This is a genomic window from Ligilactobacillus faecis, assembly GCF_029889745.1.
GTDB lineage: Bacteria > Bacillota > Bacilli > Lactobacillales > Lactobacillaceae > Ligilactobacillus > Ligilactobacillus faecis.
Map to the genome: position 1 here is coordinate 115,344 of NZ_CP123639.1, position 57,671 is coordinate 173,014.

Annotated in this window: 52 protein-coding genes, 21 tRNA genes, 3 rRNA genes, 1 other RNA gene, 1 riboswitch and 1 other annotated feature (2 of these 79 cut by a window edge); of the genes, 14 read left to right on the forward strand and 63 right to left on the reverse strand. The window is 40.1% G+C overall.

All coding sequences use genetic code 11. The features are described from left to right. On the forward strand, positions 1–375 hold the 3' end of the coding sequence (locus QFX10_RS00525; protein WP_280606343.1) for an NAD(P)H-hydrate dehydratase. The gene continues 471 nt to the left of window position 1, outside the view; the window shows 375 of its 846 coding nt (coding positions 472–846); its start codon lies off the left edge, out of view; the stop codon is at positions 373–375. Between the two features lie 5 nt (positions 376–380). On the opposite strand, the gene QFX10_RS00530 is transcribed toward QFX10_RS00525, so the two are convergent. The 5 genes from QFX10_RS00530 to QFX10_RS00550 form a co-directional block, all read right to left on the reverse strand. Further along, the gene (locus tag QFX10_RS00530) at positions 381–1,100 is read right to left on the reverse strand and encodes a pseudouridine synthase (RefSeq protein WP_280606344.1); all 720 of its coding nucleotides are present in this window, start codon (positions 1,098–1,100) and stop codon (positions 381–383) included. Between the two features lie 10 nt (positions 1,101–1,110). Further along, positions 1,111–2,718, reverse strand: coding sequence for a putative polysaccharide biosynthesis protein (locus QFX10_RS00535; protein ID WP_280606345.1), 1,608 nt, complete (start codon positions 2,716–2,718; stop codon positions 1,111–1,113). A gap of 98 nt (positions 2,719–2,816) precedes the next feature. Beyond that, the gene (locus QFX10_RS00540) at positions 2,817–4,154 is read right to left on the reverse strand and encodes an amino acid permease (RefSeq protein WP_280606346.1); all 1,338 of its coding nucleotides are present in this window, start codon (positions 4,152–4,154) and stop codon (positions 2,817–2,819) included. 137 nt (positions 4,155–4,291) lie between these two features. Continuing rightward, a complete protein-coding gene (gene leuS, locus QFX10_RS00545) occupies positions 4,292–6,706 on the reverse strand; it encodes a leucine--tRNA ligase (protein ID WP_280606347.1) in 2,415 nt (804 codons plus the stop codon). Between the two features lie 56 nt (positions 6,707–6,762). Further along, positions 6,763–6,969, reverse strand: a binding site (T-box leader). A 47-nt stretch (positions 6,970–7,016) separates the two neighbouring features. After that, complete coding sequence (locus QFX10_RS00550; RefSeq protein ID WP_280606348.1) at positions 7,017–9,029, reverse strand: LysM peptidoglycan-binding domain-containing protein; 2,013 nt, start codon at positions 9,027–9,029, stop codon at positions 7,017–7,019. Positions 9,030–9,324: 295 nt separating this feature from the next. On the opposite strand from QFX10_RS00550, the gene QFX10_RS00555 reads away from it, so the two are divergent. Next, entirely contained in the window at positions 9,325–10,563 is a 1,239-nt protein-coding gene (locus QFX10_RS00555; RefSeq protein WP_280606192.1) for an ISL3 family transposase, read from the forward strand. Positions 10,564–10,637: 74 nt separating this feature from the next. Here QFX10_RS00555 and metK read toward each other — a convergent pair whose 3' ends face one another. From metK to QFX10_RS00690, 27 genes are all read right to left on the reverse strand, one after another. Continuing rightward, the gene (metK, locus tag QFX10_RS00560; RefSeq protein WP_280606349.1) at positions 10,638–11,831 is read right to left on the reverse strand and encodes a methionine adenosyltransferase; all 1,194 of its coding nucleotides are present in this window, start codon (positions 11,829–11,831) and stop codon (positions 10,638–10,640) included. Further along, positions 11,829–11,919: riboswitch (SMK box riboswitch) on the reverse strand. (Overlaps the previous gene by 3 nt.) 96 nt (positions 11,920–12,015) lie before the next feature. Then, positions 12,016–12,100, reverse strand: a tRNA-Leu gene (locus QFX10_RS00565). Between the two features lie 6 nt (positions 12,101–12,106). Continuing rightward, positions 12,107–12,179, reverse strand: a tRNA-His gene (locus QFX10_RS00570). Positions 12,180–12,286: 107 nt separating this feature from the next. After that, positions 12,287–12,359 (reverse strand) — tRNA-Asp (locus QFX10_RS00575). Positions 12,360–12,363: 4 nt separating this feature from the next. Then, positions 12,364–12,437 (reverse strand) — tRNA-Met (locus QFX10_RS00580). 20 nt (positions 12,438–12,457) lie between these two features. Further along, positions 12,458–12,529 (reverse strand) — tRNA-Glu (locus QFX10_RS00585). A 9-nt stretch (positions 12,530–12,538) separates the two neighbouring features. Continuing rightward, positions 12,539–12,626: transfer RNA gene (locus QFX10_RS00590), tRNA-Ser, on the reverse strand. Between the two features lie 4 nt (positions 12,627–12,630). Next, positions 12,631–12,704 (reverse strand) — tRNA-Ile (locus tag QFX10_RS00595). Between the two features lie 5 nt (positions 12,705–12,709). Then, positions 12,710–12,780, reverse strand: a tRNA-Gly gene (locus QFX10_RS00600). A 13-nt stretch (positions 12,781–12,793) separates the two neighbouring features. Continuing rightward, positions 12,794–12,866 (reverse strand) — tRNA-Phe (locus tag QFX10_RS00605). Between the two features lie 7 nt (positions 12,867–12,873). Next, positions 12,874–12,946 (reverse strand) — tRNA-Asp (locus QFX10_RS00610). A gap of 4 nt (positions 12,947–12,950) precedes the next feature. Continuing rightward, positions 12,951–13,024, reverse strand: a tRNA-Met gene (locus tag QFX10_RS00615). A 9-nt stretch (positions 13,025–13,033) separates the two neighbouring features. Then, positions 13,034–13,123 (reverse strand) — tRNA-Ser (locus QFX10_RS00620). A gap of 43 nt (positions 13,124–13,166) precedes the next feature. Next, positions 13,167–13,240: transfer RNA gene (locus QFX10_RS00625), tRNA-Ile, on the reverse strand. Between the two features lie 18 nt (positions 13,241–13,258). After that, a tRNA-Met gene (locus QFX10_RS00630) sits at positions 13,259–13,332 on the reverse strand. Between the two features lie 21 nt (positions 13,333–13,353). After that, positions 13,354–13,427, reverse strand: a tRNA-Pro gene (locus tag QFX10_RS00635). Positions 13,428–13,432: 5 nt separating this feature from the next. Further along, positions 13,433–13,506, reverse strand: a tRNA-Arg gene (locus tag QFX10_RS00640). A 15-nt stretch (positions 13,507–13,521) separates the two neighbouring features. Further along, a tRNA-Leu gene (locus QFX10_RS00645) sits at positions 13,522–13,607 on the reverse strand. Positions 13,608–13,624: 17 nt separating this feature from the next. After that, a tRNA-Gly gene (locus QFX10_RS00650) sits at positions 13,625–13,696 on the reverse strand. A 5-nt stretch (positions 13,697–13,701) separates the two neighbouring features. Continuing rightward, positions 13,702–13,777 (reverse strand) — tRNA-Thr (locus QFX10_RS00655). Between the two features lie 59 nt (positions 13,778–13,836). Next, a tRNA-Lys gene (locus QFX10_RS00660) sits at positions 13,837–13,909 on the reverse strand. A 4-nt stretch (positions 13,910–13,913) separates the two neighbouring features. Beyond that, positions 13,914–13,986: transfer RNA gene (locus QFX10_RS00665), tRNA-Val, on the reverse strand. A 9-nt stretch (positions 13,987–13,995) separates the two neighbouring features. Continuing rightward, a 5S ribosomal RNA gene (rrf, locus tag QFX10_RS00670) occupies positions 13,996–14,112 on the reverse strand. A 71-nt stretch (positions 14,113–14,183) separates the two neighbouring features. Continuing rightward, positions 14,184–17,106 (reverse strand): 23S ribosomal RNA (locus QFX10_RS00675). 202 nt (positions 17,107–17,308) lie between these two features. Further along, a 16S ribosomal RNA gene (locus QFX10_RS00680) occupies positions 17,309–18,873 on the reverse strand. Together the 16S, 23S and 5S rRNA genes with 21 tRNA genes alongside form the textbook arrangement of a ribosomal RNA operon. Before the next feature lie 458 nt (positions 18,874–19,331). Then, positions 19,332–19,724: a CvfD/Ygs/GSP13 family RNA-binding post-transcriptional regulator gene (locus QFX10_RS00685; protein ID WP_280606350.1), complete on the reverse strand. Its 393-nt coding sequence runs from the start codon at positions 19,722–19,724 to the stop codon at positions 19,332–19,334. Between the two features lie 16 nt (positions 19,725–19,740). After that, positions 19,741–20,316, reverse strand: coding sequence for a peptidylprolyl isomerase (locus QFX10_RS00690; RefSeq protein ID WP_280606351.1), 576 nt, complete (start codon positions 20,314–20,316; stop codon positions 19,741–19,743). A gap of 326 nt (positions 20,317–20,642) precedes the next feature. Between QFX10_RS00690 and QFX10_RS00695 the strand changes: the two genes are divergently transcribed. Continuing rightward, the gene (locus tag QFX10_RS00695) at positions 20,643–21,650 is read left to right on the forward strand and encodes an NAD(P)/FAD-dependent oxidoreductase (protein WP_280606352.1); all 1,008 of its coding nucleotides are present in this window, start codon (positions 20,643–20,645) and stop codon (positions 21,648–21,650) included. Positions 21,651–21,792: 142 nt separating this feature from the next. Then, positions 21,793–22,437, forward strand: a complete 645-nt coding sequence (locus QFX10_RS00700) for a VTT domain-containing protein (RefSeq protein ID WP_280606353.1) — start codon at positions 21,793–21,795, stop codon at positions 22,435–22,437. An 80-nt stretch (positions 22,438–22,517) separates the two neighbouring features. On the opposite strand, the gene QFX10_RS00705 is transcribed toward QFX10_RS00700, so the two are convergent. The 16 genes from QFX10_RS00705 to ccpA all read right to left on the reverse strand — a co-directional run bounded on the left by QFX10_RS00705 (position 22,518) and on the right by ccpA (position 35,018). Next, entirely contained in the window at positions 22,518–23,153 is a 636-nt protein-coding gene (locus QFX10_RS00705; RefSeq protein ID WP_280606354.1) for a TIGR01906 family membrane protein, read from the reverse strand. After that, a complete protein-coding gene (locus QFX10_RS00710; protein ID WP_280606355.1) occupies positions 23,153–23,923 on the reverse strand; it encodes a TIGR01457 family HAD-type hydrolase in 771 nt (256 codons plus the stop codon). Before QFX10_RS00710 ends, QFX10_RS00705 begins: the two co-directional genes overlap by 1 nt. Positions 23,924–23,930: 7 nt before the next feature. Further along, positions 23,931–24,515, reverse strand: a complete 585-nt coding sequence (locus tag QFX10_RS00715; protein ID WP_280606356.1) for a YutD family protein — start codon at positions 24,513–24,515, stop codon at positions 23,931–23,933. 127 nt (positions 24,516–24,642) lie between these two features. Next, positions 24,643–26,022 carry an amino acid permease gene (locus tag QFX10_RS00720; protein WP_280606357.1) on the reverse strand — a complete coding sequence of 460 codons (1,380 nt, stop codon included), beginning with the start codon at positions 26,020–26,022 and terminating at the stop codon, positions 24,643–24,645. Positions 26,023–26,381: 359 nt separating this feature from the next. Next, positions 26,382–27,392 carry a class I SAM-dependent methyltransferase gene (locus QFX10_RS00725; protein WP_280606358.1) on the reverse strand — a complete coding sequence of 337 codons (1,011 nt, stop codon included), beginning with the start codon at positions 27,390–27,392 and terminating at the stop codon, positions 26,382–26,384. 117 nt (positions 27,393–27,509) lie between these two features. Continuing rightward, complete coding sequence (locus QFX10_RS00730) at positions 27,510–27,803, reverse strand: hypothetical protein (protein ID WP_280606359.1); 294 nt, start codon at positions 27,801–27,803, stop codon at positions 27,510–27,512. A 10-nt stretch (positions 27,804–27,813) separates the two neighbouring features. Further along, positions 27,814–28,221: a ComGF family competence protein gene (locus tag QFX10_RS00735; RefSeq protein WP_280606360.1), complete on the reverse strand. Its 408-nt coding sequence runs from the start codon at positions 28,219–28,221 to the stop codon at positions 27,814–27,816. A 10-nt stretch (positions 28,222–28,231) separates the two neighbouring features. Continuing rightward, positions 28,232–28,420 (reverse strand): hypothetical protein, encoded by a 189-nt coding sequence (locus tag QFX10_RS00740; RefSeq protein WP_280606361.1) that lies wholly within the window; start codon positions 28,418–28,420, stop codon positions 28,232–28,234. A gap of 292 nt (positions 28,421–28,712) precedes the next feature. Beyond that, complete coding sequence (locus QFX10_RS00745) at positions 28,713–29,141, reverse strand: hypothetical protein (protein WP_280606362.1); 429 nt, start codon at positions 29,139–29,141, stop codon at positions 28,713–28,715. 2 nt (positions 29,142–29,143) lie between these two features. Beyond that, the gene (locus QFX10_RS00750; protein ID WP_280606363.1) at positions 29,144–29,443 is read right to left on the reverse strand and encodes a prepilin-type N-terminal cleavage/methylation domain-containing protein; all 300 of its coding nucleotides are present in this window, start codon (positions 29,441–29,443) and stop codon (positions 29,144–29,146) included. Positions 29,444–29,460: 17 nt separating this feature from the next. Next, on the reverse strand, positions 29,461–30,528 hold the full coding sequence (gene comGB / locus QFX10_RS00755) for a competence type IV pilus assembly protein ComGB (RefSeq protein ID WP_280606364.1): 1,068 nt from the start codon (positions 30,526–30,528) through the stop codon (positions 29,461–29,463). After that, positions 30,464–31,432 carry a competence type IV pilus ATPase ComGA gene (comGA, locus tag QFX10_RS00760; RefSeq protein WP_280606365.1) on the reverse strand — a complete coding sequence of 323 codons (969 nt, stop codon included), beginning with the start codon at positions 31,430–31,432 and terminating at the stop codon, positions 30,464–30,466. Before comGA ends, comGB begins: the two co-directional genes overlap by 65 nt. 107 nt (positions 31,433–31,539) lie before the next feature. Then, the gene (gene rbsK, locus QFX10_RS00765; protein ID WP_280606366.1) at positions 31,540–32,469 is read right to left on the reverse strand and encodes a ribokinase; all 930 of its coding nucleotides are present in this window, start codon (positions 32,467–32,469) and stop codon (positions 31,540–31,542) included. A gap of 168 nt (positions 32,470–32,637) precedes the next feature. Beyond that, complete coding sequence (locus QFX10_RS00770; RefSeq protein WP_280606367.1) at positions 32,638–33,369, reverse strand: YebC/PmpR family DNA-binding transcriptional regulator; 732 nt, start codon at positions 33,367–33,369, stop codon at positions 32,638–32,640. A 62-nt stretch (positions 33,370–33,431) separates the two neighbouring features. Further along, positions 33,432–33,959: a VanZ family protein gene (locus tag QFX10_RS00775; RefSeq protein ID WP_280606368.1), complete on the reverse strand. Its 528-nt coding sequence runs from the start codon at positions 33,957–33,959 to the stop codon at positions 33,432–33,434. Positions 33,960–34,010: 51 nt separating this feature from the next. Beyond that, the gene (gene ccpA / locus QFX10_RS00780) at positions 34,011–35,018 is read right to left on the reverse strand and encodes a catabolite control protein A (RefSeq protein WP_280606369.1); all 1,008 of its coding nucleotides are present in this window, start codon (positions 35,016–35,018) and stop codon (positions 34,011–34,013) included. A gap of 364 nt (positions 35,019–35,382) precedes the next feature. Here ccpA and QFX10_RS00785 point away from each other — a divergent pair, with 364 nt between their 5' ends. Beyond that, positions 35,383–36,486, forward strand: coding sequence for a M24 family metallopeptidase (locus tag QFX10_RS00785; RefSeq protein ID WP_280606370.1), 1,104 nt, complete (start codon positions 35,383–35,385; stop codon positions 36,484–36,486). 80 nt (positions 36,487–36,566) lie between these two features. Here the strand turns inward: QFX10_RS00785 and QFX10_RS00790 are convergent, their stop codons facing one another. Both QFX10_RS00790 and QFX10_RS00795 read right to left on the reverse strand, forming a co-directional pair. Beyond that, positions 36,567–37,031 carry a hypothetical protein gene (locus QFX10_RS00790; protein ID WP_280606371.1) on the reverse strand — a complete coding sequence of 155 codons (465 nt, stop codon included), beginning with the start codon at positions 37,029–37,031 and terminating at the stop codon, positions 36,567–36,569. Positions 37,032–37,207: 176 nt separating this feature from the next. Further along, positions 37,208–37,621, reverse strand: a complete 414-nt coding sequence (locus tag QFX10_RS00795) for a DUF948 domain-containing protein (RefSeq protein WP_280606372.1) — start codon at positions 37,619–37,621, stop codon at positions 37,208–37,210. Between the two features lie 131 nt (positions 37,622–37,752). On the opposite strand from QFX10_RS00795, the gene QFX10_RS00800 reads away from it, so the two are divergent. Next, positions 37,753–38,676 carry a mechanosensitive ion channel family protein gene (locus tag QFX10_RS00800; protein ID WP_280606373.1) on the forward strand — a complete coding sequence of 308 codons (924 nt, stop codon included), beginning with the start codon at positions 37,753–37,755 and terminating at the stop codon, positions 38,674–38,676. Positions 38,677–38,701: 25 nt separating this feature from the next. Here the strand turns inward: QFX10_RS00800 and cbpB are convergent, their stop codons facing one another. Next, positions 38,702–39,181: a cyclic-di-AMP-binding protein CbpB gene (cbpB, locus tag QFX10_RS00805; protein ID WP_280606374.1), complete on the reverse strand. Its 480-nt coding sequence runs from the start codon at positions 39,179–39,181 to the stop codon at positions 38,702–38,704. A 266-nt stretch (positions 39,182–39,447) separates the two neighbouring features. On the opposite strand from cbpB, the gene QFX10_RS00810 reads away from it, so the two are divergent. Both QFX10_RS00810 and QFX10_RS00815 read left to right on the forward strand, forming a co-directional pair. Next, positions 39,448–40,185: an MIP/aquaporin family protein gene (locus QFX10_RS00810; protein ID WP_280606375.1), complete on the forward strand. Its 738-nt coding sequence runs from the start codon at positions 39,448–39,450 to the stop codon at positions 40,183–40,185. Between the two features lie 76 nt (positions 40,186–40,261). Beyond that, positions 40,262–40,948: a CPBP family intramembrane glutamic endopeptidase gene (locus tag QFX10_RS00815; RefSeq protein ID WP_280606376.1), complete on the forward strand. Its 687-nt coding sequence runs from the start codon at positions 40,262–40,264 to the stop codon at positions 40,946–40,948. Positions 40,949–40,990: 42 nt separating this feature from the next. On the opposite strand, the gene QFX10_RS00820 is transcribed toward QFX10_RS00815, so the two are convergent. Together QFX10_RS00820 and QFX10_RS00825 are read right to left on the reverse strand one after the other, a co-directional pair. Further along, a complete protein-coding gene (locus QFX10_RS00820) occupies positions 40,991–42,343 on the reverse strand; it encodes a glucose-6-phosphate isomerase (protein ID WP_280606377.1) in 1,353 nt (450 codons plus the stop codon). Positions 42,344–42,504: 161 nt separating this feature from the next. Continuing rightward, positions 42,505–43,365: a GRP family sugar transporter gene (locus tag QFX10_RS00825; RefSeq protein ID WP_280606378.1), complete on the reverse strand. Its 861-nt coding sequence runs from the start codon at positions 43,363–43,365 to the stop codon at positions 42,505–42,507. 376 nt (positions 43,366–43,741) lie between these two features. On the opposite strand from QFX10_RS00825, the gene QFX10_RS00830 reads away from it, so the two are divergent. Further along, positions 43,742–45,898 (forward strand): LTA synthase family protein, encoded by a 2,157-nt coding sequence (locus QFX10_RS00830; protein ID WP_280606379.1) that lies wholly within the window; start codon positions 43,742–43,744, stop codon positions 45,896–45,898. 79 nt (positions 45,899–45,977) lie between these two features. Here the strand turns inward: QFX10_RS00830 and ssrA are convergent. Beyond that, positions 45,978–46,346, reverse strand: a transfer-messenger RNA (tmRNA) gene (gene ssrA, locus QFX10_RS00835). A gap of 155 nt (positions 46,347–46,501) precedes the next feature. Here ssrA and QFX10_RS00840 point away from each other — a divergent pair. The 4 genes from QFX10_RS00840 to QFX10_RS00855 all read left to right on the forward strand — a co-directional run bounded on the left by QFX10_RS00840 (position 46,502) and on the right by QFX10_RS00855 (position 50,335). Further along, positions 46,502–47,407 (forward strand): proline-specific peptidase family protein, encoded by a 906-nt coding sequence (locus QFX10_RS00840; protein WP_280606380.1) that lies wholly within the window; start codon positions 46,502–46,504, stop codon positions 47,405–47,407. Between the two features lie 296 nt (positions 47,408–47,703). Beyond that, complete coding sequence (trpX, locus tag QFX10_RS00845) at positions 47,704–48,693, forward strand: tryptophan ABC transporter substrate-binding protein (RefSeq protein ID WP_280606381.1); 990 nt, start codon at positions 47,704–47,706, stop codon at positions 48,691–48,693. Further along, positions 48,690–49,586: an ABC transporter permease gene (locus QFX10_RS00850; RefSeq protein ID WP_280606382.1), complete on the forward strand. Its 897-nt coding sequence runs from the start codon at positions 48,690–48,692 to the stop codon at positions 49,584–49,586. Before trpX ends, QFX10_RS00850 begins: the two co-directional genes overlap by 4 nt. Beyond that, positions 49,583–50,335 (forward strand): ABC transporter ATP-binding protein, encoded by a 753-nt coding sequence (locus QFX10_RS00855; RefSeq protein ID WP_280606383.1) that lies wholly within the window; start codon positions 49,583–49,585, stop codon positions 50,333–50,335. Before QFX10_RS00850 ends, QFX10_RS00855 begins: the two co-directional genes overlap by 4 nt. Positions 50,336–50,394: 59 nt before the next feature. Here QFX10_RS00855 and QFX10_RS00860 read toward each other — a convergent pair whose 3' ends face one another. Both QFX10_RS00860 and trhA read right to left on the reverse strand, forming a co-directional pair. Beyond that, positions 50,395–50,733: an ArsR/SmtB family transcription factor gene (locus QFX10_RS00860; RefSeq protein WP_280606384.1), complete on the reverse strand. Its 339-nt coding sequence runs from the start codon at positions 50,731–50,733 to the stop codon at positions 50,395–50,397. 213 nt (positions 50,734–50,946) lie between these two features. Further along, entirely contained in the window at positions 50,947–51,576 is a 630-nt protein-coding gene (gene trhA / locus QFX10_RS00865; RefSeq protein ID WP_280606385.1) for a PAQR family membrane homeostasis protein TrhA, read from the reverse strand. A 157-nt stretch (positions 51,577–51,733) separates the two neighbouring features. Here trhA and QFX10_RS00870 point away from each other — a divergent pair, with 157 nt between their 5' ends. Beyond that, positions 51,734–52,270, forward strand: a complete 537-nt coding sequence (locus tag QFX10_RS00870) for a DUF1836 domain-containing protein (protein WP_280606386.1) — start codon at positions 51,734–51,736, stop codon at positions 52,268–52,270. A 39-nt stretch (positions 52,271–52,309) separates the two neighbouring features. Here the strand turns inward: QFX10_RS00870 and QFX10_RS00875 are convergent, their stop codons facing one another. The 7 genes from QFX10_RS00875 to QFX10_RS00905 form a co-directional block, all read right to left on the reverse strand. Continuing rightward, the gene (locus QFX10_RS00875) at positions 52,310–53,176 is read right to left on the reverse strand and encodes a class II fructose-bisphosphate aldolase (RefSeq protein WP_280606387.1); all 867 of its coding nucleotides are present in this window, start codon (positions 53,174–53,176) and stop codon (positions 52,310–52,312) included. A 124-nt stretch (positions 53,177–53,300) separates the two neighbouring features. Next, complete coding sequence (phoU, locus tag QFX10_RS00880) at positions 53,301–53,966, reverse strand: phosphate signaling complex protein PhoU (protein WP_280606388.1); 666 nt, start codon at positions 53,964–53,966, stop codon at positions 53,301–53,303. An 18-nt stretch (positions 53,967–53,984) separates the two neighbouring features. Continuing rightward, the gene (gene pstB / locus QFX10_RS00885) at positions 53,985–54,746 is read right to left on the reverse strand and encodes a phosphate ABC transporter ATP-binding protein PstB (RefSeq protein ID WP_280606389.1); all 762 of its coding nucleotides are present in this window, start codon (positions 54,744–54,746) and stop codon (positions 53,985–53,987) included. A 21-nt stretch (positions 54,747–54,767) separates the two neighbouring features. Continuing rightward, positions 54,768–55,577: a phosphate ABC transporter ATP-binding protein PstB gene (gene pstB / locus QFX10_RS00890; RefSeq protein ID WP_280606390.1), complete on the reverse strand. Its 810-nt coding sequence runs from the start codon at positions 55,575–55,577 to the stop codon at positions 54,768–54,770. Between the two features lie 13 nt (positions 55,578–55,590). Next, entirely contained in the window at positions 55,591–56,478 is an 888-nt protein-coding gene (gene pstA / locus QFX10_RS00895) for a phosphate ABC transporter permease PstA (protein WP_280606391.1), read from the reverse strand. A 3-nt stretch (positions 56,479–56,481) separates the two neighbouring features. Next, positions 56,482–57,396 carry a phosphate ABC transporter permease subunit PstC gene (pstC, locus tag QFX10_RS00900; protein ID WP_280606392.1) on the reverse strand — a complete coding sequence of 305 codons (915 nt, stop codon included), beginning with the start codon at positions 57,394–57,396 and terminating at the stop codon, positions 56,482–56,484. Continuing rightward, positions 57,396–57,671, reverse strand: the end of a protein-coding gene (locus tag QFX10_RS00905; RefSeq protein WP_280606393.1) for a phosphate ABC transporter substrate-binding protein PstS family protein. It continues 597 nt past the right edge of the window; the window shows 276 of its 873 coding nt (coding positions 598–873); its start codon lies off the right edge, out of view; its stop codon occupies positions 57,396–57,398. Before QFX10_RS00905 ends, pstC begins: the two co-directional genes overlap by 1 nt.

Consider the following 57,671-nt stretch of genomic DNA (forward strand, 5'->3'; position numbering starts at 1 on the left):
GAATGGCAACGTCTTTCACAGATCAAGATCACAGACCAAAAAGATCCTACCAAAAATCAAACTGTCCAACAAAAATTACACGCTACTGTCGTTTTAAAAAAATTCCAAAGTGAGATCTATCACCAAAATGGCACGATCTCACAGCTAACGATCGGCGGTCCCTACATGGCGACTGGCGGAATGGGAGATACTTTAACGGGGGTCATCGCAGCTTTTCTTGGGCAATTCAAACAAGTCGAGCGCTCATTAGCGCTAGAAGCAGCAGTCTATCTCCATAGTGCTGTAGCTAGCGAACTTGCGCAAACACGCTATGTCGTCTTACCAACGATCCTAAGTTCCCAGATCCCTTTTTTTATGGCACGATATTCAAAATAACTAACTTATTTTTGTTTCAAGCTGGCCAATTCTTGTGGCGTCAAGGCCCGATATTGACCAGCTTTTAATTTCTCATCTAAGCTTAAAGTCCCCATTTTTAAACGTTTCAATTCTAAAACATGAAGCCCTACAGCTGCAAACATTCGCTTGACTTGATGATATTTACCTTCAGTGATCGTGATCTCTACTAGACTTTCAGCTTGATCGTGATCATAAGAAAGGATCTTTAACTGCGCTGGTTTCGTTACCTCGCCATTTTTTAATGTGAGCGGTGCTTTGAAAGTTGCGATCGTTTCTTCAGTCGCGATCCCTGCTAGCTTAGCGCGGTAAGTTTTAGCAACATGCTTTTTAGGAGCTAAAAGCTCATGGGCCAAGGCACCGTCATTTGTAACAAGCATAAGTCCAGTCGTATCTTTATCTAAGCGTCCCACTGGAAAAAGATCTGGTCTTTGATCGCTAGGAGTTAATAGCTCGATGATCGTTTTTTGCGCTTTATCAACAGTTGCTGATAAAACACCTTGAGGCTTGTTGAACATATAGTAGTAATATGTTTGATAACGCAATGGTTTTCCCGCATAACAGACCTCTACTTCAGTCGGTTCGATCTGCTTTTTTCCATCAACTATGCACTTGCCATCGACTGTGATCTGCTTTTTTTTCAAAAGCCTTTTAACTTCTGAACGCGTTCCTAAGCCGACCTCAGCCAAATATTTATCTAATCTCATTTTTATTTCCTCACCGTAAACGTAATTTTATCAATCTCGTCAGTTTATGGGCAACATTTTCCCCTAAGATCTGTTGGAGCAACCGACTCTTCAAACATAAGCCCAAATATAAATAGCCGCCAACTCCTGCACAAAGACACAATTCTACTAAAGCTAAGATCCGACTATTTCCCGGGAAAATCAGCTGCCACCCCCAAGTCAAACATAAGACAATAACAAACATCAAAAGTGCATAACTTAATAGTCGATTGAAATTTTGCTGTAATTTTGCGGTTGGTAGATCATATTTATAGTATAAAAAGCGTAACATCAAATAACTTGCAATGATCATCGCGATCCCAGTTGCAACGATCGGTCCAAAAACATGAAGCCAAGCTGTCAACGGATACTGTAAGATGAGTTTTAGCAATAAGCCTATGGCAGTATATTTGATCGCTTGTTTATTTTCATAGATCCCTTGTAATAGAGAACCTAGCACATTAAATAACCCCATGGCGATCGTCATATAAGCTGAAACAGCTAAGACATAGATCCCTGTTTGATCATAGCCATAAAAAACAAGATATAACGGACGACTAACTGCTGCCATCCCTAAAACCGCTGGAAGCATCACAAAAAAAAGTAGCTCTAAGGCACCTAAAAGTTGCTCCTGTGTCAATTCACGTTCACCTTTAGTAACTGCTTCACTCAATAACGGGATCGCTGTTGTTGCCATCGCCGTGGATAATGCTACAACGATCATGATCAATTTGTTTGCATTACCTGCAAACAAAGCATATAACCCATTGATCGTTTCATAACTATACGAAGTTACTTGCTTCAAGATCACAGGGAAGCTAAATTGATCGACTAAATTGAACATCGTCATCGCACAAGCGATAAAAATAAACGGCAACGCTTGGTATAGTACTTCTTTTAATAATGTTTGATCTGAGATCTGTAATTTATTTGCACTTTGTTGCTCTAACTGAACTAACTTAGGTCGCTTTTTCAAATAGTAAATGATGAGCAGTAATGTGCCCCCGATCGCTCCTATAAAAGCAGCAAACGTTGACTGCCAAACACCTGCTTCATATGAACGACCTAAAACTTTGACGGTAATAAACGTTGCTCCTAACATATAAATGATCCGCACTAACTGCTCAATCAATTGAGATAGAGCTGAAGGTGCCATATCTTGAAAACCTTGGAAATATCCCCGTAAAAGACTCATCGAAGGGATCACTAAAAGTGCGATCGAAAGTGAGCGGTAGATTGGAACGACTTTTAGATCCCCTTGCGAAATATATGGAGCGATCCACCAAAAAACAAGTGTACATAGCGCGCCTACTAAAAAAAGCGTTACTAAACTCGCCTTAAAAAGTCTTTTTGAGACTTGATACTCATTTCTCGAGTTGTAGTGGGCAACTTGCTTAGCAACAGCTGATGGGATCCCCGAGATCGCGATCATTAGAAAAATACTATAGACTGTGTAGCCTTTAGTATAGAGCGCATTAGCTTGGAGCTTATCTGCTCCAAACCAACTATACCAAGGAATGATATAGATCGCTCCTAAGACTCTTGAGATAATGCTTCCTGCTGTCATCCAAGCTGAGCCTTTCAACATCTTAGACTTCATCGTCTGCTCGCTCATTATTTTACCTCACATCATAATTATTTATGCTTTAATTTTACCAAAAAAGCCTAGGGTCTTCTATCTCCCTAGACTTGATCATTTTATTCTGTTTTTGCGATAAATTTTGAAGTGATGAACAAGATCACAAACCAGATGATCGCAAAGATAAGCGAAGTCAAAGTACTCTTATCAAAAGCAAGTAAGATCAAGACACCACCAAAAAAGATGATCGTCAAAAAGTTAGTGAATGGGTAAAGTGGCATTGGAAAGACTTTACTTACTTTTTGTGTTTGTTGGCGATATTTATAATGACACCATACTAAAATGATCCAGACAAAAACAAAACTAACTGTTGAAACACCAGAAATGATATCAAAAATACTGCTTGGTAATACATAGTTCAAGATCACGATAACAAATAAGATCGATGAGGAAAAAACAAGTGAACTCACCGGAACGTTCCGATTGCTTACTTTAGCCATCCGCTTAGGAGCTTGGCCACTATTAGCTAAAACAAAAAGAGTTCGACTTGTACTAAAGATCGCACTATTACATGCCGATAGGGCTGCTGTTAAAACAACAAAGTTGATCACGGCAGCGGCGATCTTGATCCCGATCCCAGAAAAGACTTGGACAAAAGGACTGGAAGTCGTTGCGATCTCATTCCACGGGTAGATACACATCAAAACAAACATCGAACCGATATAGAAAAGACCGATCCGTAGTGGCAACGTATTGATCGCCTTTGGAAGATCACTTTCTGGATCAGCTGTTTCCCCAGAGGTCAGCCCAACCATTTCGATCCCTGTAAATGCAAAAATGACCATCGGAAAGGCTGCTAATAACCCGGAAAATCCTTTGGGAAATAGTCCACCATATTCGACAAGATTGCTCAATTGGACTTGATGTCCTCCCACGTTAGCCGATGTAACTAATAAAACTAGCCCCGTTACGATCAAAGCAATGATCGCCATGACTTTGATACTTGAGAACCATGCCTCAAGTTCACCAAAAACACCAACACTGAGCAGATTAAAAGCTAACAAGATCAAAATGATCACTAAAGCTGTGAGCCACTGTGGAATATTAGGAAACCAATAGCGAATATAGATCCCGCTTGCCGTTAGATCTGCCATAGCCAAACTTTCCCAACAAAGCCAATAAGTCCAGCCCACAACAAACTCCCATTTGACTCCAAGATATTCACGTACAAATTCAATAAACGATGACTTCGAAGTGTCTGATAAGATCAATTCACCGATCGCACGCATCATCAAAAAACAAAAAATACCAGCTACTAAATAGGCAATAATAATGGCTGGACCTGCTTTTTGGATCGCACTTCCAGAACCAAGAAATAACCCTGTCCCGATCGCCCCCCCGATCGCGATCATCTGAACATGCCGATGAGTTAGGGCGCGAGATAGTTCGTTTTTCATGCCAGTATACACCCTCTCTAAATTTAAATGTTCCTTTTTTTAACAAAATAAAGAATTATCTCTTATTTTATCGAATTTCACCTAAATTCGCAATTACAAAAAAAATACAGGTATACGCGATACCTGTATTTTAGTTCTTAATTTGCTACGATATTGATCAATTTCCCTGGAACAGCGATCACGCGCCGAAGCGTCTTTCCTGCAAGTTCTTCTTTGACCTTTTCATCGTTTAACGCTATTTCTTCAAGTTGTTCTTTTGTAGCATCGCGAGAAACATTTAATCTCTGACGGATCTTTCCGTTGATCTGAACTACGATCTCTACTGTATCTTCAACAAGTTTCGTTTCGTCATATGTTGGCCAACTAGCATACGCTAAACTTTCTTCATGTCCCAGTTGGTTCCAAAGTTCTTCCGCCATATGTGGCGTGATCGGAGCCAGTAATTTGACTAGTCCTTCAACATATTCAAGCGGTAGTGCTTCAGCTTTGTAAAATTCATTTACTAAGACCATCAATTGTGAGATCGCTGTATTAAAGTGGAGCTTTTCGTAATCTTCAGTTACCTTCTTGACAGTTTGATTATAAACAAGATCAAGATCACCGTCATTGATAGTTGTGATCCGATCACGTAAATGTCCCTCTTCGTCAATGATCAGATTCCAAACGCGATTTACAAATTTGTTGGCCCCATTTAGTCCGTCTTCACTCCAAGCGATCGAAGCATCAAGTGGCCCCATAAACATTTCATAAAGACGTAAAGTATCTGCGCCATATTCTTCGACGATATCGTCTGGATTAACAACATTCCCTTTAGATTTAGACATCTTTTCATGGTTATTTCCAAGGATCATTCCTTGGTTGACCAATTTTTGGAATGGTTCTTTCGTTGGCACGACCCCAAGATCATAAAGGAATTTATGCCAGAAGCGAGCATACAATAGGTGTAACACAGCATGTTCTGCCCCACCAACGTATAGATCGACTGGTAACCACTCTTTTAATTTTTCTGGATCAGCGATGACATCTTTATTATGTGGATCAATGTAACGCAAGAAGTACCATGAACTTCCTGCCCATTGTGGCATAGTGTTAGTTTCTCGCCGACCTTTACGGCCATTTTCATCAACGACATTGACCCAGTCTTCTAGGTTAGCCAAAGGACTTTCTCCAGTTCCAGAAGGTTTGATGTCATTTGATTTTGGCAAAAGAAGTGGTAATTCATCTTCTGGAACAAGTGTTGTTTCGCCATCTTCCCAATGAATGACTGGGATCGGTTCGCCCCAATAACGTTGACGTGAGAAAGTCCAATCTCGGAGACGATAATTGACTTTCTTATCGCCAACATGATGCTCTTTTAACCACTCGATCATCAATTCGATAGCTTTTTCTTTATCTTCTAATCCATCTAAAAAGCCTGAATTGATATATTTTCCTTCACCAGTATACGCTTCTTTTGTGATATCGCCCCCAGCGATCACTTGGATCATTGGGATATCATATTTTTTAGCAAATTCCCAGTCACGAGGATCATGAGCTGCTGAGACCATGACTGCACCAGTACCATAAGAAGCTAAAACATAATCTGCGATCCAGATCGGAACTTTAGCGCCATTAACTGGATCGATCGCATAACTTCCTGTAAAGACACCTGTTTTATCTTTAGCCAGATCTGTGCGTTCAAGATCTGATTTATGAGAAACTTCTTCTAAGTATTTTTCAACAGCTTCTTTTTGGTCAGCTGTTGTTAAAGTTTCAACTAATTCATGTTCTGGTGCGATCGTGATCGCTGATGTTCCAAAGAGTGTATCTGGACGCGTGGTAAAGACTTCAATTTCAGCCTCTTTATCAGCTACTTTAAAATCGATCGTTGCCCCAACAGAGCGTCCGATCCAATTTTTTTGTTGTTCTTTGATCGCTTCAGGCCAGTCTAGATCATCAAGATCATCGATCAGACGATCTGCATAAGCTGTGATCTTTAAGACCCATTGGCGCATTGGCTTGCGAATAACTGGGAATCCACCGCGTTCTGTCTTTCCATCGATAACTTCTTCGTTGGCAACAACTGTGCCAAGATCTGGACTCCAGTTGACTGGGATCTCAGCTTCATAAGCTAGACCACGTTTGTAAAGTTGTTCAAAGATCCATTGAGTCCATTTGTAATATGCAGGATCGGTCGTATTTACTTCACGATCCCAGTCGTATGAAAGCCCTAAAGATTTGATCTGACGTCTAAAGTTATTGATATTTTTCTTTGTAAATTCACGCGGGGAATTTCCTGTCTTTAGCGCATATTGCTCAGCAGGTAGCCCAAAAGCATCCCAGCCCATTGGATGTAAAACATTATAACCTTGCATCCGCTTCATCCGTGAGATAATGTCTGTTGCAGTATAGCCTTCCGGATGCCCAACGTGTAAGCCTTGGCCAGATGGATATGGAAACATATCTAAAGCATAGTAATTCTTTTTAGCTTTATCTTCTGTTGTTTTGAAAGTTTTATGCTCATCCCAGTAGCGTTGCCACTTAGATTCAATTTTTTTGTGATCGTAAGCCATATTGAAAAAAGATCCTTTCTTGAAAATAAAAAAACCTATACGAGAAATAAATTCTCATATAGGACGAAAAATTCCGCGGTACCACCCATTATTCCAACAATCATGTTGACTCTTATCTTCGTAACGTGAAGTCCCGTCTCTGCCTACTTGCATTTCACCAGAAAACTCAAAGGTGAGTTCAAAAAGAAAAGTTACATGCTCACAGCACCGCATGCTCTCTTAAAAACTTTAGCTTTCCTACTATTCCTTCTCAGCGTTCTAATATTTAACTCTTATACTAGCAAAACAGACTCACTAATTCAAGTAGATTTTAGCGTAATTTTAACTTTTGGCCAATATAGATCAGATCCGAAGACAAACTATTCAAAGCTTTGATCCGATCAACTGTCGTAGCATTTTTTGAGGCGATCTTCCATAACGAATCACCAGCTTTGACTGTATATTCAGCTGAATTACTCGAAGTTTGAGTAACCTTATTTTCATTAGAAGCAGCTACTTTTAAATTTTGACCGACATAGATCATATCTGAACTTAGATTATTCAACCGCTTTAATGTAGCTAAAGTCATCTTGTGGGCATTAGCGATCGACCATAAAGTATCACCAGCTTTAACTACGTACCCACTATTAGAAGTTACTTGAGCATTGCTTGTAGTCGGAGTAGTTTTATTGGGAGTCACTTTACTTTCACCAATCGTTTTTAACGTTTGACCAGGTAAAATGAGATCACTATTCAGACCATTCAAAGTTTTTAGTGCTTGTAAGCTCATATTATGCTCACGTGCGATCCGATATAATGAATCACCAGCTTTAACTGTATAAGTTCCTGTCGCTTGTGGTCGTGTTTCTTGCTCAGAAGGTCGTGGCTGACTTTGAGTCTGATTTTGGTTTTGGTTTGATGTTTGCGGTTGACCACTGACTTTTAAGCTTTGACCGACATAGATCATGTTACTACTCAAGTTATTCAAACTCTTCAATGCTTGCACGCTCATCGAGTGGGCTAATGCGATCCGATATAAGTTATCGCCTGCCTTGACTGTATAAGTTCCTGTCGCTTGTGGTCGTGTTTCTTGAGCAGAAGGTTGTGGTTGACTTTGAGTCTGATTTTGGTTTTGGTTTGATGTTTGCGGCTGACCACTGACTTTTAAGCTTTGACCGACATAGATCATGTTACTACTCAAGTTATTCAAACTCTTCAATGCTTGCACGCTCATCGAGTGGGCTAATGCGATCCGATATAAGTTATCGCCTGCCTTGACTGTATAAGTCCCTGTCGCTTGTGGTCGTGTTTCTTGCTCAGAAGGTCGTGGTTGACTTTGAGTCTGATTTTGGTTTTGGTTTGATGTTTGCGGTTGACCACTGACTTTTAAGCTTTGACCGACATAGATCATGTTACTACTCAAGTTATTCAAACTCTTCAATGCTTGCACACTCATCGAGTGTGCTAATGCGATCCGATATAGGTTGTCGCCTGCCTTGACTGTATAAGTCCCTGTCGTTTGGGGTCGTGTTTCTTGCTCAGAAGGTTGTGGTTGACTTTGAACATTATTTTCTGTACTTTGACTTTGCCCACCTATATCATAAGCTGTTAAATTATAAGTCTCGATCACACGGATCAGTTTTTCAGCGTAATCAGGTGCAGTTGCATATGTACCATAAACTCCGTTACGAAGATTATGAGCTGCGATCTGATAATTTGCTGCATTAGCACGAGTCGAATTAGGGAACCGAGAAGTTATTACATTAGCGTAACCATTTAATGATTCGGCATAACTTGAATAACGTTGAAATTTATCATAAACAGTTTGGTACGAACCATTATAATATTCTTGGGTCGGCAACTCGATATATGCACCAGCACCTGACCATTTAACTCCAAACAAATTATAAGCAGAAGTTGAAAGATAACTTCCTCCCCAACCACTTTCAAGTGCTGCTTGTGCGATCATCAAAGAAGCATATAGACCTCTTTGTTGAGCTACTTGTTGTGCAGAACCAGCAATGTTTTGTAAGAATGTTTGAACGTTACTTGCATAAGTTGTAGGAACATTAACAGTTTGTGGTGTAGTAACTGTCGAGACCTCCGAAGACGCAGTTGAAGTAGTGTTATTTGTGTTATTTGTTGTAGTGTTATTCAAACTTGATATATTATTTTGATCAACTTGAACAGTATCAGCTTGAGCTTTTTCTTTATTTAATGAAAAACCTGCCGCCCCCATCAAAAATGTTGTTCCTAAATAAGTTGTCACTCTTTTTACAGAACGAAGGTTTTGTGATAATAGCTGTTGCTTTTGACTATCGATCCGCTGCTTTCTGCTTTTCAAAGCTTCTCCTCCTTACAATTTTAAATAATTACTAAAATAATAAAAACTATACTTCGATTATATATTCAAAAGACTTTTGATGCTAGCTTTTTCACTCACCAAGTAAGAGTTTACATTTCTTGCAAATAAAAATGAGCGTCCTTCTTACAGGCGCTCATTTAAAATATTTAGGGTATACACTTTCTGGTATGGATGAAAAATTCCATACCAGTTTTTTTGCGCAAAAAAAAGGACATTTAATGCCCTCTCATTATACAATGAATTCACCACAAACCACGTAAAGGAGAGAATTTAAATGTCCCATAACGATTGTATACTAAAACTTCTAAATATTAAAGACCCTAATCTCAAAGTTATTGATGTTATCGATAATTTAAATAATGGCACAGAGAAATTAGTTTTGATCAAAGCTGTACTATCTTATCCTATCAGCCGTTGTCGAAATTGTGGCTTTGCCACTGTTAATAAAAATGGTTTCGCTAAAGCTCACGTACGTTTACCAAGTTTAAACGGTATACGTTATGAAATGATCCTTCATAAACAACGCTATCAATGTAAAAATTGTCGCACAACTTTCGGTGCGACCTCTGAATTGACTAAGCCTAATCAAACTCTTTCTCGTAAACTAAAAAATCAGATCATGTTATTAGCTAGGGAAGGTTTGAACGGTGAACTTATCGCTCGCATCTGTCATTGCTCTGCTAGTAGTGTTCGAAGAACTATTGTCGAACGGATCAAACCTCAATATCGAGTACCTGTTTTGCCCAAGAATCTTTGTTTTGATGAATTTCGTTCGATTAAAAATACAACTTCTTTTATCTGTTGTGATGCACAAACTCATAGGTTAGTTGCTAAACTCCCAGATAGACTATCTTCTACCATTATCAATTATTTTGAAAATCGTTACTCAAAGTTTGAACGTGATCAAGTGGAATCGGTCGTCATTGATTTAAACGCTCAATACCAGCGTTTCATTCGACGACTTTTCCCGAATGCCAAGATTATTATTGATCGATTTCATATCGTTCAGCTAGCCGGACGTGCTTTAGACAGTTGTCGAATCGCTCTCACTAGGTCGCTCAATAAGCATAGTCGAGAATATAAGATCCTCAAATCACAGTGGCGTTTATTCCATAAAAAATCTGATGAGATCGACCCTAAAAATGTTGTCTATCTTAGGGGAATCAATGAATATATGACTCAACAGAATGCGATCGACTTGATCATCAATAAATTTTCTAAATTCAAAATAGTTTATCAGACTTACCAAGATATTACCTTAGCTTTGAAGAATAAAGACATTACTACTTTGAATGAGGTTCTTGATAGTTATGAGCGCACCAATACAGAGATGGATACGACCATTCGTACTTTCCGTAAAAATCGCAGCTATCTAATAAATAGCGTAACTTCAATATATTCCAATGGTCCTTTGGAGGGTATCAATCGAAAGATCAAACTCTTAAAACGAAGTTGTTACGGTTTTGCTAATCAACAATTTTTCTTTTTACGAATTGATTGTATATTTGCGTAAAAAAACACTCCCCACAATTCTATTGTAGGAAGTGTTTGTAGGAATATCCATATCAGTTGACGGATACCCAATATTTATGCTAAACCTAATTCTTTGTTTAAGCTGTCTACCTTATCTGTCTTTTCCCATGGGAGCTCGATATCCGTTCTTCCAAAGTGACCATAAGCAGCAGTTTGCTTATAGATCGGACGACGTAGATCAAGCATCTCAATGATCCCGGCTGGACGTAGATCAAATATTTTTCGGATCGCTTCAACTAAACGTTCATCACTTACTTTAGAAGTTCCAAAAGTATCAACTGAGATCGAAACTGGTTGAGCTACACCGATCGCATAGGCGATCTGAACTTCAACTCGAGAAGCGATCCCAGCTGCAACGATATTTTTAGCGATATAGCGCGCAGCATAACTAGCAGAGCGATCAACTTTTGTGGCATCTTTTCCAGAAAAAGCCCCACCACCGTGATGTGCAAAACCTCCATAAGTATCTACAATGATCTTACGACCAGTTAATCCAGCATCACCTTGAGGTCCGCCGATCACAAAGCGTCCGGTCGGATTAATAAAGTATTTCGTTTTTTCATCTAACAACTCGGCTGGTATCTCTTGCGAAATAACTTTTTCTAACATATCTTGACGGATCTGATCAAGTTCAACATCTTCGCTATGTTGTGTAGATAATACAACTGTATCAACACGAACTGGTACACCGTTATCATCGTATTCGACCGTAACTTGAGCTTTAGCGTCAGGTCCTAAATAACTTAACTCGCCAGTTTTACGAACTTGTGCGATCTTACGCATCAAACGATGACTTAAGGCGATCGGTAATGGCATCAATTCTGGCGTTTCATTGATCGCATAACCAAACATCAACCCTTGATCTCCGGCACCGATTTGATCTAACGGATCAGTTTTGCCCTCTTTGGTTTCAAGAGCATTATCAACGCCCAGAGCAATATCAGCTGATTGTTCATCGATAGCCGTTAAGACAGCACAATTATCTCCGTCAAAGCCGTATTTTCCATCCGTATAGCCGATTTCCTTGATCGTATCACGAACGACTTTTTGAATATCAACATATTTACTTGTCGATATCTCACCAACAACAACTACAAGACCTGTTGTAACTGTTGTTTCTGCCGCTACACGCGCATTCGGATCTTTTTCTAATAATGCGTCTAAGATCGCATCACTGATTTGATCAGCAATTTTATCTGGATGTCCTTCAGAAACTGATTCTGATGTAAATAAATGTCTTTCTGACATTCTTGATTCCCCCATTTCATCATTTGTGGTTACAAGGCATCTTCACTAGATAGTGAATCCTATCGGGAATGAGTGAGTTGTAACGTTTTAATTCTATCACAAGCAGAGCCTGAGTCAACTTATTATTATTACATAAAAAAAGGACAAGGGTGAGTTTCCTTGTCCTTTTTAGAATATATATGAATACCGGTGATCGGGGTCGAACCGATACGTCCTCAACGGACACTGGATTTTGAGTCCAGCGCGTCTGCCAATTCCGCCACACCGGCATCAAAGGCGATAGATGGGGATCGAACCCACGCGTGCCGGAGCCACAATCCGGTGCGTTAACCACTTCGCCACTATCGCCATCACAATAACTTAATTATACTAAAAGTCCCTAGTATTGTAAAATAAAATTTTAGCAACTTCCATAAAAAAAGCTACCTTACGGCAGCTAAAATATAAAGTCACAACGGTCCTAACCGGATTTGAACCGGTGATCTCCTGCGTGACAGGCAGGCGTGATAACCCCTACACCATAGGACCATAATTGCGGGAGCAGGATTTGAACCTACGACCTTCGGGTTATGAGCCCGACGAGCTACCAGACTGCTCCATCCCGCGATAATGAAAAAATATTTAAATGACCCGTACGGGATTTGAACCCATGTTACCGCCGTGAAAGGGCGGTGTCTTAACCACTTGACCAACGGGCCATAATTCAACGGAGAAGGAGGGATTTGAACCCTCGCGCCGTGTTACCGACCTACACCCTTAGCAGGGGCGCCTCTTCAGCCACTTGAGTACTTCTCCAAGATGGGCCTAAGTGGACTCGAACCACCGACCTCACGCTTATCAGGCGTGCGCTCTAACCAGCTGAGCTATAGGCCCATATAAGCGGGTGACGAGAATCGAACTCGCGACAACAGCTTGGAAGGCTGTGGTTTTACCACTAAACTACACCCGCATAAATTCTTAAATGGCGCGGGACGGAATCGAACCGCCGACACAAGGAGCTTCAATCCTTTGCTCTACCGACTGAGCTACCGAGCCATATTAACGGTCCTAACCGGATTTGAACCGGTGATCTCCTGCGTGACAGGCAGGCGTGATAACCCCTACACCATAGGACCATAATTGCGGGAGCAGGATTTGAACCTACGACCTTCGGGTTATGAGCCCGACGAGCTACCAGACTGCTCCATCCCGCGATAATGAAAAGGAGGATAAGAGATTCGAACTCTTGCGTGGTTTGACCCACCTGACGGTTTTCAAGACCGTTCCCTTCAGCCATACTTGGGTAATCCTCCATAAATAATTGTTACATACTCTGATCCAATGAAAAAGATCATATGGACCTTGTAGGACTCGAACCTACGACCGGACGGTTATGAGCCGTCTGCTCTGACCAACTGAGCTAAAGGTCCGAGGCACTAGTACGTAAATCGCGGCGGAGGGGATCGAACCCCCGACCTCCCGGGTATGAACCGGACGCTCTAGCCAGCTGAGCTACACCGCGATATGGTGAACTTTCGTCCAATCGGGAAAACAGGATTCGAACCTGCGACCCCCTGGTCCCAAACCAGGTGCTCTACCAAGCTGAGCTATTTCCCGATATATGCACCCAGCAGGAGTCGAACCTGCAACCTTCTGATTCGTAGTCAGACACTCTATCCAGTTGCGCTATGGGTGCATAATATTAAATTAATGCCGAGGACCGGAATCGAACCGGTACGGTGATCACTCACCGCAGGATTTTAAGTCCTGTGCGTCTGCCAGTTCCGCCACCCCGGCAAGATCTTAATGATCTAAGCGGAAGACGGGATTCGAACCCGCGACCCCCACCATGGCAAGGTGGTGTTCTACCACTGAACTACTTCCGCATTAATGGTGCCGACTAGAGGATTCGAACCTCCGACCCTCTGATTACAAATCAGATGCTCTGCCAGCTGAGCTAAGTCGGCGCTAAACAAGCGACTTAATTATTCTATAACATTTATAAAATATTGTCAAATGTTTTTTATGAGTCGTGACAGGCTCGAACTGTCGACCCTCTGATTAAAAGTCAGATGCTCTACCGACTGAGCTAACGACTCATGATGGAGGATACAGGGCTCGAACCTGTGACCCTCTGCTTGTAAGGCAGACGCTCTCCCAACTGAGCTAATCCTCCATAATGATAGCGTGGCAACTTCCTACCCTCGCAAGGGGCGATCCCCTAACTACTCTCGGCGTGACAAAGCTTAACTTCTGTGTTCGGAATGGGAACAGGTGTAGCCTTTGTGCTATCGCCACCACACTTATTTTTTGAGAACCTTGTTCTCTCAAAACTAGACAATATCTTCTCTTCTCGAAAACTGCGTTTTTGACTTGGTTAAGTCCTCGACCGATTAGTAATGGTCCGCTCCATGCGTCACCGCACTTCCACTTCCATCCTATCTACCTGATCATCTCTCAGGGGTCTTACTTCCATAAAGGAATGGGAAATCTTATCTCGAGGTGAGTTTCGCACTTAGATGCTTTCAGCGTTTATCTCATCCATACATAGCTACCCAGCGATGCCCTTGGCAGAACAACTGGTACACCAGCGGTATGTCCATCCCGGTCCTCTCGTACTAAGGACAGATCCTCTCAAATTTCCTACGCCCGCGACGGATAGGGACCGAACTGTCTCACGACGTTCTGAACCCAGCTCGCGTACCGCTTTAATGGGCGAACAGCCCAACCCTTGGGACCGACTACAGCCCCAGGATGCGATGAGCCGACATCGAGGTGCCAAACCTCCCCGTCGATGTGGACTCTTGGGGGAGATAAGCCTGTTATCCCCAGGGTAGCTTTTATCCGTTGAGCGATGGCCCTTCCATGCGGAACCACCGGATCACTAAGCCCGACTTTCGTCCCTGCTCGACTTGTAGGTCTCGCAGTCAAGCTCCCTTATGCCTTTACACTCTGCGAATGATTTCCAACCATTCTGAGGGAACCTTTGGGCGCCTCCGTTACCTTTTAGGAGGCGACCGCCCCAGTCAAACTGCCCACCTGACACTGTCTCCCATCACGATCAGTGATGAGGGTTAGAGTGTTCATACAACGAGGGTAGTATCCCACCAGCGCCTCGATCGAAACTAGCGTTCCGACTTCAACGGCTCCTACCTATCCTGTACAAGTTGTACAAACACCCAATATCAAGCTACAGTAAAGCTCCATGGGGTCTTTCCGTCCTGTCGCGGGTAACCCGCATCTTCACGGGTATTATAATTTCACCGAGTCTCTCGTTGAGACAGTGCCCAGATCGTTACGCCTTTCGTGCGGGTCGGAACTTACCCGACAAGGAATTTCGCTACCTTAGGACCGTTATAGTTACGGCCGCCGTTTACTGGGGCTTCAATTCTGAGCTTCGCACCCGAGGGTGCTAACCCATCCTCTTAACCTTCCAGCACCGGGCAGGCGTCAGCCCCTATACTTCATCTTACGATTTTGCAGAAACCTGTGTTTTTGATAAACAGTCGCCTGGGCCTATTCACTGCGGCTGCACATTGTGCAGCACCCCTTCTCCCGAAGTTACGGGGTCATTTTGCCGAGTTCCTTAACGAGAGTTCTCTCGCTCACCTGAGGCTACTCGCCTCGACTACCTGTGTCGGTTTGCGGTACGGGTGGTCTGATCCTAACTAGAAGCTTTTCTCGGCAGTGTGACATCGATCACTTCGCTACTTTAATTTCGCTCCCCATCACAACTTGTCCTTAAGCTAAAAAGCATTTGACTCTTTAACAGACTTATTGCTTGGACGTGCATATCCAACAGCACGCATCTCTAGCCTCCTGCGTCCCTCCATCGTTCAAACAGATCAGACCAGTACAGGAATCTCAACCTGTTATCCATCGCCTACGCCTCTCGGCCTCGGCTTAGGTCCCGACTAACCCTGGGAGGACGAGCCTTCCCCAGGAAACCTTAGTCATACGGTGGACCAGATTCTCACTGATCTTTCGCTACTCATACCGGCATTCTCACTTCTAAGCGCTCCACCAGTCCTTACGGTCTAGCTTCGTTGCCCTTAGAACGCTCTCCTACCATGCAACTAAGTTGCATCCACGATTTCGGTAATGTGTTTAGCCCCGTTACATTTTCGGCGCAGGATCACTCGACTAGTGAGCTATTACGCACTCTTTAAATGGTGGCTGCTTCTAAGCCAACATCCTAGTTGTCTGTGCAATTCCACATCCTTTTCCACTTAACACATATTTAGGGACCTTAATCGGTGGTCTGGGCTGTTTCCCTTTCGACTACGGATCTTATCACTCGCAGTCTGACTCCCGGATATAGATCTGTGGCATTCGGAGTTTATCTGAATTCAGTAACCCAAGACGGGCCCCTAGTCCAAACAGTGCTCTACCTCCACGATCCTTAACTCCGAGGCTAGCCCTAAAGCTATTTCGGAGAGAACCAGCTATCTCCAAGTTCGTTTGGAATTTCACCTCTACCCACACCTCATCCCAGCATTTTTCAACATACACGGGTTCGGTCCTCCAGTGCGTCTTACCGCACCTTCAACCTGGACATGGGTAGGTCACCTGGTTTCGGGTCTACGTCAACGTACTCAAACGCCCTATTCAGACTCGCTTTCGCTACGGCTCCGGCCTTTTCGCCTTAACCTCGCACGCTAACGTAACTCGCCGGTTCATTCTACAAAAGGCACGCCATCACCCATTAACGGGCTCTGACTACTTGTAGGCACATGGTTTCAGGAACTATTTCACTCCCCTCCCGGGGTGCTTTTCACCTTTCCCTCACGGTACTGGTTCACTATCGGTCACTAGGGAGTATTTAGCCTTGGGAGATGGTCCTCCCGGATTCCGACGGAGTTTCACGTGTTCCGCCGTACTCAGGATCCTGAACTGAGGAAACGAAGTTTCGCTTACAGGGCTATCACCTTCTCTGGCTGATCTTCCCAGATCATTCAACTACTTCGTTTCTTGGTAACTCAAATGTTCAGTCCTACAACCCCAAGAAGCAAGCTTCTTGGTTTGGGCTGTTCCCTTTTCGCTCGCCGCTACTCAGGGAATCGAATTTTCTTTCTCTTCCTGCGGGTACTTAGATGTTTCAGTTCCCCGCGTCTACCTTCAACTGAGCTATGTATTCACTCAGCGATAATAGGCGATAAAACCTATTGGGTTTCCCCATTCGGAGATCTCCGGATCACAGTTTACTTACAACTCCCCGAAGCATATCGCAGTTAGTCACGTCCTTCATCGGCTCCTAGTGCCAAGGCATCCACCATGCGCCCTTAATAACTTAACCTAAATTATCTTACGATAATGGTTATGAGTTTAGCGATACAAACTAATTTGTTTTAAACTCTTTAAAACGCGGTGTTCTCGGTTATTTTAATTAACAAAGAAATAAAAGATATTATCTAGTTTTCAAAGAACAAGTTTGAGAGTAGACCTCTCAAAACTAAACAAAGTTTCAGATAAAGTGCAGGTTTCCGTAATATCCTTAGAAAGGAGGTGATCCAGCCGCAGGTTCTCCTACGGCTACCTTGTTACGACTTCACCCCAATCATCTGTCCCACCTTAGACGGCTGGCTCCAAAAGGTTACCCCACCGGCTTTGGGTGTTACAAACTCTCATGGTGTGACGGGCGGTGTGTACAAGGCCCGGGAACGTATTCACCGCGGCATGCTGATCCGCGATTACTAGCGATTCCGACTTCATGTAGGCGAGTTGCAGCCTACAATCCGAACTGAGAACGGCTTTAAGAGATTTGCTAAACCTCGCGGTCTTGCGACTCGTTGTACCGTCCATTGTAGCACGTGTGTAGCCCAGGTCATAAGGGGCATGATGATTTGACGTCATCCCCACCTTCCTCCGGTTTGTCACCGGCAGTCTTGCTAGAGTGCCCAACTAAATGCTGGCAACTAACAACAAGGGTTGCGCTCGTTGCGGGACTTAACCCAACATCTCACGACACGAGCTGACGACAACCATGCACCACCTGTCATTCTGTTTCCGAAGAAAAAGTCCTATCTCTAGGATTGTCAGAAGATGTCAAGACCTGGTAAGGTTCTTCGCGTTGCTTCGAATTAAACCACATGCTCCACCGCTTGTGCGGGCCCCCGTCAATTCCTTTGAGTTTCAACCTTGCGGTCGTACTCCCCAGGCGGAATGCTTATTGTGTTAACTGCAGCACTGAAGGGCGGAAACCCTCCAACACTTAGCATTCATCGTTTACGGCGTGGACTACCAGGGTATCTAATCCTGTTTGCTACCCACGCTTTCGAACCTCAGCGTCAGTTACAGACCAGAGAGCCGCTTTCGCCACTGGTGTTCTTCCATATATCTACGCATTTCACCGCTACACATGGAGTTCCACTCTCCTCTTCTGCACTCAAGTCTCCCAGTTTCCAATGCACTACTCCGGTTAAGCCGAAGGCTTTCACATCAGACTTAAAAGACCGCCTGCGTTCCCTTTACGCCCAATAAATCCGGATAACGCTTGCCACCTACGTATTACCGCGGCTGCTGGCACGTAGTTAGCCGTGGCTTTCTGGTCAGATACCGTCGAAACATGAACAGTTACTCTCATGCACTTTCTTCTCTGACAACAGGGTTTTACGATCCGAAGACCTTCTTCACCCACGCGGCGTTGCTCCATCAGGCTTTCGCCCATTGTGGAAGATTCCCTACTGCTGCCTCCCGTAGGAGTTTGGGCCGTGTCTCAGTCCCAATGTGGCCGATCAACCTCTCAGTTCGGCTACGCATCATTGCCTTGGTAAGCCTTTACCCCACCAACTAGCTAATGCGCCGCGGGCCCATCCGAAAGCGGTAGCCGAAACCACCTTTCACATAAACACCATGCGGTGTTCATGGTTATGCGGTATTAGCACCTGTTTCCAAGTGTTATCCCCCTCTTTCGGGCAGGTTGCCCACGTGTTACTCACCCGTTCGCCACTCAACTCTTTATCGGTGAGTGCAAGCACTCGGTGATAAAGAAGTTTCGTTCGACTTGCATGTATTAGGCACGCCGCCAGCGTTCATCCTGAGCCAGGATCAAACTCTCAATTTAAAGTTTGTGACTCTTTATTTTTACTAGCGAATTGACTTCGCAAAATGTTTATTTGCTCTTATCGCTTAGATAAGAGACCCTGCACATTTGCTTATCGAAACTTTGTTCAGTTTTCAAAGATCTACTTGATAGATACAATCAACATAATCATTATATCATATCATCAATTATCTGTCAAAAACTTTTTAAAATATTTTTAAGAAGTTTTTTCAGACGACTTATTTATCTTATCAAAAGCATTAACTCTTGTCAATAAGAAAATAATTTATTTGTTATGCTGTAACAAGTCAGCTTAAATATAATATCATGTGATCAAACTCAATGTCAACATCTTTTTTAATTATATTTTTGATAACTGCTCTGCATCAGCAACTTTTATAGTATAACAAGCTTTTATAACTATCGTCAATAATTTTTTTCAAAAAAAGTAGAAATTAAAAAATTTCTACTTTTTGATCTTATTTACCTTTTGAAATATCAGCCAAAGCCTCATCGACCCAATGATCTAACCGCTGTTTGATCGGCGTAAATCCCTCATATACATGGCGGCTTGTCCAATATTTTTTATGTTGATAACGAGTGTATTTAGGTTTAGAAAAATCAAACGGCTTTTCCAAGCACCTGACAGAAAGAGAGATCTTTTTAGTATATTCATCAATATCAATGATCATTACCTTGATCTTTTGCCCGACTTCTAAATACTTCTGGATATCTTCAACAAAGCCATGATGACACTCTGAAATATGGATCAAGCCTTGAGTCTCTTCATCTAAGGCAACAAATGCACCATATGGCTGGATACCTGTCACTCGCCCTTCAAGTACCATCCCGATCCGATAATCTATTTCCATAATCTATCCCATATCCTTATATGATCTCGATCGTTTCGATCACGACATCTTTTTTAGGTTTATCTCCCCAACCAGTCTTGACCATGGCGATCTTATCTACTACATCCATCCCAGAGACAACTTGTCCAAATACTGTATGGCGCCCATCCAACCAAGGCGTACCACCATTTTCATATGTTACGACCACTTCTTCAGGATAGACCTGTTTAACTTGTTCTAACATATCTTGTGCCAACTTTTTATTTTGTACGATAAAGAACTGGCTTCCATTTGTATTAGGACCTGCATTCGCCATAGAAAGCGCCCCGCGCACATTAAATAATTCTTGCGAGAACTCATCCTCAAATTCTTTTCCATAAATACTTTTACCGCCCATCCCTGTACCAGTTGGGTCACCCGTTTGGATCATAAAATCTGCGATCACACGATGAAAAATGACCCCATCGTAATAACCTTTCTTAGCTAAAGAAACGAAATTTTCGACTGCTTTGGGAGCATATTGTGGAAATAGCGCAACTTTGATCGTCCCTAAATTAGTTTTGATCGCAGCATCTGCTTTTAACTTTTGCGGTTCTGTTTGTATATATTTCATGTTATATAGGTAAAGTCTAAAGGTCTTCCATATAGCAAACAAAGATCAAGAAAGTTTACCTTGCTCCTTCTCTTTTTTTAGTTAGATATTATATTATCTACTTTAGACATTTCTTTCTTATAGATATGACATCATAACGTATCTTACTATAATGTTTTTAAATTGGCTAGTTTTGTTCTTAGATAAGTCCTACCTATCTTTTGAAAATACCTAAAGAGTATTGCCACATTTTTTTTAGTTAGCTATCATTAAGAATGGATCACGTATCTCTTAAATATGTATGGTCTTTATTTTTAGAAGTAATGACCTTATGAAAGGATAAAGCTATGACACAACCAGAATACTATGACATTACGATCATCGGCGGAGGTCCAGTCGGCATGTTTGCCGCAACATATGCCCGCATGCGTCTTGCTAAGACCCAGATCATCGAAAGTTTAGATCAATTAGGCGGTCAAGTCGCTACACTTTTTCCAGCTAAAAAAATTTATGACATCCCTGGTTATCCAGCTATAACGGGCGAAGAGCTCATCTCTAATTTAAAACAACAGTTAGAGACTTTTGCCCCAGATATTTTTTTAGGTGAGACAGTTCAAAGTTTTGTTAAAACTTCGGCTGGATTTAAGATCACAACTTCCAAACGTATAACATACTCTAAAACGATCATTATCGCTACCGGTGCTGGAGCTTTTGAACCACGCAAACTCACATTAGAAAATGCTACTTCTTTTGAAGGAAGAAATTTACATTATTTCATCAAAGATCCTAGTATTTTTCAGGGACAAGACATCGCGATCGCAGGCGGAGGGGATTCCGCGATCGATTGGGCCCTTGAATTGGTTCCTAGCGTCCGCTCGCTCCACCTTATCCATCGACGCGATAAATTCCGAGCACTTGAAGCTAATTTAGAAGCGCTTAAGCAAACTAAGACTAATTTTCAAACACCTTACTTGATCGCTGATCTTTCACAAGTCGATAATAAATTAAAAATGCAACTAAAAAGTAAAACAGCTCCACAAAAAGAAATTTATGTCGATCACTTGCTTGTAAATTATGGTTTCACTTCTGATCCTAAACTGATCAATTCTTGGGATCTTGCTTTACACCAACGTGAGATCCAAGTCAACGATCAACATGAAACATCGCTTGCACAAGTTTATGCGATCGGCGATATCGCCTATCACCCAGGAAAGATCAATTTAATCGCAACTGGATTTGGAGAAGCACCTAGTGCAGTTAACAATGCACTCTTAGCGATCTATCCTGAAAAACGCCAGCCTGCCCATAGCACACAATTGATCAAAAAATTCAAAGCTGAAAGTGATAAACCTTAGAGCGTTTCCTCATAATTTGTAGTATATTATTGTATAGAGGTGCGAAAGTCAAATCGTGGGCTCCTCAACGATCAAGCGTTAAAACACGAAAGGAATAATGTTTTTGGACTTTCACTTCCCACAAAAAACATTATAGTTGCATATGTCGTTTTTAATTGATTTTATTTTACACATCGATGCCCATCTAGTTGAGATCGTCAATACTTTTGGTAACTGGACTTACTTGATCTTATTTGCGATCATCTTTATCGAAACTGGTGCAGTCATCATGCCTTTCTTACCTGGCGATTCTTTGCTTTTTGCCGCTTGTGCGATGGCCGCAAATCCTGAATATCACTTAAATGTTTGGGTCTTTGTCTTTCTCTTTTGGTTTGCTGCTGTCGCCGGCGATTCGCTAAACTTTTTTATCGGGCAAAAAATCGGTCAGCGTTTGACCAGACATGCTTTTTTTGGTCGTTTTATCAAAGAAAGCGACCTCAAACGAACTGAGGCCTTTTTCGAAAAACATGGTGGGATCGCGATCTCCCTAGCACGATTTATGCCGATCATTCGGACGATGTCTCCGTTTGTTTACGGCGGTAGTGGTGGTAAATACAACATTTTTATTCGCTACTGTATTTTAGGGGCTACAGCTTGGGTCATCTTATGCTGTGGTGGTGGATATTTCTTTGGAAACTTCCCTGTTGTCAAAGAACATTTCTCTCTGATCATTATCGGGATCATTTGTGTTTCTCTCATTCCCGCGATCGTAGGGGCTCTTCATTCAAAATTTTCTAAAAATAAATAAAAATCATAGACAGTTTGGTACTGTTCTATAACTCAAAAAAAGTAGCTTGAAAACTAATTTTAGTTTTTCGAGCTACTTTTTTATGAAAGCTGTTTTAACTGTTTTTTCCCAAGATAGAGGAAAAAAAGTAGTATCCCTACAAAAAGGACGATAAATAGAACAAAGCAAGCTAAGAAAAAATCACTTGGCAAGACTAAGATGATCGGATCGATCTGGGGATCAAAGATCCAATTTTGCTCGGTAAATAAGAGCTTGTGAAAAAAGACAAAAAAACGTTCAAAGTCTAAAACTAGACAAACTAAAATAATACTTAAGACATAAAGACATAAAACGATCTTTTGCCGTAAGATCCAAACCTTTTTTTGCTTGATCAAATTTGTCAAATAATACCAAGTTGGAACTGTTGTTATAAACAACAAACTATAATTTATTAAGAAAAGGCGTTTTACATCCTCAAAATGTCGCATCGCATCATAAGAGATCGAAATATCCAAAGTCAGTTTTGAGATCCAAGGATAATTTAAATATGCTAATAACGTCTGATACATCTGTTTTAAAGTGACAGACGATAAATCAAGCAATGAAGCCAACTGTTCATGTTCAACAAACCACCAGTACAATGGACGAAAATTGATCGTGAAGGCAATACAAAAGGTGATGATCCAAAGTAACGTCATCGTCTGGTAAAAAAATTCAGTCGCTCGAACTTTTACCATTAGATCTCGATCTCAGCAAGAGAATCTAACTCGTATGTCGGTTTGATCTCTTTTGTGGCTACTTGCTCTTTAGTTGAGACACCTGTATATACAAGGATCGTATCGATCCCACAATTTATCCCAGCTTGGATATCTGTCATATAGTTATCACCGACCATCGCAACTTGTTCTTTAGTCAGACCCATTTTTTGCAATGCCTTATCCATGATGATCGCTTCTGGTTTACCAATATACTTGGCTTTCATTTGCGTAGCACACTCTACCAATGCGATCACCGAACCTGCCCCAGGCACAAGCCCACGTTCATTTGGTAAATTGGTATCTGCATTAGTCCCGATAAACTTCGCTCCACGTTTGATCGCAAGTGTCGCTAATTCAAATTTATGGTAAGTTACATCATAATCTAGACCAACTACGACATAATCTGGAGTCACTTCCTCAAAAGTAAAACCTTTAGCTAATAATGCTTGCTTCAAGCCAAGTTCACCGATCACATAAACCGTCTGTTTCTTAGCAGTCAGATCATGTAAGTAATCCGCCGTTGCCAAAGCTGACGTATAGATATTATCGACTGTCACATGAATATCAAAATTTTTGGCTAAATTAGCAACTACTTTTTCTGGCGTCTGCGTACTATTGTTAGTCACAAATAAAAATGGGATCTCTTTAGCTTGCAAACGTTCAATAAAATCTTTAGCCGCCGGGATCTTTTCCTTTCCCCGATAGATCGTTCCATCTAGATCGATCATATAGCCAGCATACTTTTTCATAAATAAACTACCCCTTATTTTGCTTTTGCCTGATCGTAAAACGACGCTTCTTCGTTTTTACTTGATCGGCAATATATTTTTTGCTTGTATCACGTTGTTTTTTCTGCGGTTCAAAAATTTTTTGTGACGTATATGCCTTTTGTATTTTTGATTTTTTATTTTTTCGACGTTTACGCGTCGGTTTAGAATTTTTAGCTTTATTAGGTGTAACTGGTGTTTGGACATCTAAATTTTTCAAAACAAAATAGGCACAACCAAAATTACAATATTCATATAAATAATCTTGTAAGCGTTCGATCCTTTGAGCGGGTGTTCCTTTTGTACTTTCAGTCGCATAAAAACCGCGTAATCTTAATTGATCATAGCCCCAATCGCCGACAATATAATCATATTTAGTCAAGATCTGACTAAAACGTTCTTTTAACTTTTCAACTTCAAACCCATTGCGGTAATTTTTTTCTAAAACATATGGATGACCATCGATCAAGATCTGGGTCGGACTTTGAACTATGATCTCACTTGCAAATGCTCGGATCGTCTCAGCTTTTTTGGCTAATTGTGCTTCGCGACGTTCTTTTTTTTCACTATTCACTCCTGATCACTATACAAAATTATTGCATAGCCCCTCCTTTCTCTCATTCCTCACTCTTATTAGTATAGCTGATATTTGACTTAAAGGTAACAAAAAAAGAGACCGCTCAGATCTCTTTTTTAAGCAATTAATCATTCATTAGTTTTTGTCGCTTTTTGCGGAAGCGATTAACTGTAAAGAGGATGATAAACCAGATGATAGCGGCTAATAATGCCATCAAAGTTTCTTTTGCAAAGCACATGATCACACAAACAAAGATCAAAAATGCCAAAACTAAATAATCAGACAATGGATATAAAGGCATTTTAAAAGTCACTTCATTTTTAAGGTGTTTTGCTTTTAACTCTTTTCTATATTTTAAATGTGCTAAAACGATCGCACCCCAGATAAATAAAAAGCACGTCGTGGCAACACTTGAAATGAAAGTAAAGAGCGCGGCATTAGGGATCACCAAATTAGCTACAACTGTCAAAGCAATGATCGCCGTAGAAAACTTGATCGCATTTGCTGGCACTTGATGCTTTGAAAGTTGACTCATTTTTTTAGCAAAACGTCCTTTTTCCTTATAGGTCAATGAAAAAACCATCCGTCCTGTATTAAAGATCGAACTGTTGCAGGCAGAAGCAGCCGCCGTTAAAACAACAAAATTGATGATCCCCGCAGCTGCTGGGATCCCAATATTTTCAAAGACTTGGACAAACGGACTTTGCGAGGGGGTGATCGCTTTCCAAGGATAAATGCACATTAAAGCTAACAAAGACCCTACATAAAAAATAATGATCCTTAAAGGGATCTCATTGATCGCTTTTGGGATAACAGTCTTAGGATCTTGCGTTTCTGAAGCAGTTACTCCAATCATTTCGATCCCAATAAACCCAAAAGTGACCATTTGAAATGACATTAAGAAACCACCGAAACCTCTTGGAAAGAGCCCACCATAATCAACTAAATTTTGAACTGAAGCTTGTCCACTAGATGTTTTATAACCGATAGCAACTAAAACGATCCCAATGCCGATCAAAGCAATGATCGCAATAACTTTGATCAGCGCAAACCAAAACTCTGTCTCACCAAATAGAGCAACGGTGATCAAATTCAACCCAAGTAAGATCGCAAGGATCACAAATCCTGGGATCCATTCTGGAATATTAGGGAACCAATAATGAATATACATCCCACTTGCTGTTACGTCAGCCATAGCGATCGTGATCCAACAGATCCAATAAGTCCAGCCAGTGACAAAACCCACATCTTTTCCTAAATATCGCGCAATAAAATCAATAAACGAATGTGTTTTCAGATCAGATAATAATAATTCTCCCATGGCCCGCATCAACAAAAAACAAATGAGCCCTGTGATCAAATACGCTAACACGATCGACGGTCCAGCTAATTGGATCGATTTCCCTGAACCAAGGAAAAGTCCCGTTCCGATCGTCCCACCTAATGCGATCAGTTGCACATGGCGACTTTTTAAACCACGTGCATATTGTTCTTCATTTTCCATAAAAATCTCCCTTTTAATATTTCATACAATTAGTTTAGCTTAAATTTATTATCAAGTAAAATTCAACTATTTCATTTTTAGTTGAATTTTATTCATCTAAAAATGAACCTGAGCCACCAAATTATGGATTATGTAGCAGATAAGTGAACACAGTTAGATCTGTTGCAATATCGCTCCATTTAAATGTTAGTCTCATAAATTTACTGAACTGTCAGCCTCTAACCTTAAACTTTAGCATATTATTGCATAAAAAAAGCGCTACAGAGCATGCCTTTTAAAGGCGATACTTTCTAGCGCTTTTAGGAAAGTTTTTCCTAGCTCTATATTTAAATTAGAAATCAAACTACACTCAAGCGTCACTATTTAAAATTCGCTTGTTGCCAAGCTTCGATCTCACCCATAAATTTCAAAAATTCAGGTCGATTTTTCAACAACGGAAACTCACCTAATAAGATCGGTTTAGCTTGCTTAGACTTTGAACCTTTCTTTTGGATCAACAAAAGAGCTTTCTGCGATTTTTTATTGATAAACAATTTTTCAGGTAAGTTTAGAAAGCCTTGAAGATATCCTTCAGCTTGAATGACACCTAGTAGCTTTTTAGCTTCAGGTACATCAAATAATTGGCTTGGAACTGTAAAGATCCCCCAACCACCATCATTTAAATTCAACAAAGCTTGCTCGATCAATAGATGGTGCACGTATGAATGCCCTTCATCAAAAGCCGATTTGAAACTTTTGACCCGCTCATCTAATGGATAATAGCCGATCGGTAGATCCCCGATCACGATATCTACTTTAGGGACCTCTAAGGGTGCTAACGCATCTTGATGATATAAAGTAACATCTTCACCCACTAATTGGGTAGCAATACTAGCCAAAGATAACATCGTATCATCATTATCGATCCCATAAACTTTCAAATTTTCAAAACCACTTTTAGCCAACGTACTCGTCACAGCTAAAAGCAAATTACCTGTACCAACAGTAAGATCTAATAAACTTTTGTTTTTTTGATCTTTAACTAATTTTTCGATCAAATAAGCAATAATAAAACCGATCGTATCAGGGGTCATTTGATGATTTGCTTGAATTTTTTCTTTCTTATATGCTTGTAAGAGCGTTAATTGGAACAATGCTCTTTTTTCTTCACTTGAAAGCTTACTTAAATCGATCTTTTGGTAAAGTTCTTTTAACTTAGCTACCGTTTTCTCGGTCGGAAGTCCATCTTCGATCTGGATCTTCCCTCCTGCTAAAAGATTATCGAAAGATTCGATCAACGCATCTAATGCTGAACAGGAAAGATCAGCTTGTAACAAAGTGATCGTTTCATTCATCACTTGAAATTCTTTTTCAATATTTTCTAAAGCCATTTTCCACACCCTAACAAAATTATCTCTTCTCTATTTTTGGTAGAACTAGTTATGAATATTCAGTTTTACGCTAAAACATTCTAACACATCTAAAAGACTTTTGTTAAGTTCAGGCTTTCATTCGTCTGCAAACCACATCATATAACTTTGTCCAGTCTTCAATTCAACTAGATCATGATCTTTATATCTTGTCACAGTTCCCCGATCAAAAAATAATGTCTGCGCTTCACTGATCTGCATCCCTTGAGCTACTTTATCCAAAGCTTTAGCTGTATAATAGTGCTTTTGAGCTTGATATAAACTAACATGCTGTTCGTAAAGTCTTAATTGCGTGTAAAATAATATACTTACCCCTAATAAGAAAAGAAGCGCGGTACTTAAAAACGTCCCCGTCAATGTCTTTTTCCGCATTTCCCACCTCTCAGCTCGATAGATTTCGTTTTAAAAAAATCTTTGTTTCATAATGAACTTGATGGATCTTAACGTGTAATATCAGCGTATTTTTGTCGATCTGATAAGAAAAAGCTGTCACTCCATACAACAATGGCATATAACCGCCACCTTCGACCGTACTCATAATAAGTCGTTCATCTTTTTGGTGCAATTCATAATGTTTTTGACTCAATTCACTATATATAAAATCATGTTCTCCTACCCGATCGATCACAAAACGAGCTTTCTCTGAGTTCAAATAACTGACTAACCGTTCCCACTCAAAACGATCGTCTCTCTCATCAGCATGTCTTTCTTGGTGTAAAACGTTACTTAGATCTAGCAACCAATAAAAACCTAACGCACATATGAATAGCGCCACAACTGCTTCACTCAAAGTAAAAGCTTTAGTTTTTAGGTAGATACTTAAATGAACTCTTTTGCTGATGCATTTCAACAACTAATTCGACCTTTCTTTTTTGATCTTTTTGGCTTAACTTTTGAGCTAAGCGCCCACTTTCATACAAAAGTTTTTGCTCTAAAACTAATGCTTGTTGCGCTTGGTGTTCAGCCTTTTGTAAACGTAACTGCGTCACACAAAACATTCCGGACACAATCACTAAAACAAACATCCCACTACACGCATCCGCCAATAAGAATGCTCTCACTTATAATTTTCTGGCTATATAAAATGTGAACAAACATGATCTTTTCCATCGGATGATCATATTATTTGGAAAGAAATATAGCTCCTCCTCTCTTGATTTTTACTACCATCAACAGCTATGTTCTCATAAATCACATTGACTGCACTGAATTTATATATTCGCTTCACATTTTATCTTTCTTACGCATACATACTATATTCGATCACATTTTCAGTAACAGTCAAGCATGTTTCTTTTCAACGATCCGATATTGTCCTCCGTACCCCAGCTGGAATCTTAGCGAATAGTTTTTACCTAAAGTAGATCGAAATATTTCTGTTTGTGGATGTACGGCTAAAGTACCACTTAATAAATATTGTCTGGGAGGACCTACATGTTTTAAAGTTCTGGGATATTTGATGACTTTCTCTGGTTTATCACCTTGAAAAAAAGAAACATGGTCTTCTAAAAAAATGACATTGACTGGATAATTTTTTTGGATAGCTCGATAAAATTGTCCCGCCCATTCAGCACGTAACTCTCGAAAAAAATCTTCCTCACGTAAAGCTTCGACAGTCTGCTGATCCAATGTAAACCCTAGCCAAAATAAAAAACAACTGATCAATAAAACAAGACTTGTTTCTAAGAGGGTAAATCCTTTGAGTTGCATTACTATTCCTGCTTTCCGATCTTCAAATGGTGCTTTTCAACTTCTTTTACTTGTCGTGCCGTCAAATAGCCCTCTTTTTCAAGTTGCTCAGGAGCAATGCTATTCAAAGCCACATCTTTTTCATCAGCATACAACTGCGCTTGCGTATTTAACTCTGCTTGCAATGCTTGTGTATTGACATTTTCAGCATTTGTCCGCTGTTTAGTAATGTTGGGGATGATGATCAAGATCAACAAACTAATAATGAATAAGACAACTGACATCTCTAATAAAGTAAATGCTTCAACCTTTTTCTTCTCCATGTTTGATCCTTCTTTTATCAATAAGCGCCCAGTGTTTCTAAACTAGAATACATTGGAAGTAACAAGGCTAAATAGGTCCCAACTATGATCATCGCGATCACGATAAAAAATATGGGTTGGACCCAAGCGATCATCTTATCTGTCAAATAAAGCAAACGTTTATAAGCTAATTGTGCATAAGTCATCAGATCTGTCCCCAACTCTGCTTTTGTTTTTCCTTTTTTAAAAAAAGCACTCAGCTCATTTGGAATAAATGGATACTGTGAGATAAGGTCATCAAAATTATTTCCATGTGATACCTCTCTAGCTAAGAGTTTGCCTAATTGATGTAATAAAGTTTTTTTATCAAATGTTTGCAACAACTGACAGATCTGCTGAAATTCAAGCCCACTTTCGATCAAGAGACCTAAGTTAAATGTCATATAATAACTACAATATTGACGATAAAGTTTTCCTACGAGCGGTAAGCAACTATACCAGCTGTGGCGATCCAAGACCGCACAGTGTTTGAGCCAATATAGCGTCTTTAAAAGGTAACCACTAAAAATAAGAACCCCACCACCTAAAATAAATCTGCTACTTTTAAATCCTAGCTTGACCAGCCCAGTTGCTTTATCAGGGGCAAATTGTAGCATCTCTGGAACTAGCCACATTTTGATCCCAAGTAATAAGAAAAGCAAAAGACTTAACAGTAAGAACGGATAGAGCAAAACAGCTCGAAGCTTTTCTTGTTGCGCGATCCGAAGATTCAAATAACGCCCTAACTGAGTAACGCTTTTTTCTAATTGACCATGTTTTTCTGCGATCACTAATTGACAATATAAGCTAGGCGTCAAATACTCCTTCATAGCCACACTAAAAGAGCTACCTGCAGCTAATTTATCCATAACTTGCTCAGCACCTCGATGTTTAAAGAAAACTCTTAGTTGATCTAACGAACGTTTTAAAGAAAAACCTGCAGCTAATAATTCAGCCAAAGTGCTCAGAAATTCGGCTTGTTGTTTTAGTGGCCAGCGCTTGTTATCCTTCAAGAAAAGCTTGTTTCGTTCTTTTAGTGATCTTACCTTCTGCAACCGATCGTTCAAGTTCATCCCTCCATTCTTTTGTCATCGTCATTTCACTCCGAAAGACTGTTTTAAATTCTTGTTTAAATATTAAATCAAACAAAACAGCTTGCGTGCCATCTTTGAGGGGTAAAAGTCGTTGATAACTAAAGCATTGCGTCACTTGTAAAACATCTTTTTTCGCCAACCCTAGATCTTCTAAACGAGTCAAGATCCCTGTAGCACTCATTGCATGGACCGTGCTTAAAACTAAATGACCACTCAAAGCTGCCGTCAAGGCAATATGTGCCGTTTGTGTATCACGGATCTCGCCGATGATGAAGATGTCGGGATGATGTCTTAAGGCTGCCTTTAACAGTATTTCATAACTCATCTGTGCAGGCTCATTTACTTCAAGTTGCAAAAAAGAATCGTCTTTGATCTCAACTGGATCTTCAATGCACATTACTTGTTGATCAGTTAGTTTTTTAGCTAGTTGGTACATTGTCGTTGTCTTACCTGATCCCATCGGTCCTGCTAAGAGGACCAACCCCTTTTTTTGACAGACATTCTCTAACCGTGACCATTGTTTCAGATCAAGAAAGTTTTTAGTTGCACGCTCTAGTGGGTAGATCAAACGGATCACTAGTGACTCTCTTCCTAAAAAATCACCGACTGTTGATAAACGTAAAAAAATCTCATTCCCCGCCAAAGTCACTGTCAATGCACCAAGCTGCGGGCGACGTTGTTCACTTAACATCATATTTGCTTGAAATTTGAAATACGCGATCATCTGCTGTGCACTAGCTTTTTTTAACTTAGTGATCATTTGATAGGTGCCTTGACAAAAAAACTTGACAATGTAATCTTTTCCCCCTGGCAAGAGCAAAATATCTCCAGCCCGTTTAGCAAACGCTTGTTGCAATAATTCATCTGCCAGTCGCATCTTCTTTTCCTCCCTTCACTTTATAAATACGCAAAAAGGCAGATTTTTTTGAACAAAAAAATTCCGTCTAAAATAGTTATCATTTTAGCCGGAATTATCAAGTATTTTTAGTAATCTGTTGCAGAACCAAGTGCTTCGTTAACTGTTTCAAGTCTTGGGATCGATGGGATAGCACCGATCTTTTGAACTGCTAAGGCAGAGGCCATACTAGCAAAAACGATCGCTTCAGCAATATTAGTCAGATCTCGATCTAATTGTGAACTCAACGCACCTAAGAAAGTATCGCCAGCAGCTGTTGTATCAACAGCTGTAACTTTGAAAGCTTTAATAAACCCTTCAGCCTCACTCGTCTTATAATAGGCCCCTTTACTTCCAAGCGTGATGATCGTATTTTGGACCCCTAATTTAGCTAATTTCTCAGCGGCTGCACGCCATGTATCTTCTTCCACTACTTTGATGCCTGTCAAGATCTCAGTTTCAGTTTCATTTAACACGATCAGATCAACATTTTCCAAAAGTTCTTTTGGGACCCGTTTAGCTGGGGCTGGATTCAAGATCGTCACAACACCATTTTCTTTAGCATAAGCAAAGGCTTTGATCGCCTGCTCGATCGGTGTTTCAAATTGTGTGATCAAAAAATCAGAGTCTTTGATCTTTGGTTTAGCAGCTTCGATATCTGTTGCAGTCAAAGCTTGATTGGCTCCCCCCAAGACTAAAATACTATTCTCACCATTTTCTTGTAATAAAATAAAGGCTTGTCCTGTCTCAGCATCGGCCAAAGTGACACTACTTGTATCGATCTTTGCATCTTCTAAATAAGTACGCATCAGCTTTCCTTGCTCATCAGCTCCTATTTTCCCGATAAAAGCTGTTCTTGCACCAGAACGAGCAGCTGCGATCGCTTGGTTAGATCCTTTACCCCCACCTGCGATCTGCTTATCAGTCATCGTCATCGTTTCACCTGGTAATGGTAGACGTTTGATCTGCATAATATGATCGACATTTAGGCTCCCTAGAACTGTTACTCTATTTACCATTATTGATCCTCCGTACTTTTGTCTGTAAACATTATAATATATCTGCCCCCTCTTAGACAACAAAGGCTTAAGCAAAAGTTAACGAGGAAATATATCTGTTTAGATAAAATATTACTACTTTAATTGCACAAAAAAAGACCACACTAAAATGTGGCCTTTTTGATCTATTTAATCTTCATCGGGAAATTCAGCAGATGTAAAGACTTCAGAAACATCATCTTCATCTTCTAAACGATCGATCAAACGTTGAAGTTGTTCAACTTTATCTTCTGGCACTGGTACTGTATTTTGTGGTACCATTGTGATCTCAGCTGAATCAAGATCATATTTAGCTTGCAATGCATCTCTTACATCTTCAAAGATCTTTGGCTCTGTATAGATTTCAAAAACTTCTTCTGAAGTTTGGAGATCTTCAGCACCAGCTTCGATCACATCTTCAAACATTTGATCTTCATCAACATCTAGACCTTCACGTACGATCGCAATGTAACCTTTGCGATCGAACATAAAACTAACTGAGCCTGTCTCACCTAAGTTCCCACCATTTCGGTTGAAATCTGTACGTACGGCTGACGCTGTTCGGTTACGGTTATCTGTCAAAGCATGCACTAAGATCGCTACCCCTGCAGGACCATAACCTTCATAGGTGATTTCTTCATAGTTAGCACCATTTGCACCAGTAGCCTTATCAAGAGCACGTTTGATGTTGTCTTTTGGCATATTAGCAGCACGAGCTTTTTCCATTACAAGGCGCAATTGTGGGTTGGCGTCTGGGTCAGGACCGCCACTCTTTGCAGCCATATATAGGTCTCGTGAGATTTTTTGGAAAATTTTTCCACGTTTTGCATCTTGGGCATTTTTACGCCCTTGGATGTTATGCCATTTTGAATGTCCTGACATTTCTAAATACCTCTTTCCGAAAAGTAAAATTTAGCAATATAGCCGTGTCTATTTTATCAAAATTACTTTTTATCTGCAAGCGCACGCATTGCGTTTTTCCGTCTTTGATAATACGCAAGTATCGCTTTGATGACTAAGATCCCACATAAAGCCCCACAAGAGTCTAGGAGCACATCCTGAACTAACGGCGTTCTTCCGCCTGTCAACATCTGATGAAATTCATCAAAACTTGCATAAGCCACAGCTAAAATAAATGCACTCATAAACGCTTTTTTTGAACTAAGACGTCCAACAAGTCCCAGATAAGTAAATGCTGCTAGTAAGAAATAAGTTCCAAAATGAGCAGCTTTTCGTATAAAAAATTCGACAAATCTATAGTAGCCAACAGCTTGGATACTGATCGTTTTACCAGCGTAATCAAACGAGATATGTGAAAGAAACGTTTCCAAAGGACGGCTTGTCAAATATTTTTCTAAAAATGGGACCGAAGTTTGTTGCTTATAGGTCATCGAAGAACTGACAAACAAGATCGCGAGCAATAACAGACTTCCGCCTAAACATAAATTTTGAATCACTTTCTTTTTTTGCATAGATCCTCTTTTCAAAAAAACGAGTAAGTCAAACTTACCCGTCTACTTTCCTTATTTTGTCGAAGCGCGCTTGATGTAGCCATATGGAAGTTCGATCGTTTTCTTGTCTTCGGACATGTCTTCTTTATTCATCATCTTTGTCAAGAAACGCATCGAAACAGCTCCAATATCATATAACGGTTGCGTGATCGACGAAAGCTGTGGTCGAACGATCTCAGTCAATTTTGAATTATTACTTGTAACGATCTCAAATTCTTGTGGTACGCTAACTCCAGCATCTTGAGCCCCATTCAAAACGCCACAAGCCAATTCATCATCCCCAACATAAGCAGCTGTGGCTTTAGCAGACGCTAAGGCCGGCCATAAAACTTCACCTGAACGGTAACTATAATCTGTCTCAAAGATCAATTCTGGATCATATTCGATCCCATGTTTTGCTAAAGCTTGTTTATAACCTTTGAGCCGGAACTCACCATTGATCGGATCTTGTAAAGGTCCTGAGATGAAGGCAACACGTTTATTACCGTGATTCAAGAGATCAGAAACCGCCTCTTCTACAGCTGCCACGTAGTCCACATGAACACTCTCAACTTCTTCTTTGGCATCAACTGAACCAGCTAAAACGATCGGTGTCTTAGCTCGAGCAAATTGAGCACGTAATTCATCAGTCAAGTTATTGCCCATAAAAATGATCCCATCAACTTGTTTCGCCAACAAAGTATTCAATACTTGAGCTTCTTTTTGCGCGTTACCATCAGAATTGGCCAAGATAATATTATATTTATACATTGATGCAACATCATCGATCCCGCGTGCCAATGAAGAAAAGTAAACATTTGTCACGTCTGGAATGATGACCCCAACGGTCGTTGTCTTTTTGCTTGCTAAACCACGAGCAACTGCGTTTGGACGGTAATCCAAACGATCGATCACTTCTAAAACTTTCTTACGTGTTGCTGGTTTAACGTTAGGATTTCCGTTAACGACCCGAGACACAGTCGCCATGGAAACATTTGCTTCACGTGCCACATCATAAATCGTTATCGTTTGTTTTTCCATGATATTATCCTCTCATAAATTTTATTTTCAATATCGTTTTCAATTCGACGCTTTTTAATTTATCAAAGTTTCTAACTAATTGCAAGCGTTTCACGAATTTTAACTACATCTTTTTCATTTCTCTTTCATTATAGCTATCGTAAAAACAAGCTCTAGTTTGAACTATGATATAATAAAGACGATTTACGATCATTGGCCCAAGCTGCTTGCTTCTTAGCCATAAGGAAGTCAAAAATGTGAAGTGGTATTAAGAACAGCTCAGCCCAACTTGACCGCAAATAAATCAACAAGAAAGGAAAACTATATGACCTTTCTTCAAATATGCACCTGCTTATTTGTTCACATTTTATATAGCAATATGCTTATGTCACATCTTACGACAGTTCAAAACTGGCTCGAACAAAATAAATTCGATATCGCTTATGTTAGCGATTGGCACAATATCCAATATTTTACTGGTTTTGGTAGTGATCCGATCGAACGGACTTTGGCACTTTTCATTTTCCCCGATAAAGATCCTTTTATCTTTGCCCCAGCTCTAGAAGTCGAAGCTGTTAAAAAAGCCGGATGGCCTTATCCTGTTTACGGCTACCTTGATCATGAGGACCCTTATGCTTTGATCAAAAAACATATCCTTGCTTTGACAAGTGCTCCTAAAAAATGGGCTTTAGAAAAAAATGCTCTCACAGTCGAACGCTATGAAAAGTTAAAGACCAATTTCCCAGAAGCTTCCTTTACAGGTGATATCTCCAGTTTGATCGAGCATGAAAAGCTCTTCAAAACGCCTGCCGAGATCGAAAAACTCAAAGTCGCTGGCAAATGGGCTGATGTAGCTTTTGAAGTTGGCTTTAAAGCACTCTCAACTTCACGTACAGAACAAGACATCGTGGCCGAGATCGAATATGAGATGAAGAAAAACGGGATCATGCATATGAGCTTTGATACGATCATTCAAAGTGGTGCCAATGCTGCCGATCCGCACGGTGCACCTAAAGCAGATCTGATCAAACCAAATGCCTTATGCTTATTTGATCTAGGAGTCGAATATGCTGGCTATATGTCTGACGCTTCACGGACTGTTGCTTTTGGTGAAGTTGATCAAAAATCAGCTGAGATCTATCAAGTTTGTCTTGAAGCACAACTTGCTGCTATGGCTGCCGCTCGTCCAGGGATCACTGCGCAAGAATTAGATAAGATCGCACGGGATATTATTACTAAAGCTGGTTATGGCGAATACTTCATCCATCGTTTAGGTCATGGGATCGGTCAAAGCGACCATGAATTTCCATCGATCATGGAAGGAAATGAACTTGTCTTAGAACCAGGCATGTGCTTCTCGATCGAACCAGGGATCTACATTCCACAAGTTGCTGGAGTACGGATCGAAGATTGTGTATATATCACTGAAGATGGTTGTGAAGCTTTCACCCACACACCAAAAGAACTTTTAGTTTTACCAGTGAAATAGATCATTTTGACAAAAAGACCGATAGAGTTCGTAACATTTAGCTCTATCGGTCTTTTTTACCATCAAATCATTCTAAAAAACTAGTTGTTATGTGGGTAAAATGTCTCAGTTGGACGTTCATAAGGTTGATCTTTAGCTTCTCCAAAAGCAGAACGGCCATCGATCACGATATCATCATTCCAGTCATCAGCACTATCTTCTTGTGCAAGATCTTCAAATTTGTCTTTTGTCGCTTCTAACCGTTCTTTAAGATCAGCTGTTGCTTGCTTTAAAGAGGCAAAGGCCTCTTTAACTGCTTGGTCATTTTTAAGTTCATCTGCCCGAGATACAACTTTATCTTTCAAAGAGTCGATCCCTTTATCCTCAAGATAATCTTGCATGTATTGATTATATTTTAAAGCTTTCTCGCGTCCGTTCAAAACAGCTTCATCTAACTTCATTGCTAACTTATCTTTTTGTTCGTTCGTCAATTTTTTTGTCACTGCAGCAGCTACTCCAGCTCCCGCTACTAAGGCGCCTAAACCAAATAATAATTTTTTACCCATAATATCTCACGCTCTATAAGATGTAATTAAGTTCACAAGAACCCCAAAAAGCTTATAGATCTTCCTTTCTTTAAAATACTTTGCTGTCGGTCTTTATTTTAAAACCCCATTTGAAACACTAGATATCCGAGTTACATCGATCTTTTTGCGAATATCACTGCTTAGCTAAAGTAAGCCTATTTTCGTTTATCTTTATGACGTTGGTAAAAACCAGCTGCCATCTTTCCAAAGCGTAAAGCAAGACTTGCTTTAGCAGCATTTTCAGTGGAACGCGTGATCTTTTCAGCCATTGAACGGCTAGCAGTATTAAGATCAGAGACACTTTCACTTAATTCAGCCGCTGTCCTAAACAACGGATCAAGTTCAGTCGATTTGTGATTGATATCATCCATCAAAACATTCGTTTTTTCAAGTAATTGATCCACATTGCCTGCAATACTTGAGGCATCTTTGGTCAAAGCTTGGATACTACTGTTCATCTCCTTGACCGTTGTTACTAATTGTTTTAGAACAGCGCAAATGAACACGACCAAGATCAAAAATGCTAAAGCTGCGATCAACCCAGCGATCTGCCCAAAGGTTATCGTCATTTTTTTACCTCCATGATCAATTCATTGTCTTTAGAATATCATTCAATCAAAAAAACTTCAATCATAACGCCAAAACCATGTCAAAAATCTGCTATCATAGTTACAGTAAACCAAAATAAAGGATTGAGCCTATGTTATTTTCTTCATTTTTAACAACATCACAGAAAAGTATCTCCTCTGATGTTACTAAGCAAGTAGCTAAACAAACGAATATTTTAGATAATTACATAAAAAATATCAATTGGGACAACATTATTACTAAGATCCTCATGACAACGATCTCTTTAGTCTTGATCTCTTTACTCTTCTTGCTTTTGCATTCGGTCGGTAAAAAAGTTATCCAACGAAGCTTTGCCAGTGCTAAAAATAAAGATTCGCACTATTCACTCGGAAGATTAGGTACGATCTATACCTTGACCCAAAATATCTTCCACTATTGTATTTTGTTTTTTTACTTTTATGCTGTTCTTTCCCTTTTAGGGATCCCAGTTAGCACCCTTTTAGCAAGTGCTGGGATCGTCAGTGTCGCACTTGGTCTAGGAGCACAAGGATTTGTGACAGATATCGTAACTGGCTTTTTCATCTTGCTAGAACAACAATTTTCTGTCGGAGATGTCGTTAAGATCAACTCGATCACCGGTACGATCCATGCCGTCGGTCTACGAACTACCCAAGTCGTAAGTGATGATGGAACTTTAAATTTCATCCCTAATCGAAGTATCACAGTTGTCAGCAATATGTCTCGCAATGATATGCGCGCTGTGATCGACATTCGATTAGATCCTAAAAAAACAAATGCTGAGATGAAAAAAGTCATTGAAGCTGTCAATCAAAAGATCAGTCCGACTCTTCCTGAGATCATCAAAGGTCCTGATATTTTAGGTGTGGTCGATCTAGGAAAAGGAGCCCTTGTTTTTCGTGTCATCGCCTATACAAAAAATGGTGCCCAAGCTAAAGTCCAACGAACTCTTTTAGACCAATATCTCTCTGCTTTAAAGCAAGCTGGCTTTGAGATCCCACTCTCACCTCTTAATTTAACGTCACCAACTAATTAAAGAGCTCCGCGATCGCGGAGCTCTTTTAATTAGTTGATTTTTCTAATGGCAGTAAATAGTAACTTTTTTCAAGATCATGTGCCAAATAATTGATAGCTTTCATTACTTCACGTCTCGTTATGATCCCAGTAAAGATCCCATCATTATCAGTCACTGCCAAAAAAGGTTGGTCTACTAGCAGATGTAAGATCTCTTCCATATTATATGGTAGAGTAACAGTTGGAACATCAACTTGCATAACATCTTTGACTTGGTAACGGCTGAGTTTACTAGGATCGATCCCTGTCAGCCCTAACATCGTATCTGTGATCATCGCAAGCGATAAAAGTCCTTTAAAATGTTGGTCACTATCTAGCACGGGGATCTTAGCATACTTGACTTTTGTTAAAACTAGAAAGGCGTGATCAAGATTATTCGTTTCTTGTACATTAGCTACGATCTCAGCAGGGATCAAAAACTTATCTCGGCGTTTATTTAACATTTCTTCAACTGGTTTTGAAAGCATAAGATCAACTATCATTCCCTTCTCAGTTTTTATCTTTGCTTATTTTTCTTATCAAAAATCGATAACTACCCTTATTGTATGCGTTTTTATAAAAATTACAACTAGATCTTCGATTAGAAAAAACTAATTACATTAAAGAATATCTAAAAAATATCGTTTATTTTGCAAAAAAAATATTCTACATGCCTATTGACACGCACTAGAGCAATGATTATAGTTATATGAGTATTTATATTTCATTGTTTATTTTTTACTAGGAGGAAGCTATGGAATTTCCATTACTTACTAAGCTCGCAGCCGAATTTTTTGGAACTGCGTTAATGATCGTTCTTGGTAACGGTTCGGTCGCAAACGTTGAATTGAAAGGTACTAAAGGCCACCACAGTGGTTGGATCATCATCTCGATCGGATATGGTTTTGCTGTTATGATCCCTGCTTTGATGTTTGGTAGTGTCTCTGGTAACCATATCAACCCAGCATTTACGCTTGGCTTAGCAATTGCTGGGGACTTCCCATGGTCACAAGTTTTACCGTACATAAGTGTTCAATTACTTGGGGCGATCGTTGGTCAATTGATCGTTATCGCGTGCTTTAAACCACACTATGATCTGACTAAAGATCCAGAGGCGATCTTAGCTACATTCTCAACGATCGACGCAACAAAGAGTCGTTTTAACGGTTTCGTCAATGAATTTTTCGGAACATTTACTTTAGTCTTCAGTGCTTTAGCGATCACACATTCGCCGATCTTTGCGCATGGTAACCAAGGTGCTGGTTTTATCGGGATCGGGTTGCTCGTTATGGTTATCGTTACATCTTTTGGGGGGCCGACTGGTCCAGCTTTGAACCCAGCACGTGACTTTGGTCCACGTCTAGTTCATGCTTTATTACCACTTAAGCACAAAGGCTCCTCCCAATGGGATTATGCTTGGATCCCTGTCTTAGCTCCATTTTTAGCTGGTGCTTGTGCAACTTTGCTTTACAAAGCAATTTTTGGTTTATAATATGCTAAAATGAAAAGGCGCGATCTGATCGTTAGCCTTTTTATTTTACCTTCAATCAACTGAAAGGATGCTCTTTATGTCTCAAAATAAATTAACGACAATTGGCCTTTATCTCTGGCGCTTACTTAAGTTTGGTCTTTTATTTGGTTTGATCATCTTGCCACAATTTGCGCTTCTCTTACCTAGTTGGTTTCCCAAAAACTATTCTCCGCTGACTAAAATAGCTGTAGCTTGGCTTTTCTTTAGTTTAGCTTATGTTTTAGCCGTTTTTTGTCTTTTCAAACAATTCAAGCCCCGCAAATTAGCACCGATCAAAGGTAAAATGACCAATGATGTGATCGTCGGTTTTATTGCTTTTTTATTCATCAAGATCTTATATGGCTTTATCAGTAATATTCAAACAACTCAAAATGACGCTGCTTTAAGACAGATGTTTTCGCTCTCGACCTCAGCTATGTTGATGATGACGCTTATGACTATCTTTATGGCTCCACTTTGTGAAGAACTTCTTTTCCGCGGACTCTTTATGCAGTATTTCTTTCCTAATAGTCGTTTTTTAGCGATCTTCTTTAGCGGTGCTTGTTTCGGAGCGATCCATTTCCATAGTGGGGATGACCTAACTGTACTTCTCTTATATATGTCATTTGGCTGGATCTTGGCTTATTACTACAAAAAATCTGACAATCTTTTAGTTCCGATCACGATCCACTTTTTAAATAATCTTCCAGCCGCTTTAGTCATTTTACTTTCTAATTTAGCCTAAAAAAATAGCGCTGCTCCCTACGGAACAGCACTATTTTTTTGCTTATTTATTTAAACGTGCATTAAGTTCTTTTGTCAATTCTTCAAAACCTGGACGTCCAAGTAAAGCAAACATATTCTTCTTGTATGCTTCGACCCCAGGTTGGTTGAATGGGTTGATCCCATTCAAGTAACCTGAAATGCCGACTGCGATCTCAAAGAAGTAGATCATGTAGCCTAATGTATAGGCACTTTGATCTGGGATCGTCACGATCATGTTAGGCACATCACCGTCTGTGTGAGCTAAAACGACACCTTCCATGGCACGGTCGTTGACATAGTTCATTGTCTTACCTTCTAAGTAAGCAAGTCCATCTAAGTTTTCGTCTTCTTTTGGAATGACTGTATCATGTGTTGGTTTAGCAACATGGATCACAGTTTCCATCAAGTTGCGACGTCCTTCTTGGATATATTGACCTAAAGAGTGCAGATCTGTAGTAAAGTTAGCTGATGAAGGATAGATACCTTTTTGATCTTTACCTTCAGATTCACCCATCAATTGTTTCCACCATTCTGCAAAGTATTGCAAGGTTGGTTCGTAGTTTTCCAAGATCTCTGTCGTATATCCTTTACGGTATAAAATGTTACGTAAAGCAGCGTATTGGTAAGCTTCGTTTTTAGCTAGATCTTTATCACTGTAATCGCTGCGAGCATCAGCAGCACCTTGCATCAAAGCATCGATATCTGCGCCAGAAACAGCGATCGGTAAAAGACCAACTGGTGTCAAGACTGAGAAACGACCACCGACATCATCAGGGATCACGAATGTTTCGTAACCTTCAGCATCAGCTTCAGTCTTCAAAGCGCCCCGAGCACGGTCTGTTGTAGCGTAGATCCGCTTTTTAGCGCCTTCTTCACCATATTTTTCGATCAATTTTTCTTTGAAGACACGGAAAGCGATCGATGGTTCTGTTGTTGTACCTGACTTAGAGATCACGTTGACAGAGAAATCTTTATCTCCGATGAGTTCAACTAGATCATGTACATAAGAACCTGAGATCGAGTTACCTGCAAAGAAGATCTGTGGTGCTTTACGCTCTTCTTTTGAAAGTAAGTTGAAGAATGTGTTGTTCAAAAAGTCGATCGCTGCCCGAGCGCCTAAGTAAGAGCCCCCGATCCCGATCACAACTAAAACATCTGAATCAGCTTTGATCTTTTCAGCTGCTTCTTTGATCCGAGCAAATTCTTCTTTGTCATAATCAACTGGAAGATCTAACCAGCCACGAAAATCTGCCCCTGCACCAGTACCTTGGCGTAATTGTTCGTCAGCAGCATTGACCATTGCTTGCATTTCATTTAATTCATTTTCATGAACGAATTTTGTCAAATTGGAACTATCAAATTTAATATGTGCCATCTAACTACCTCTCCTTTATAAAAGATATACTTCTTCGGCTTTAATTATACTATATAATACAGATTTTTAAAGTATAAACACTAGATAAATTAAGATTTTTACTTAAAAATCCTTAAAACCTATTATAAAAAAAGACCATCTCAGTGATAGTCTCTTCTTTTTTATTTTAAAAGCCCTAACATCACACCACCGATGATGACCATCAATGAGCCAAGCGTGACATAGACCATTTCACGTTTTGTTTTATGTTCTCCCAATAAGAGGATCGAACCAAAGGTCGAAATAACGATCCCTGTTTGAGACAGTGAAAAGCTAACTGCTAGACCGATCATCGCTGTAGCTTGGAACATGCATAAATTACCTGTCCCCCAAACTAAACCAGTAACAATGTTTTTGAAACTTTCTTTTTTAAATGCATCTTTTCCAAGCGCAAAAACTGAAGCTCCAGCGACCATCCCGATCGCTTGCGGTAAAACCATCGCTTGTGCATCAACCTTTAAGAAGTTGACTACAACTGTATAACCAAGATAACCAGCTGTCGATAAAACTAAAGCCGTTGTCCCTTTAGCCCAATTTTCGCTTTGACCACCAGTTTGAGCACTCTTGTCACGTAAAGCCGTTAACGTTGCCCCAACGACAAGGATCACTAAAGCAAGTGTCCCTAAAGTCAATTGATGGCTTGTCGTCCATTCATGGAACAAGATCACACCAGCTAAAGCATTCGTTACTAACTGAGCTCCAGTCGAGATCGGAACTGCTTTTGAGATCCCAACAGCTTTCATCGCATGGAACTGTTGGTTTTGTCCTAAACTCCAAAACAGACCTGACAAGATCCCAGCGATCCAAAGTCGCATGTCATTATGCGCTAAAAAATTTCCCGGGGAAACTAATGTCGTTACTAAGGCAAAGAGCAATGCCCCCCATGTCATTCCTAACGTTTGTTGGTTTGCATTTCCACCAAGCTTACCACTGATCAATCCAACACTACCCCATGCGATCGCAGGGATTAAGGCAATCCACATAATAAAACCTCTCTTCGTAAATCAATTTTCTTCTCTAAAACTTATGCAAAAGATATTTTACCAGTTCCTTGCAAGCCATTACAAGAGAAATTTTATGTTAAAATATTTATTTTATCTTCATGAAAATATTTTTCAAAAGGAGCGTTTCTAAAAAAACGCGTAAAACTCTTAAAAAATGACATTTGTTCTTTGCAAAAAAGAGCGTTATGAGCAAATTAAGTTTTTTCTTATTATGTATTTACATTTTTATTTTCATAATTTATCCAGTTCAATTTTAACTATTTGCTAAAATCCTGACCAAAAATTGACGCCTGCCCTTTTTTTGATTTAGAATTAGATGATATGCAAATCCACTAGGAAAGGACGGTTTGCAACTGTGAACTGGACAAAACTACGAAATTTTTTAAATACGCGCTGGGGATTTTTTGCGCTAGTTACTTTTTTGTTTTGGGCCAAAACGATCTTAGTTTATTTGATCGACTTTAATTTAGGCGTACATGGGATCTACCAATATTTCGTCTTATTGATCAATCCGATCGCAACGACAATGTTACTCTTTAGCATCGCGTTATACATCAAACGGACGATCCCAGCCTATCTTTGCTTGTTACTACTATATATAGCTAACACTGCTTTTCTACTGATCAGCGTGATCTATTACCGCGAATTTACTGATTTCATGACCACAAACGTGATCTTTGGTTATTCTTCTGTCTCACAAGGCTTGAGTGGAAGTTCATTTTCGCTACTCAAACCACAAGACTTTTTGATCGTTGGTGACGTCGTCTTAGTTTTACTACTATTATTGACACGACAGATCAAACTCGATCCTCAGCCGATCGAAAAAAAGCAAGCCGTAGCTATGACATCTTTTTCATTGATGTTTCTACTTTTGAATGTCACTTTAGGCGAGATCGATCGGCCTCAGCTTTTGACGCGGACTTTTGATCGTAATTATTTAGTCAAATACTTGGGGATCGATGCTTTTACTGTCTACGACGGCTTAAAGACCGCTAAGACAAGTCAAACAAGATCCAAAGCAACTGGCTCTGATCTAAATAAGATCATCGATTTTACGCAAAAAAATTATGCTGCGCCCGATCCGAAAATGTTTGGGATCGCCAAAAATAAAAACATCATCGTGCTCCATTTAGAGAGCTTCCAACAGTTCTTGATCGATTACAAATTAAATGATCAAGAAGTCACACCGTTTTTAAATAGTCTTTACCATGGGAAAGAAACATATTCATTTGCTAACTTCTTTAACCAAGTTGGACAAGGAAAAACATCTGATGCCGAAACGATGCTTGAGACTGGGACATACGGTCTCCCACAAGGTTCACTTTTTTCTACACTTGGAACAGATAATACATTTGAAGCGATGCCTGCGATCTTGAACCAATCGCAAAATTATTCTTCAGCTGTTTTCCACGGAAATGCAGGTTCTTTTTGGAATCGGGACAAAGTTTATAAAAATTTTGGTTATCAATATTTCTTTGATGCTAGTTATTACGACCAAAATGCAGCTAATTTGACTGAATACGGTTTAAAGGATAAATTACTTTTCCATGATTCTGTCAAATACTTAGAAAAACTTCAACAACCTTTTTACGCTAAGTTCATCACTGTCTCAAATCACTTTCCTTTTGTCTTAGACGAACAAAATAAGTCTTTTGAAACAGCTAATACTGGTGATAGTTCTGTCGATAACTACTTTGTTACGGCTCACTATCTTGATCAAGCCGTCAAAGAATTTTTCGACTACTTGAAAGCTTCAGGTCTCTATGATAATTCTGTCATCGTTTTATATGGTGACCATTATGGGATCTCTAATTCACGTAATTTGAAACTTGCGTCTTTACTTGGACGTTCAGCTTCAACTTGGAGCGATTTTGATAATGCTCAATTACAACGAGTTCCCTTTATGGTCCATATCCCGGGACAAGAAAACGGACGGATCTCAGAGCAATACGGTGGTGAGATCGATGTCATGCCAACACTGCTTCATCTTTTAGGGATCGATTCTAAAAAATACTTGCTCTTTGGGACTGACTTATTCTCACCTCAGCATAATCAGACTGTAGCTTTCCGCAATGAAAATTTCATTACACCAAATTATACGGTCATCGGAAATACGATCTACGAAAATAGTACTGGTAATGTTGTTACACATCCTTCTAAAAAAGTACAGACTGAACTCAAACAAGCAAAAGAACATGTTGGCAATGCGCTTTCTCTTTCCGATGCATTGAACAACAAAAATCTCTTACGCTTCTATGTACCAACTGATTTCAAACCAGTTGATCCAAGAGATTATAATTACAAAAATGAAGTGGCTAAGCTCGACAAGATCCAAGAAAAATTAAAAGAGCGCTCGACTAGTCTCTGGTCTAAAAATAACGGGCATTCAACTGTTGATAAATATCAAACTGATGCACCTGAACTGCATAAAGATGAGACACAAACAGATGAAGAAAGCTCAAGTACTCAACCCCAAACGACTAGTTCTACGCTAGAAGATGAGCAACAATAACTAAAAAGGCCGATCTTAACGATCGGTCTTTTTTGTGTAAAAAAAGACTAGCGCTCACTAATGACCACTAGTCTTACATATATGGAGATGGCGGGGATCGAACCCGCGTCCAAGCATATCGCCACTCAGACGTCTACGTTCATAGAAAGACGATTTTGATCTCGCCTAAAGCTTCGCCGTCTTTCAGGGCAGACACTTTAAGCCAGTCTGAAGATCTCTTTTTAGTTTATCAGACGGCTAAACTAAACGTAACCCACTCATAATAGGACCCAAAACTGACACATGGGTGATACCAGCTGGATCTACGTTAAAGCTGACTAGGCAGCTAAAGCGTAAGAATTGTTATTATTTTTTGCAGTTATAATTTAAACTGAGCGTTTTAAAGTAGTCGCAACCTACTAAACGCAGTCTAAGCTCGACCTATACCTGTCGAATCCTAAACATCCCCGTTTGTGTCTATATTATAACACATTTTTTAGATTATTCAATGTCACCTTTTACGGCTCAGCATCACACCAAGATCTGCTAATACTCTTAACATCCTGCGTTTTGCACCAAAAAAGTGCTATAATCTTATTAATGTAAATGAAAGGTCTTGATTTTATGAAACAAGGTACAACGATCATCACACTTGATAACGGTTACCATCTTTGGACTAATACCCAAGGAACTGGAACGATCCATCTTTTAGCACTTCACGGTGGTCCTGGTGGGAACCACGAATATTGGGAAGACGCTGCTGCTCAATTAAAGAAACAAGGTTTAGATGTTCAAGTACATATGTACGACCAATTAGGTTCTCTTTATTCAGACCAACCTGATTACGACGACCCAGAGATCGCTCAAAAATATTTGACCTATGACTACTTTTTAGACGAAGTCGAAGAGGTCCGTCAAAAACTTGGCTTAGATAATTTCTATTTGATCGGACAAAGTTGGGGTGGCGCTTTAGTTCAGATGTATGCGCATAAATACGGCCAACATTTAAAAGGTGCGATCATCTCTTCTATGGTCGATAATATCGCTGAGTATGTGACACATATCAACAAACTTCGAAAAGAGACGTTATCTCCAGAAGCTGTTTCTTTTATGCGTCACTGTGAACAAAACAATGATTATACTAATGAAAAATATCAACGTTATGTGCAGATCATGAACGAAAATTTCGTCGATCGCAAACAACCTTCAAAACTCTATCACTTAAAAGATCTTGGTGGTACTAAAGTCTACAACACATTTCAAGGTGATAATGAATTTGTGATCACCGGTAAGTTAGATCAATGGAATTTCCGTCAAAAATTACCAGAGATCACAGTTCCAACTTTGATCACCTTTGGAGAGCACGAAACAATGCCTCTAGCAACTGCTGAAAAAATGCAAAAACTGCTCCCTAACTCCCGTTTAGTAACGACACCTGAAGGCGGACACCACCATATGGTCGATAATCCAGATGTTTACTATAAACATTTAGCGGATTTTATTACAGATGTCGAAAATAATAAATTTTGATTGACATTTATTTTATCAGTGTAGTAAAATTCAGGTATCAAATTCAGAAAGGAAGAGGACCATGCTTTTAGCTAAGTTGCAACAATTGAATACTCGTTGGCAAAGCCAGCACTAGGTTGCTTCTGGTAACAGATGCGACCGTCTTCGATCGTATCTGTGCTGGTCTTTTCTTCATCAACCTGCATGGATCATTTTATTACCATGCAGGGATCAAAAAGCACTCCCTGTTAACTTAGGGAGTGCTTTTTCTTTACCACCACGATACGATCACAAAATAATCTAAAAAGGAGCTTACTATGAAAAGGATCTACACAACGATAATTTTACTATTGGGCTTTTTGATCTTTGCTTTCTTTAAAAGTGACCAAACAGCCAAGCATACTCAAACACCATTAGTTGGGATCTTACAATTGACTTCTCACCCCGCGCTTGATTCGATCCACAGAGGGATCATCGCCGGCTTAAAAGCCGAAGGGTTCACAGTTGGTAAAAATCTCAGAGTTGATTTTCAAAATGCCCAAAATGATCAAAGCAATCTTAAATCAATGAGTCAACGCTTTTATAACGAAAATACTAATGTCATGATCGGGATCGCAACTCCAGCTGCCCAATCATTGGCTAACACAACTTCAAAAACACCGATCGTGATGGGCGCGATCAGTGATCCTGTTGGAGCTGGACTTGTCAAAGATCTAGACCATCCTGGTGGTAATATCACAGGCGTCATGCACCGCGAGCCGATCGCAAAGCAACTGGAATTGATCCAAAAATTGATGCCTACGCTCCAAACGGTCGGGATCTTACATACTTCTAGCGACGATTCCTCGGCCGCGGAAGTCAAAGAATTCACCGAGCTAGCAAAACAAGCTGGGATCACACTCAAAGAGTATACGATCACCTCGACCAACGATATTGCCCAAGTTTCAGCTACAATGGCGAGTGAAGTCCAAGCGATCTATATTCCAAACGACAATACTGTAGCTTCAGGATTTCAAACCGTCTTAAAAAATGCCGATCAAAACAAGATCCCAGTCTTTCCGTCAACTGCTGATATGACAAAACAAGGAGGGCTTGCAACTGTCAGTGTAAGTCAATTCGAACTTGGAAAAATGACTGGTAAAATGACTGCTCAGATCTTAAAAGGTAAAGATCCAGCTCAAATGCCGATCGAATATCCAACTAATGGGATCACATATTTAAATCTTAAACAAGCTAAACGGTTAGGGATCCACGTCCCTGACACATTGATCAATAAAATACAACATCAAGGAGTGGTGATCAAATGAATCTTATCGTATCTGCGATCGGACAAGGTCTGATCTGGGGGATTTTAGGCCTCGGATTATTTTTGACTTTTAGGATCTTGAAATTCCCCGACATGACTGTTGAAGGGACATTTCCTTTTGGTGCCTGCGTTTGTGTTGCTGCGATCACAAACGGGATCTCACCAACGCTTGCTTTGCTCTTATCTTTTGGAGCAGGCCTTTTGACTGGGCTAACGACTGGTCTGTTATACACTAAAGGCAAGATCCCGGTCTTGCTTGCTGGGATCTTAGTTATGACTGGGATCTACTCGATCAACTTGCATATCTTAGGAAAAGCGACTGTTGGTCTTCTAGATGAAAAGACACTTTTGAATACACCTTTTATGCGAACTTTACCAAATAGCTTTCCCTCTGTCTTGTTAGGGATGTTTTTAGCCTGTGCCTTGATCATCTTATTAGCACTCTTTTTAAATACTGATATGGGCCAAGCTTTTATCGCGACAGGTGATAACAAATTGATGGCGCGCTCTTTAGGGATCAATACAGATAATATGGAGATCTTAGGCTTGATGCTTTCAAACGGTCTGATCGGTCTTTGTGGCGGTCTGATCGCACAAAACGATGGCTACGCTGACGTCAACATGGGGATCGGCACGATCGTCATTGGTCTCGCTGCGATCATTATCGGCGAAGTTGCTTATAGTAATATTCCTCTAACAGCACGCTTGATCGCAGTTGTTTTAGGGAGCATCCTTTACCGTTTTGTCCTTTTGATCGTCTTGAAACTTGGCTTTAGTACAAATGATTTCAAACTGATCTCGTCGCTTGTCTTAGCGGCATGCTTGATGCTTCCACTCTTTGAAAAGAAATTCCACTTTGCTAAATTATTGAAAAAGGGGGTCGCTAAGCCATGAGTACATTAGAACTAAAAAATATCACGACTGTCGTCAATCACGGAACACGCGAAGAAAAAACGATCTTAAATGATCTTTCGTTAAAGATCGAAGATGGGGATTTCATCACGCTTTTAGGGACAAATGGCGCTGGAAAATCGACTTTATTAAACGTGATCAATGGTTCATTACGTCCGACTTCGGGCCAAATCTTACTCGATCAAAAAGACCTGACACCATTATCAGAAGTCAAACGCGCCACCTATATCTCACAAGTCTTCCAAGATCCTAAGCTCGGAACAGCGCCTCGAATGACCGTGGCTGAAAATCTTTTACTAGCCGATAAGCGGGGACAAAAAAGAGGTTTACGTCCACGTCATTTAAAAGAACAACTTCCACGCTTTGAAAAATTGACGGCCATGTTACCTAATAGTCTTTCGCAACGCCTCAATACTTTTACAGGTGACCTTTCAGGTGGGCAAAGGCAAACCCTTAGTTTTTTGATGGCCACGCTAGCGCAACCTGAGATCTTATTATTAGATGAACATACCGCTGCTCTTGACCCAAATACTAGTGCGCAATTACTCGAACTGACTGATAAAGTCGTGACCGAAAACAAATTGACTTGTTTGATGATCACTCATCGACTCGCTGATGCCCTTCGTTACGGAAATCGTGTCGTCATTTTAAAAGATGGTCAAGTCGTTTTAGACACACGCGATAAAACAAATTTATCAGAAGAAAAGATCTTAACTTATTTTGCAGACTAAAAAAAGAAGATCTACTTAGCTTTTAGCTGAGCAGATCTTCTTTTTTAGTGTTCTTCGGTCTAGAACGTGTCAATATTTTTCCTCAAGTGATAGAGCACTTGTTCAAGCTTTTCTAGTGGCTTATTCAAAGTTACATAATAAAAACTTTGGAGACCTCTTTTTTTAAATGCTACTAATTTTGCTTGACGTAAGATCTTTAAATGATGCGAAACTGCTGGTTGGGTGATCGACATCATCTGTGTGATCTCAGTCACAGTCATTCCTTCGGCCAGATTTTCACACAGCAAATTGATGATCTTTTGCCGATTTCGATCTGCCAAAGCATTTAATGTTTCAAACTCGTTAGTGAAATTTTGCAATGCATCTCTCTGATTTGCGGTCAACTGGATCGTTGGCATCGACTTCACTCTCCTTTCCCGAGATACTTTCCTCTAAAATAAGATTAACATTAAATAAAATTAATAGCAAACGCTTACACCTAAAAAATTAAAAATAATTACTGTAAAAAACGATTTTTTCTGTACTTTTAAGTAAAAGAATATTTTTATAAATCGTATGATAACAGTAATTTTTCCGATCCAAACTCTAAAAAAACCTTATAATAACATAATCTATTTCAGATAAAAATAGATCGAACAAAACATCAAACCTGAACCTAAGATCACGAAAAGATGCCAATAAATATGCATATACCGCCTTTTTAAGCTATAGATCAAAGCTCCTAAAGTAAACGAGACCCCACCTAAAAACAACAACAGTAGCCCTGTTGGTCCTAGTGCATTAGCTAAAGGTTTAAAGGTAAAAACACATAACCAGCCTGCCAAAACGCAAGTAAGTGTCTCAACGATCTGGTATCGTGGTTTAGCCAAAGTATGATATAAGATCCCAAACAGCATCAGACATGCAATGACTAGCCACATAAGTAATCCTTTCGTACCTTTGATCCCAATAATGCAGTAAGGCATATATGTACCTGCGATCAAAAGATAAATACTGATGTGATCAAAAAGTTGAAACAACCTACGGGCCTTCGTAAAATATAAACAATGAAAAAGCGTAGAAGCTAAATATAAAAATAGTAACGTCAAACCGTAAAATACATAAGCACTAAACGCCAAGGCGCTTGAAGTCGCTAAACCTTTGCTGATCAAGAGAACTAAAAGCCAAATACTAAGACCGATCCCGATCCCATGTGTGATCGCACTCCAAACTTCGTTGACGATCTGTTGTTTTTTATTCAAGATCTTCACCTCACTTCTTATCTTAAGTTTACTCTCAAATATTTTTCGAGTCAACAACAACTAGACTTTAAAACTAGATAAAAAGCTCTAAAAAAACTTAATAATCATAAAAAATATCTATGTTATAATATTAAAAAACTAACAAAGGAATTTGAGGATGGAAAAAGTTAATATCCAAAAACAGTTGGACAGTTTTGCAAATAAGCAATTACCTCTATGGGATGATTTTCCTGATTTTGAGCTTTATATGGACCAGCTTGTCAGCCTAGGTAATCGCTATTTAGAGGGCTTGATCGAAAGTCCTTTGACACCTTCAATGGTCAACAGTTACGTCAAAAAAGGGCTGATGAGCCGCCCCCAAAAGAAAAAATATACTAATACACATTTAGCCGAATTGATCGCGATCAGCTTACTAAAAGCGATCTATCCTCTCGATGTGATCGCCAACTATCTTGATGAACTCTTACATGAATTTTCGATCAAAGAGTCTTATAACAGTTTTGCAACGATCTTCAATGACTCTTTGAAAAATAGTTGCCAAGTAAATTTTGCCACTGATCTAACGACGCTTTCACAGACAACGATCACAAAGCATATCGTGATCAAAGCTATGATCTATAAAATGATCGGTGAACAACTGATCAAAAAAGCCCCTGCTATCTCTGCCAAAACGACCACACAAAAAAAGATCTAGGAAAAAATTCCTAGATCTTTTTTTTGGCTGATCTATTGATTAGTCAACAGCTGGTGTACCGATCCAGTCGATGATTTCTTCAACTGTATCTGTAATAGCTTGTGTACCAGGTGCAAGAAGTTTACGTGGGTCGTAACCTTTACCTTCACGATCCTTACCTGCTTCAATGTACTTACGTGTTGCTTCAGCAAATGCGATTTGGCATTCTGTGTTGATGTTAAGCTTGGAAACACCCATTGAGATAGCTTTAACAACTTGATCTTGAGGAATACCAGAACCACCGTGCAATACTAATGGCATATCTGGCATAGCATCTGCTAATTCCTTCAAACGGTCAAAGTTAAGACCTTTCCAGTTTGCTGGGTATTGGCCGTGGATATTACCGATACCACATGCTAAGTAGTCAACACCAAGTGCAGCGATCTGTTTTGCTTCTTCAACGTCTGCTAATTCACCGGCACCAACAACACCGTCTTCTTCACCACCGATTGAACCAACTTCAGCTTCAACAGAAATGCCTTTAGCATGTGCTAATTCAACGATTTCTTTTGTTTTAGCCAAGTTTTCTTCAAATGGTAAGTCATGTCCGTCGAACATAACTGATGAGAAGCCTGCTTCGATACATTCCTTAGCTGCTTCGTAGTTACCATGGTCTAAGTGCATAACAACTGGAACAGTGATGTTCATTGCTTCCATTTCGCTAGCAACTAAGTCACGAACTAACTTGTAACCACCCATGTATTTAGCAGCACCCATTGATACTTGGATCAATACAGGTACGTTCTTTTCTTGGGCACCTTTAAGAATAGCACGTGTCCATTCCAAGTTATTTGTGTTAAAAGCACCTACTGCATAATGGCCCTTGCGAGCTGCAGAAAAAATTTCACTACCGTTTACGAATGACATAAAACAGCCTCCTAAAGATTTTACAGTAAAATTACTCAACTCTGAGTACATCTACATTCTATCATATTTACTTGATAAAACGTACCATTTTCCCAAGATTTTAATTAAAATTCGCCGACTTTACTTACAGATCATTACGACCAAGTTCTGTGATCTTACCTTTTTTCGTATAAACGATCCATTCAGCGATATTTGTGATATAATCGCCTGAACGTTCTAAATGATTAGCGATCTGTAAGTAATCGATCCCTTCAGCAGTAAAATTTGGACCTTCCTTGATCAAGATCAAAGCTCTTTTTCTGATCTGTAAATAGATCTTATCACTTTCAGCGTCACATGCAGCGACTTTAACGGCTAGATCATCGTCCATCTCAGAATAAGCTTGTAAGATCTCACTTAACATGGCAAGCACGTTATCACCCATCGAAACGATCAAAGCATCGAGCTCTTCGTCGTGCTTTTCTTCTTTGAGTGAAAGCACATTTTTAGCAATACTTACAGCGTGATCGGCTAAACGCTCTAGGTCTGAACTAGCTTTCAAAAGAGCAATGATCCCACGCAGATCACTAGCTACCGGACTGTGTAATGCGATCAATTGGGTCGTCTTTTTTTCTAGATGCGTTTCATGGTTATTGATCACTTCATCGTGCTCGATCACTTCTTTAGCTGCCTTTTTGTCATCATTTTTTAAAGACATGATCGCTTTTTCAAGTGAAGCTTTTACTTCTAGACCCATAGTTACAAATTCTTGATGTAAAGCGTCTAGTTGTGTATCGATATGACGTTGCATATAATTTTTCCTCCCTAATTATCCAAATCGGCCGCTCAAATAGTCTTCGGTCTCCTGTTTTTTAGGTGTCACAAAGATCTTTTTGGTCGTGCCTGTTTCTATTAATTCCCCATTCAAGAAAAATGATGTCGTATCTGAGATCCGCGATGCTTGTTGCATATTATGCGTTACCATAATACATGTATATTCATCTTTTAAAGTCAACAACATCTCTTCGATCTTACTACTTGAAACGGGATCTAGTGCGCTAGTCGGTTCATCTAACAAGATCACTTCTGGTTTGACGGCCAAGACCCGTGCGATGCAGACCCGTTGTTGTTGTCCCCCGGAAAGCTCTAAAGCACTTTTATGCAGATCATCTTTGACATCATCCCAAACAGCCGCTTGTTTTAAGCTCGTTTCAACGCGCTCATCTAAGAGCTGCTTGTCTTTGATCCCAGCGATCCTCAATCCATAGACGACATTTTCATAGATCGAAAACGGAAATGGATTAGGTTGCTGAAAGACCATTCCGACCTTTTTCCTTAATTCTACCGTATCTGTTTTCGGGCTGTAAATATCTTTGCCGTCAAGTTTGATCTCACCTGTGATCTTGACATTTTCGATCAGATCATTCATGCGATTCAAACACCGCAAGTATGTTGACTTACCACAACCAGACGGTCCGATCAAAGCATGGATCCCACTTTTAGGAAAATCAAGCGTGATCCCTTTCAAAGCTTCCTTTTCACCATAATATAAATGAACGTTATTTGATGTTATGATCTTTTCTTGTTTCATTTCTCGTATCCTCACTTTAGCTTAGCCAAAATTACCTGAGATGTAATCCTCAGCTGCTTGGGTCGTTGGGTTTGTAAAGAGGCGCTTTGTTTGATCATATTCGATCACATGTCCCATATGAAAAAATGCAGTATAGTCACTTGCGCGTGAGGCTTGTTGCATATTATGCGTCACGATGATGATCGTATATTTTTTCTTTAATTCCAGCATTGTTTCTTCGACCTTTAACGTTGAGATCGGGTCAAGCGCACTACAAGGTTCATCCATCAATAAGATATCTGGCCCCATTGCGATCGCTCGGGCGATACAAAGACGTTGTTGTTGCCCTCCAGATAAAGCAAGTGCGCTTTTATCTAGATCATCTTTGACTTCATCCCAAAGTGCAGCCCCACGTAAACTTTTTTCGACGATCTCATCTAGCTTTTGTTTATCTTTGATACCATTTTCCTTTAAAGCAAACGTGATATTTTCTTTGATCGATTTTGAAAACGGATTAGGTCTTTGAAAGACCATCCCGATCTGTTTGCGCATCTCATAGAGATTGATATTTTTCGAATTGATATCGATCCCGCGATACAAGATCTTTCCTGTCACCGTTGCAACATCATCATTCATCCGGTTCAAAGAACGTAAAAAAGTCGATTTTCCTGAACCCGATGCTCCGATCAAAGCCGTGATCTTATAACGTTCAAACTGAAGATTTCCGTCAAAAAAAGCATGTTTATTGCCATAATAAACTTGGAGATCTTCGGTGGATAATGCGATCTCTTGTTTTTGAGGATCAAACTGCTTGATCGCTGTATCATTCAAATCATATTTACCTACATTCATTGCCATACCTCGTTTATTTACTTGCCGTCAAGCGTTTATATAATCTATTTCCTAAATAACGTGCTGATAAATTAAAGATCAAAACAGCTACGATCAAAACAGCCGACGCACCGGCTGAGATCTGGTCTGCGTCAGGCATGATCCCTTCTGAGTTGATCTTCCAAATATGGACAGCCAATGTTTCTGCTGGGCGAAAAAGATTCAAAGGACTTGCTTCGTTAAATGGATTCCAATTTGTAAAATCGATATTTGTCGCACTTTGACCAGCAGTATAGATCAAAGCAGCGGCTTCCCCAAACACACGCCCCGCACATAAGACGATCCCTGTAATGATCCCTGGCAACGCCTCAGGTAAGATGATCTTTGTGACTGTATGCCATTTAGATAATCCTAGAGCTAGCCCAGCTTCACGTTGAAGTTTAGGGACATTTTGCAATGAATCTTCAACGTTGCGTGTCAATAAAGGTAGATTAAAGAAGGTCAATGCGATCGCACCAGAGATAATCGAAAAACCCATTTGAAATTGTACAACGAATAACAAGAAACCAAAAAGGCCAACTACAACTGATGGGAGCGAACTCAAAACTTCGATCGCCATGCGTATGCCTTCGGTCACTTTATTTTTAGGCGCATATTCTGCTAAATAGATCCCTGCCCCTAAAGATAACGGAAATGAGATCAGTAACGTCAAGATCAATAAGTAAAACGAATTAAACAATTGGATCCCGATCCCCCCACCAGCAGTAAAGGAACGTGACGGAGAAGTCAAGAAGTGCCACGAAACGTGCGGGAGACCACTCAATAAGATCTTACCGATCAAAAAGGCCAAGATCAAAACAACGATCAAAGCGATCAATTTGATCACAGCTAACGCCACTTTATTGATTTTCTTCGTATCCATAGATTACATCTTTCCTTTCCGACTGATAAAGCGTACTGCAATGTTGAAGACTAGTGACATCAATAAAAGGATCAAAGCTAAAGACCATAGAGCATTGTTTGCAACTGTTCCCATAACGGTATTTCCGATCCCCATCGTCAAGACACTAGTCAAAGTTGAAGCAGGCGCAAGTAAACTTTCTGGTAATAAAGTCGCGTTCCCGATGACCATTTGAACAGCTAAAGCTTCGCCAAAAGCTCGGGCCATCCCAAAGACGATCGCCGTCATGATCCCTGGTAATGCTGCACGCAAGAGGACCCGATAGATCGTTTGCCATTCAGTTGCACCTAAAGCCAAAGACGCCGATTTATAATGCTTAGGCACTGCTTTTAAACTATCGACTGTCATCGAAGTGATCGTCGGTAAGACCATAACGAATAAGACAAAAGAACCAGATAAGATCCCATAACCTGAACCCCCAAAATGATCCCGAACAAATGGGACTACAGTCGTCAAACCGATAAAACCATACACAACAGATGGGATACCTACTAATAGTTCGATCACACTTTGCATAAAACGCTGACTGCGCTTAGTTGATAATTCCGTCATATAAAGCGCTGTTCCGATAGCAAATGGTGTTGCAAATAGTGCGGCTAGTAAAGTCACTCCAAAGGAGCCTAAGATCATTGGTAACGCTCCGACTTGGGGACGCCCCGCAACAGTCGCGTTTGGATTCCATTCTGTACCTGTTAAAAATTCTTTTAAGCTCGCATTATTTTGGGTAAAAGTCGCGATCCCTTTTGAAGCAACAAAAGCAAAGATCGCTAAAACTACTGCAACGATCAAAAAGATACTTGCATAACTCAATGTTTTACCTAACATATCTTGACGTGTTTCTTTTGATCGATTTAAAATTTTTTCTCGGATCGGATCCATTATTTTTCAACCTCCGTTTGTGAGATCACCTTATCATTTTCATCTTTTGTTACTTGCATCTCATTGATCGGAATATAACCTAGTGTTTTAACGAGTTTGTCTTGAACAAGATCAGAATTCATATACTCTAAAAATTGCTTAGCTTGTTTGTTTGGTCGCCCTTTTGTATACATATGTTCGTAAGCCCAGATCTTCCATGAATTATCTTTGACATTAGCGGCAGTTGGTTTGACACCGTTGATCTTTAATGAAGTCATATCTTTGTTCATATATGA

Bases quoted from the DNA above. Each gene is read 5' to 3' on its own strand.
- QFX10_RS00535 (WP_280606345.1), bottom strand. From the start codon at position 2,718: ATGAAGTCTAAGATGTTGAAAGGCTCAGCTTGGATGACAGCAGGAAGC.
- QFX10_RS00530 (WP_280606344.1), bottom strand. From the start codon at position 1,100: ATGAGATTAGATAAATATTTGGCTGAGGTCGGCTTAGGAACGCGTTCA.
- QFX10_RS00795 (WP_280606372.1), bottom strand. From the start codon at position 37,621: ATGACGATAACCTTTGGGCAGATCGCTGGGTTGATCGCAGCTTTAGCA.
- QFX10_RS00705 (WP_280606354.1), bottom strand. From the start codon at position 23,153: ATGGTAAAAGTTCGAGCGACTGAATTTTTTTACCAGACGATGACGTTA.
- QFX10_RS00690 (WP_280606351.1), bottom strand. From the start codon at position 20,316: ATGAAATATATACAAACAGAACCGCAAAAGTTAAAAGCAGATGCTGCG.
- QFX10_RS00770 (WP_280606367.1), bottom strand. From the start codon at position 33,369: ATGTCAGGACATTCAAAATGGCATAACATCCAAGGGCGTAAAAATGCC.
- QFX10_RS00840 (WP_280606380.1), top strand. From the start codon at position 46,502: ATGAAACAAGGTACAACGATCATCACACTTGATAACGGTTACCATCTT.
- trpX (WP_280606381.1), top strand. From the start codon at position 47,704: ATGAAAAGGATCTACACAACGATAATTTTACTATTGGGCTTTTTGATC.
- QFX10_RS00850 (WP_280606382.1), top strand. From the start codon at position 48,690: ATGAATCTTATCGTATCTGCGATCGGACAAGGTCTGATCTGGGGGATT.
- QFX10_RS00695 (WP_280606352.1), top strand. From the start codon at position 20,643: ATGACACAACCAGAATACTATGACATTACGATCATCGGCGGAGGTCCA.
- pstB (WP_280606389.1), bottom strand. From the start codon at position 54,746: ATGAAACAAGAAAAGATCATAACATCAAATAACGTTCATTTATATTAT.
- QFX10_RS00790 (WP_280606371.1), bottom strand. From the start codon at position 37,031: ATGGGTAAAAAATTATTATTTGGTTTAGGCGCCTTAGTAGCGGGAGCT.
- QFX10_RS00820 (WP_280606377.1), bottom strand. From the start codon at position 42,343: ATGGCACATATTAAATTTGATAGTTCCAATTTGACAAAATTCGTTCAT.
- QFX10_RS00700 (WP_280606353.1), top strand. From the start codon at position 21,793: ATGTCGTTTTTAATTGATTTTATTTTACACATCGATGCCCATCTAGTT.
- rbsK (WP_280606366.1), bottom strand. From the start codon at position 32,469: ATGGTAAATAGAGTAACAGTTCTAGGGAGCCTAAATGTCGATCATATT.
- QFX10_RS00825 (WP_280606378.1), bottom strand. From the start codon at position 43,365: ATGTGGATTGCCTTAATCCCTGCGATCGCATGGGGTAGTGTTGGATTG.
- QFX10_RS00785 (WP_280606370.1), top strand. From the start codon at position 35,383: ATGTCACATCTTACGACAGTTCAAAACTGGCTCGAACAAAATAAATTC.
- phoU (WP_280606388.1), bottom strand. From the start codon at position 53,966: ATGCAACGTCATATCGATACACAACTAGACGCTTTACATCAAGAATTT.
- QFX10_RS00720 (WP_280606357.1), bottom strand. From the start codon at position 26,022: ATGGAAAATGAAGAACAATATGCACGTGGTTTAAAAAGTCGCCATGTG.
- QFX10_RS00725 (WP_280606358.1), bottom strand. From the start codon at position 27,392: ATGGCTTTAGAAAATATTGAAAAAGAATTTCAAGTGATGAATGAAACG.
- QFX10_RS00875 (WP_280606387.1), bottom strand. From the start codon at position 53,176: ATGTCATTCGTAAACGGTAGTGAAATTTTTTCTGCAGCTCGCAAGGGC.
- QFX10_RS00855 (WP_280606383.1), top strand. From the start codon at position 49,583: ATGAGTACATTAGAACTAAAAAATATCACGACTGTCGTCAATCACGGA.
- QFX10_RS00800 (WP_280606373.1), top strand. From the start codon at position 37,753: ATGTTATTTTCTTCATTTTTAACAACATCACAGAAAAGTATCTCCTCT.
- pstA (WP_280606391.1), bottom strand. From the start codon at position 56,478: ATGGATACGAAGAAAATCAATAAAGTGGCGTTAGCTGTGATCAAATTG.
- QFX10_RS00730 (WP_280606359.1), bottom strand. From the start codon at position 27,803: ATGCGGAAAAAGACATTGACGGGGACGTTTTTAAGTACCGCGCTTCTT.
- QFX10_RS00555 (WP_280606192.1), top strand. From the start codon at position 9,325: ATGTCCCATAACGATTGTATACTAAAACTTCTAAATATTAAAGACCCT.
- QFX10_RS00750 (WP_280606363.1), bottom strand. From the start codon at position 29,443: ATGGAGAAGAAAAAGGTTGAAGCATTTACTTTATTAGAGATGTCAGTT.
- QFX10_RS00710 (WP_280606355.1), bottom strand. From the start codon at position 23,923: ATGAAAAAGTATGCTGGCTATATGATCGATCTAGATGGAACGATCTAT.
- comGA (WP_280606365.1), bottom strand. From the start codon at position 31,432: ATGCGACTGGCAGATGAATTATTGCAACAAGCGTTTGCTAAACGGGCT.
- leuS (WP_280606347.1), bottom strand. From the start codon at position 6,706: ATGGCTTACGATCACAAAAAAATTGAATCTAAGTGGCAACGCTACTGG.
- QFX10_RS00540 (WP_280606346.1), bottom strand. From the start codon at position 4,154: ATGAAAAACGAACTATCTCGCGCCCTAACTCATCGGCATGTTCAGATG.
- QFX10_RS00775 (WP_280606368.1), bottom strand. From the start codon at position 33,959: ATGCAAAAAAAGAAAGTGATTCAAAATTTATGTTTAGGCGGAAGTCTG.
- QFX10_RS00815 (WP_280606376.1), top strand. From the start codon at position 40,262: ATGTCTCAAAATAAATTAACGACAATTGGCCTTTATCTCTGGCGCTTA.
- QFX10_RS00870 (WP_280606386.1), top strand. From the start codon at position 51,734: ATGGAAAAAGTTAATATCCAAAAACAGTTGGACAGTTTTGCAAATAAG.
- ccpA (WP_280606369.1), bottom strand. From the start codon at position 35,018: ATGGAAAAACAAACGATAACGATTTATGATGTGGCACGTGAAGCAAAT.
- pstC (WP_280606392.1), bottom strand. From the start codon at position 57,396: ATGGATCCGATCCGAGAAAAAATTTTAAATCGATCAAAAGAAACACGT.
- QFX10_RS00860 (WP_280606384.1), bottom strand. From the start codon at position 50,733: ATGCCAACGATCCAGTTGACCGCAAATCAGAGAGATGCATTGCAAAAT.
- metK (WP_280606349.1), bottom strand. From the start codon at position 11,831: ATGTCAGAAAGACATTTATTTACATCAGAATCAGTTTCTGAAGGACAT.
- pstB (WP_280606390.1), bottom strand. From the start codon at position 55,577: ATGAATGTAGGTAAATATGATTTGAATGATACAGCGATCAAGCAGTTT.
- cbpB (WP_280606374.1), bottom strand. From the start codon at position 39,181: ATGCTTTCAAAACCAGTTGAAGAAATGTTAAATAAACGCCGAGATAAG.
- QFX10_RS00745 (WP_280606362.1), bottom strand. From the start codon at position 29,141: ATGCAACTCAAAGGATTTACCCTCTTAGAAACAAGTCTTGTTTTATTG.
- QFX10_RS00810 (WP_280606375.1), top strand. From the start codon at position 39,448: ATGGAATTTCCATTACTTACTAAGCTCGCAGCCGAATTTTTTGGAACT.
- QFX10_RS00685 (WP_280606350.1), bottom strand. From the start codon at position 19,724: ATGGAAATAGATTATCGGATCGGGATGGTACTTGAAGGGCGAGTGACA.